The organism is Acidovorax sp. PRC11 (assembly GCF_031844105.1).
In the GTDB taxonomy this organism is placed as follows: Bacteria; Pseudomonadota; Gammaproteobacteria; order Burkholderiales; family Burkholderiaceae_C; genus Paracidovorax.
Genome location: NZ_JAUZUQ010000005.1, coordinates 224157 through 277230 on the forward strand (window position 1 = coordinate 224157; position 53074 = coordinate 277230).

50 protein-coding genes (1 of these 50 running past the window's edge) are annotated in these 53074 nt (G+C 68.9%); 38 read left to right on the top strand and 12 right to left on the bottom strand.

Annotated features, from left to right (window positions below):
* Both lysA and Q9R47_RS08000 read right to left on the bottom strand, forming a co-directional pair.
* Positions 1-308, bottom strand: the 5' portion of a protein-coding gene (lysA, locus tag Q9R47_RS07995; protein ID WP_311232670.1) for a diaminopimelate decarboxylase. It extends 976 nt beyond the left edge of the window; only the first 308 of its 1284 coding nucleotides appear in the window; the start codon lies at positions 306-308; its stop codon lies beyond the left edge, outside the window.
* Positions 305-601, bottom strand: coding sequence for an LPS translocon maturation chaperone LptM (locus tag Q9R47_RS08000; protein ID WP_311232671.1), 297 nt, complete (start codon positions 599-601; stop codon positions 305-307). The genes lysA and Q9R47_RS08000 overlap by 4 nt, the downstream gene beginning before the upstream one ends.
* Positions 602-619: 18 nt before the next feature.
* On the opposite strand from Q9R47_RS08000, the gene cyaY reads away from it, so the two are divergent.
* On the top strand, positions 620-952 hold the full coding sequence (gene cyaY, locus Q9R47_RS08005) for an iron donor protein CyaY (RefSeq protein ID WP_311232672.1): 333 nt from the start codon (positions 620-622) through the stop codon (positions 950-952).
* Positions 953-1058: 106 nt separating this feature from the next.
* On the opposite strand, the gene Q9R47_RS08010 is transcribed toward cyaY, so the two are convergent.
* Positions 1059-3458, bottom strand: coding sequence for a penicillin-binding protein 1A (locus Q9R47_RS08010; RefSeq protein WP_311232673.1), 2400 nt, complete (start codon positions 3456-3458; stop codon positions 1059-1061).
* A 274-nt stretch (positions 3459-3732) separates the two neighbouring features.
* Here Q9R47_RS08010 and Q9R47_RS08015 point away from each other — a divergent pair, with 274 nt between their 5' ends.
* The 14 genes from Q9R47_RS08015 (at position 3733) to Q9R47_RS08080 (ending at position 22920) form a co-directional block, all read left to right on the top strand.
* Positions 3733-4812, top strand: a complete 1080-nt coding sequence (locus Q9R47_RS08015) for a pilus assembly protein PilM (RefSeq protein WP_311232674.1) — start codon at positions 3733-3735, stop codon at positions 4810-4812.
* Positions 4809-5423 carry a PilN domain-containing protein gene (locus tag Q9R47_RS08020; protein ID WP_311232675.1) on the top strand — a complete coding sequence of 205 codons (615 nt, stop codon included), beginning with the start codon at positions 4809-4811 and terminating at the stop codon, positions 5421-5423. Before Q9R47_RS08015 ends, Q9R47_RS08020 begins: the two co-directional genes overlap by 4 nt.
* 5 nt (positions 5424-5428) lie before the next feature.
* Complete coding sequence (locus tag Q9R47_RS08025) at positions 5429-6112, top strand: type 4a pilus biogenesis protein PilO (protein WP_311232676.1); 684 nt, start codon at positions 5429-5431, stop codon at positions 6110-6112.
* Positions 6109-6654 carry a pilus assembly protein PilP gene (locus Q9R47_RS08030; RefSeq protein WP_311232677.1) on the top strand — a complete coding sequence of 182 codons (546 nt, stop codon included), beginning with the start codon at positions 6109-6111 and terminating at the stop codon, positions 6652-6654. Before Q9R47_RS08025 ends, Q9R47_RS08030 begins: the two co-directional genes overlap by 4 nt.
* The gene (gene pilQ, locus Q9R47_RS08035) at positions 6651-8798 is read left to right on the top strand and encodes a type IV pilus secretin PilQ (protein ID WP_311232678.1); all 2148 of its coding nucleotides are present in this window, start codon (positions 6651-6653) and stop codon (positions 8796-8798) included. The genes Q9R47_RS08030 and pilQ overlap by 4 nt, the downstream gene beginning before the upstream one ends.
* A gap of 38 nt (positions 8799-8836) precedes the next feature.
* Positions 8837-10783 (top strand): hypothetical protein, encoded by a 1947-nt coding sequence (locus Q9R47_RS08040; protein ID WP_311232679.1) that lies wholly within the window; start codon positions 8837-8839, stop codon positions 10781-10783.
* Entirely contained in the window at positions 10780-11313 is a 534-nt protein-coding gene (locus Q9R47_RS08045; RefSeq protein WP_311232680.1) for a shikimate kinase, read from the top strand. Before Q9R47_RS08040 ends, Q9R47_RS08045 begins: the two co-directional genes overlap by 4 nt.
* 68 nt (positions 11314-11381) lie before the next feature.
* Complete coding sequence (aroB, locus tag Q9R47_RS08050) at positions 11382-12641, top strand: 3-dehydroquinate synthase (protein WP_311232681.1); 1260 nt, start codon at positions 11382-11384, stop codon at positions 12639-12641.
* A gap of 12 nt (positions 12642-12653) precedes the next feature.
* On the top strand, positions 12654-14003 hold the full coding sequence (locus tag Q9R47_RS08055) for a deoxyguanosinetriphosphate triphosphohydrolase (RefSeq protein WP_311232682.1): 1350 nt from the start codon (positions 12654-12656) through the stop codon (positions 14001-14003).
* A 126-nt stretch (positions 14004-14129) separates the two neighbouring features.
* Positions 14130-14759 carry a DUF1415 domain-containing protein gene (locus tag Q9R47_RS08060; protein ID WP_311232683.1) on the top strand — a complete coding sequence of 210 codons (630 nt, stop codon included), beginning with the start codon at positions 14130-14132 and terminating at the stop codon, positions 14757-14759.
* The gene (locus Q9R47_RS08065) at positions 14756-15727 is read left to right on the top strand and encodes an SAM-dependent methyltransferase (RefSeq protein ID WP_311232684.1); all 972 of its coding nucleotides are present in this window, start codon (positions 14756-14758) and stop codon (positions 15725-15727) included. The genes Q9R47_RS08060 and Q9R47_RS08065 overlap by 4 nt, the downstream gene beginning before the upstream one ends.
* Before the next feature lie 37 nt (positions 15728-15764).
* Complete coding sequence (locus Q9R47_RS08070; RefSeq protein WP_311232685.1) at positions 15765-16472, top strand: transposase; 708 nt, start codon at positions 15765-15767, stop codon at positions 16470-16472.
* Positions 16473-16641: 169 nt separating this feature from the next.
* Positions 16642-21384, top strand: a complete 4743-nt coding sequence (locus Q9R47_RS08075; RefSeq protein ID WP_311232686.1) for a glutamate synthase-related protein — start codon at positions 16642-16644, stop codon at positions 21382-21384.
* Between the two features lie 57 nt (positions 21385-21441).
* Positions 21442-22920: a glutamate synthase subunit beta gene (locus tag Q9R47_RS08080; protein ID WP_311232687.1), complete on the top strand. Its 1479-nt coding sequence runs from the start codon at positions 21442-21444 to the stop codon at positions 22918-22920.
* 123 nt (positions 22921-23043) lie between these two features.
* On the opposite strand, the gene Q9R47_RS08085 is transcribed toward Q9R47_RS08080, so the two are convergent.
* Complete coding sequence (locus Q9R47_RS08085; RefSeq protein WP_127494898.1) at positions 23044-23328, bottom strand: hypothetical protein; 285 nt, start codon at positions 23326-23328, stop codon at positions 23044-23046.
* Between the two features lie 489 nt (positions 23329-23817).
* On the opposite strand from Q9R47_RS08085, the gene Q9R47_RS08090 reads away from it, so the two are divergent.
* The 16 genes from Q9R47_RS08090 (at position 23818) to hisD (ending at position 36563) form a co-directional block, all read left to right on the top strand.
* The gene (locus tag Q9R47_RS08090; RefSeq protein ID WP_311232688.1) at positions 23818-24624 is read left to right on the top strand and encodes an amino acid ABC transporter substrate-binding protein; all 807 of its coding nucleotides are present in this window, start codon (positions 23818-23820) and stop codon (positions 24622-24624) included.
* 194 nt (positions 24625-24818) lie between these two features.
* Positions 24819-25472 (top strand): amino acid ABC transporter permease, encoded by a 654-nt coding sequence (locus tag Q9R47_RS08095; RefSeq protein ID WP_311232689.1) that lies wholly within the window; start codon positions 24819-24821, stop codon positions 25470-25472.
* A complete protein-coding gene (locus tag Q9R47_RS08100; RefSeq protein ID WP_404977117.1) occupies positions 25462-26289 on the top strand; it encodes an amino acid ABC transporter ATP-binding protein in 828 nt (275 codons plus the stop codon). The genes Q9R47_RS08095 and Q9R47_RS08100 overlap by 11 nt, the downstream gene beginning before the upstream one ends.
* A 208-nt stretch (positions 26290-26497) precedes the next feature.
* On the top strand, positions 26498-27331 hold the full coding sequence (locus Q9R47_RS08105; protein WP_311232690.1) for an ABC transporter ATP-binding protein: 834 nt from the start codon (positions 26498-26500) through the stop codon (positions 27329-27331).
* Positions 27328-28110: a lipid asymmetry maintenance ABC transporter permease subunit MlaE gene (mlaE, locus tag Q9R47_RS08110; protein WP_311232691.1), complete on the top strand. Its 783-nt coding sequence runs from the start codon at positions 27328-27330 to the stop codon at positions 28108-28110. Before Q9R47_RS08105 ends, mlaE begins: the two co-directional genes overlap by 4 nt.
* Before the next feature lie 48 nt (positions 28111-28158).
* Positions 28159-28650: an outer membrane lipid asymmetry maintenance protein MlaD gene (mlaD, locus tag Q9R47_RS08115; protein WP_311232692.1), complete on the top strand. Its 492-nt coding sequence runs from the start codon at positions 28159-28161 to the stop codon at positions 28648-28650.
* Positions 28647-29426, top strand: coding sequence for a VacJ family lipoprotein (locus Q9R47_RS08120; protein ID WP_404977118.1), 780 nt, complete (start codon positions 28647-28649; stop codon positions 29424-29426). Before mlaD ends, Q9R47_RS08120 begins: the two co-directional genes overlap by 4 nt.
* Positions 29427-29598: 172 nt before the next feature.
* Complete coding sequence (locus tag Q9R47_RS08125; protein ID WP_311232694.1) at positions 29599-30255, top strand: ABC transporter substrate-binding protein; 657 nt, start codon at positions 29599-29601, stop codon at positions 30253-30255.
* Positions 30256-30277: 22 nt separating this feature from the next.
* Positions 30278-30574: an STAS domain-containing protein gene (locus Q9R47_RS08130; protein ID WP_311232695.1), complete on the top strand. Its 297-nt coding sequence runs from the start codon at positions 30278-30280 to the stop codon at positions 30572-30574.
* A gap of 130 nt (positions 30575-30704) precedes the next feature.
* Positions 30705-31682 carry an ABC transporter ATP-binding protein gene (locus tag Q9R47_RS08135; RefSeq protein WP_311232696.1) on the top strand — a complete coding sequence of 326 codons (978 nt, stop codon included), beginning with the start codon at positions 30705-30707 and terminating at the stop codon, positions 31680-31682.
* Positions 31679-32434 (top strand): ABC transporter permease, encoded by a 756-nt coding sequence (locus tag Q9R47_RS08140; RefSeq protein WP_311232697.1) that lies wholly within the window; start codon positions 31679-31681, stop codon positions 32432-32434. The genes Q9R47_RS08135 and Q9R47_RS08140 overlap by 4 nt, the downstream gene beginning before the upstream one ends.
* A gap of 97 nt (positions 32435-32531) precedes the next feature.
* Positions 32532-32780 carry a BolA family protein gene (locus Q9R47_RS08145; RefSeq protein WP_311232727.1) on the top strand — a complete coding sequence of 83 codons (249 nt, stop codon included), beginning with the start codon at positions 32532-32534 and terminating at the stop codon, positions 32778-32780.
* 2 nt (positions 32781-32782) lie between these two features.
* On the top strand, positions 32783-34096 hold the full coding sequence (murA, locus tag Q9R47_RS08150; protein WP_311232698.1) for a UDP-N-acetylglucosamine 1-carboxyvinyltransferase: 1314 nt from the start codon (positions 32783-32785) through the stop codon (positions 34094-34096).
* Complete coding sequence (gene hisG, locus Q9R47_RS08155; RefSeq protein WP_311232699.1) at positions 34093-34755, top strand: ATP phosphoribosyltransferase; 663 nt, start codon at positions 34093-34095, stop codon at positions 34753-34755. The genes murA and hisG overlap by 4 nt, the downstream gene beginning before the upstream one ends.
* A 104-nt stretch (positions 34756-34859) precedes the next feature.
* Entirely contained in the window at positions 34860-35213 is a 354-nt protein-coding gene (locus tag Q9R47_RS08160) for a hypothetical protein (protein ID WP_311232700.1), read from the top strand.
* A gap of 36 nt (positions 35214-35249) precedes the next feature.
* Positions 35250-36563 (top strand): histidinol dehydrogenase, encoded by a 1314-nt coding sequence (gene hisD / locus Q9R47_RS08165; protein WP_311232701.1) that lies wholly within the window; start codon positions 35250-35252, stop codon positions 36561-36563.
* Between the two features lie 212 nt (positions 36564-36775).
* Here hisD and Q9R47_RS08170 read toward each other — a convergent pair whose 3' ends face one another.
* Positions 36776-37120, bottom strand: a complete 345-nt coding sequence (locus Q9R47_RS08170) for a DUF2917 domain-containing protein (protein ID WP_311232702.1) — start codon at positions 37118-37120, stop codon at positions 36776-36778.
* Between the two features lie 154 nt (positions 37121-37274).
* Between Q9R47_RS08170 and Q9R47_RS08175 the strand changes: the two genes are divergently transcribed.
* From Q9R47_RS08175 to hisA, 7 genes are all read left to right on the top strand, one after another.
* The gene (locus Q9R47_RS08175) at positions 37275-38732 is read left to right on the top strand and encodes a PLP-dependent aminotransferase family protein (protein ID WP_311232703.1); all 1458 of its coding nucleotides are present in this window, start codon (positions 37275-37277) and stop codon (positions 38730-38732) included.
* A 58-nt stretch (positions 38733-38790) separates the two neighbouring features.
* A complete protein-coding gene (locus Q9R47_RS08180; RefSeq protein WP_311232704.1) occupies positions 38791-39033 on the top strand; it encodes a CopG family transcriptional regulator in 243 nt (80 codons plus the stop codon).
* The gene (locus Q9R47_RS08185; RefSeq protein WP_311232705.1) at positions 39030-39479 is read left to right on the top strand and encodes a PIN domain-containing protein; all 450 of its coding nucleotides are present in this window, start codon (positions 39030-39032) and stop codon (positions 39477-39479) included. Before Q9R47_RS08180 ends, Q9R47_RS08185 begins: the two co-directional genes overlap by 4 nt.
* Positions 39476-40588: a histidinol-phosphate transaminase gene (gene hisC / locus Q9R47_RS08190; protein WP_311232706.1), complete on the top strand. Its 1113-nt coding sequence runs from the start codon at positions 39476-39478 to the stop codon at positions 40586-40588. The genes Q9R47_RS08185 and hisC overlap by 4 nt, the downstream gene beginning before the upstream one ends.
* Positions 40585-41226 (top strand): imidazoleglycerol-phosphate dehydratase HisB, encoded by a 642-nt coding sequence (gene hisB / locus Q9R47_RS08195; protein WP_311232707.1) that lies wholly within the window; start codon positions 40585-40587, stop codon positions 41224-41226. Before hisC ends, hisB begins: the two co-directional genes overlap by 4 nt.
* A gap of 2 nt (positions 41227-41228) precedes the next feature.
* On the top strand, positions 41229-41897 hold the full coding sequence (hisH, locus tag Q9R47_RS08200; RefSeq protein ID WP_311232708.1) for an imidazole glycerol phosphate synthase subunit HisH: 669 nt from the start codon (positions 41229-41231) through the stop codon (positions 41895-41897).
* Positions 41898-41973: 76 nt separating this feature from the next.
* Entirely contained in the window at positions 41974-42720 is a 747-nt protein-coding gene (gene hisA, locus Q9R47_RS08205; protein ID WP_311232709.1) for a 1-(5-phosphoribosyl)-5-[(5-phosphoribosylamino)methylideneamino]imidazole-4-carboxamide isomerase, read from the top strand.
* A gap of 152 nt (positions 42721-42872) precedes the next feature.
* Here the strand turns inward: hisA and Q9R47_RS08210 are convergent, their stop codons facing one another.
* From Q9R47_RS08210 to Q9R47_RS08240, 7 genes are all read right to left on the bottom strand, one after another.
* Entirely contained in the window at positions 42873-44078 is a 1206-nt protein-coding gene (locus tag Q9R47_RS08210; RefSeq protein WP_311232710.1) for a spherulation-specific family 4 protein, read from the bottom strand.
* A 123-nt stretch (positions 44079-44201) separates the two neighbouring features.
* The gene (gene pelG / locus Q9R47_RS08215) at positions 44202-45575 is read right to left on the bottom strand and encodes an exopolysaccharide Pel transporter PelG (RefSeq protein WP_311232711.1); all 1374 of its coding nucleotides are present in this window, start codon (positions 45573-45575) and stop codon (positions 44202-44204) included.
* Positions 45575-47113, bottom strand: coding sequence for a GT4 family glycosyltransferase PelF (pelF, locus tag Q9R47_RS08220; RefSeq protein WP_311232712.1), 1539 nt, complete (start codon positions 47111-47113; stop codon positions 45575-45577). Before pelF ends, pelG begins: the two co-directional genes overlap by 1 nt.
* The gene (locus tag Q9R47_RS08225) at positions 47110-48123 is read right to left on the bottom strand and encodes a hypothetical protein (protein ID WP_311232713.1); all 1014 of its coding nucleotides are present in this window, start codon (positions 48121-48123) and stop codon (positions 47110-47112) included. Before Q9R47_RS08225 ends, pelF begins: the two co-directional genes overlap by 4 nt.
* Positions 48116-49534: a PelD GGDEF domain-containing protein gene (locus Q9R47_RS08230; RefSeq protein WP_311232714.1), complete on the bottom strand. Its 1419-nt coding sequence runs from the start codon at positions 49532-49534 to the stop codon at positions 48116-48118. Before Q9R47_RS08230 ends, Q9R47_RS08225 begins: the two co-directional genes overlap by 8 nt.
* Before the next feature lie 7 nt (positions 49535-49541).
* Positions 49542-50096, bottom strand: coding sequence for a penicillin-binding protein activator LpoB (locus tag Q9R47_RS08235; protein WP_311232715.1), 555 nt, complete (start codon positions 50094-50096; stop codon positions 49542-49544).
* A 56-nt stretch (positions 50097-50152) separates the two neighbouring features.
* Positions 50153-53074, bottom strand: a 2922-nt coding sequence (locus Q9R47_RS08240; protein WP_311232716.1) for a tetratricopeptide repeat protein, incomplete at its 5' end; no start/stop codon positions are given.

The following is a 53074-nucleotide window of genomic DNA, read 5'->3' on the forward strand; positions in this document are numbered from 1 at the left end:
TCGCCGCCCGCGGCCAGCACGCGCCGCAGTTCGCCGCCGGAGACGATGTCGAAGCCGCAGCCCGCGCGCGCGAAGAGCTGCAGCACCGCCAGCGACGAGTTGGCCTTCATCGCGTAGCAGATCTGCACCTTGCGGCCCGCGAAGCCCCGCTGGTAGGCGGCGAGTGCCGCGAGCATGGACGCCTTGGAATACACGTAGAGCGGCGTGCCGTGCTCCCGCGCCAGATCGGACGCGCGCACGGATTCGATGAACAGTTCGCCGCCCTGGTAGGCGATGTGGGGATGTCCGGGCAGTGCGGGCAGCGTCATGGGGTGGTGGTGGAGGCGGGGGACGACGCGGGGGTCGCGGAAGAGGGGGCGGCCGCAGGCGACGCCTGGGGGACGGAGGGCGCAGGAGACGGCGCCAGCACCGGTGCCGGGATGGGCGAGGGCGTCGGCGTGTCGCGCATGGGATCGAGCGTCTGCGGCAGCGTGGCGCGCTGCTGCGCGGCGGGGTCGCCCGGCAGGTAGAGCGCCCCGCGCTGGCCGCAGCCCGCGAGCAGGGCAACCGCACCGGCAGCAAGGGCGCAGGTGCTGACTAGAATTTGCGAAGCTCTCAACATCCGCAAATTGTAGAAGTAATGACCGATCTCGAATTCCAGGACCATGCCGAGAAACTGCTGCTGGCGGTGGAGCAGGGCTGCGACCGCATCAACGATGCGAGCGATGCCGACCTCGATGCCCAGCGCACCGGCGGCATGGTGACCATCACCTTCCCCAACCGCAGCCAGATCGTCGTCAACCTGCAAAAGCCCCTGCACGAGGTCTGGATGGCCGCGCAGTCCGGCGGCTACCACTACCGCTTCGACGGCCACGCCTGGCAGGACACGAAAGGCGCCGGGGAGTTCTTCGCGGCCCTGAGCCAGGACGCGTCGCGCCAGGCGGGCATGCCGCTGACGTTCAAGGCGTCCTGAGCGGGCCGATCCTCCGCCGGAAAATCCCCGTTAAAAAAGGCACCGCGGCCGAGGCCGGGGTGCCTTTTTCCATCGTCCTCCCGCGGGGTGCGCGGGAAGGTGGCCTTCAGTTGCGGAACAGGTCCAGGATCCGGTTGCGCTCCTCCGTCGGCGGAGGTGCCTGCGGCGGCGCGCCCGGGACCGCGGACGCCGGGGCGGAATGGTCTTCCATGCCCACGCTCGCCACGCCGGCGTTGCGTGCGAACTCCTCGTAGAACCATTCGCCGCCCACGTTCACCACGCCGGGCGGCACGGTGGGTTCGGCCACCGGCACGCCCTTCAGCGCACGCTCCATGAAGCTGATCCAGATCGGCAGGCTCAGGCCGCCCCCGGTCTCGCGGCTGCCGAGGTTGCGCGGCGTGTCGTAGCCGATCCAGGTCACGGCCGCGATGGTGGGCTGGAAGCCGGCGAACCAGGCGTCCACCGCGTCGTTGGTCGTCCCGGTCTTGCCGTAGATGTCCGGGCGCTTGAGCGTCGCCTGCGCCTTCGCGGCCGTGCCCGAGCGCGCGACTTCCTGCAGCAGGCTGTCCATCACGAAGGCGTTGCGCGGCTCGATGGCGCGCGGATTGGCCGTGGTCGCCGGCGGCTCGAAGTTCGACAGGATGCGGCCCTTGTGGTCGGTCACCCGCGCGATGAGGTAGGGGTTCACGCGGTAGCCGCCGTTCGCGAACACCGAGTAGGCGGCCACCATCTGCATCGGGGTCACCGAACCCGCGCCCAGCGCCATCGTGAGGTAGGCGGGGTGCTTGTCGGCATCGAAGCCGAAGCGGGTGATCCAGTCCTGCGCCGTCTTCGGACCGACGGCCTGCAGCACGCGGATGGAGACCACGTTCTTCGACTTCGCCAGTGCGGTGCGCAGCGTCATCGGGCCGTCGTACTTGCCGTCGTAGTTCTTGGGCTCCCACGGCTGGCCGCCGGTGGTGCCGGCGCTGAAGAACAGCGGCGCGTCGTTCACCACGGTGGCGGGCGTGAAGCCCTTCTCGAGCGCCGCCGAATAGATGAACGGCTTGAAGCTGGAGCCCGGCTGCCGCCAGGCCTGGGTCACGTGGTTGAACTTGTTCTTGTCGAAGTCGAACCCGCCCACCAGCGCCTTGATCCCGCCGCTGCGCGGATCGACGGCCACGAAGGCGCCCTCGACCTCGGGCAGCTGGGTGATGTCCCAGGTCTTCTTCGGCGTCTGGATGATGCGGATCACCGCGCCGCGGCGGATGCGGATGTTGGGCGGCGCCTTGTCGCTCAGGCCCGACTGCGCGGGCTTGAGGCCTTCGCCCGTGATCTCGATCGGCTCGCCGTTCGCGCGGGCCGCCACGATCTTCTTGGGCGACGCCTCCAGCACGACGGCGGAGAGCACGTCGCCGTTGTCCGGATGCCCGGCCAGGGTGTCGTCGATCACGTCCTCGGCTTCCTGCGGGTCGGTGGGCAGCGCGACGAACTTCTCGGGGCCGCGGTAGTGCTGGCGCCGCTCGTAGTCCATGATGCCCTTGCGCAGCGCCTGGTAGGCGGCTTCCTGGTCACCGGCATTCAGCGTGGTGTAGACGTTCAGGCCGCGCGTATAGGCTTCGTTGCCGTACTGCGCATAGATGAGCTGGCGCGCCATCTCGGCGACGTATTCGGCATGGATGCGGGTGTTGTCCGGTCCGCCGGGCCGGATCTTCAGGTCTTCCTGCTTGGCGGCCGCGCCTTCCTCGGCCGTGATGAAGCCGTTCTCGACCATGCGGTCGATGATGTAGAGCTGGCGGATCCGGGCGCGCTTGGGGTTGCTGATGGGGTTGTAGGCGGAAGGGGCCTTGGGCAGGCCCGCGAGCATGGCCGCCTCGGCGATGCTGATGGATTTCAGGGGCTTGCCGAAATACGCCTCCGATGCGGCGGCGAAGCCGTAGGCGCGGTTGCCCAGATAAATCTGGTTCATGTAGATCTCGAGAATCTGGTTTTTGGTCAGCAGGTGCTCGAGCTTGAAGGTCAGTAATATTTCGTAAATTTTTCGGGTAATTGTTTTTTCGGACGACAGATAAACGTTGCGCGCCACCTGCATCGTGATGGTGGAGGCGCCCTGGCTCTTGACGCGGCCGAGGTTGGCGAGACCGGCCCGCACCATGCCCTTGTAGTCCACGCCGCCGTGCTGGAAGAAGCGCGCGTCCTCGATGGCCAGCACCGCGTTCGTCATCACCTTCGGGATCTCGTCGATCGGGGTGAGGTTGCGGCGCTCCTCGCCGAATTCGCCCAGCAGCGCGCCTTCCACCGAGTACACCCGCAGCGGCAGCTTCGGCCGGTAGTCGGCCAGGTCCGAGACATCGGGCAGGTTGGGGTAGGCCACCGCCAGCGCCACGGCGATCAGCAGCGCCAGGCCCGCCGCCCCGGCGGCGGCGATCCCCACCAGCCAGACCATGCTCTTGAGCATCCATCGGAGCCACGTGGGACGGGCGGGGGCGCTCGGCTGCGCATGCTTGTCAGGGGAGGGAGGCGGCATATCTGTCCAGAGGAATCAACCGGGCATTATAAAAAATCGCCCGTTGCATCACGGTTTTTTTCGTGTGCGCGGCCAGAGCGGGGACGCCCCTCGGGAAGGTTCGGGAAGGCCCCCCATAACGCCGGGAAGTTCCCCGGAAAACCGTCTGCTTTTGACAACGCGACGCCGGTCGGCGCGCGGGGCATCGCTTTGCCGCGCCGCAACCTTACTGCTAGCATTCATGTGAAGTGTTAAGTTTTGTTGCGTCAAAAAGGCGAGTTACAGGGGGCCAATCTTGATCTCTTTGGGATCTTTGTTCAGTCGCCAGGCTGCGCCACTGCTGGGTATCGACATCAGTTCCTCCAGCGTGAAGCTGGTGGAACTGGGGCGCGACAAGGCGGGGGGGCTGGTGCTGGAGCGTTGCGCGATTGAGCCCCTGGAACGCGGGTGGATCAGCGACGGCAACATCGAGAAGTTCGACGAGGTGGCGGAAGCCCTGCGCCGGCTGGTCAAGAAAAGCGGCACGCGCACCAAGAACGTGGCGCTGGCGCTGCCGCCCTCGGCCGTCATCACCAAGCGCATCACGCTTCCGGGCGGCATGACCGAGCAGGAGCTCGAAGTGCAGGTCGAATCGGAAGCCAACCAGTACATCCCGTTCTCGCTGGACGAGGTCAGCCTCGACTTCTGCGTCATCGGGCCCAACAAGAACGCGCCCGGCGACGTGGACGTGCTCATCGCCGCATCCCGCCGCGAGAAGGTGCAGGACCGCCAGGGGCTCGCCGAGGCCGCGGGCCTCAAGCCCGTGATCGTCGACATCGAATCGCACGCCTCCCGCCTCGCCGCCGGCCGGCTCATCGAGGCGCTTCCCGGCCAGGGCAGCGACGCCCTGGTGGCGCTCTTCGAAGTGGGCGCACTCACGACCAGCATGCAGGTCATCCGCAACGACGAGGTCCTCTACGACCGGGACCAGGCCTTCGGCGGGGCGCAGCTGACGCAGCTCATCGTCCGTCAATACGGGTTTTCTGCCGAAGAGGCGGAAAGCAAGAAGCGCAGCGGCGACCTGCCCGAGGATTACGGCTCCGCCGTCCTGCGGCCGTTCGTGGAGAGCATGGCTCAGGAAATCGGTCGTGCATTGCAGTTCTTCTTCACCAGTACGCCCTACAACCGGGTGGATCACATCATGCTGGCCGGAGGCTCGGCGCCCCTGCCCGGGCTGACGGAAGCCGTCACCCAGCATTCGGGCTGCGCCTGCACGGCCGTCAATCCCTTTGAGGGCATGGAGATCGGAAGTTCCGTGCGGCTCAAGAAGATGGTGCGCGAAGCGCCGTCCTACCTCACCTCGTGCGGGCTCGCCATGCGGAGGTTCCTCCAGTGATTCTCATCAACCTGCTGCCCCACCGCGAGGCCGCCCGGAAGCGCCGCAAGGAAGCCTTCCAGGTGGCCATGTTCGCGTCCTTCCTCGTGGGGCTGGCGATCGCTGCCATCGTCTACTGGTGGTTCCAGATGATGATCGGCGAGCAGCAGGGGCGCAACGCCTTCCTGCAGTCCGAGATCAAGGTCCTGGAGGGCCAGATCAAGGAGATCGCCACCATCGAGGAGGAAATCGCCTCCCTGCGCGCCCGCCAGAAGGCGGTCGAGGACCTGCAGTCCGACCGCAACCTGCCGGTGCACCTGCTCACGGAACTCGTGCGCCAGCTGCCCGACGGGGTCTACATCACGAGCCTGAAGCAGGCCGACCAGGTCATCACCATGCAGGGCATGGCGCAATCCAACGAGCGCGTCTCGGAGATGCTGCGCAACCTGTCCGACAACACGCCCTGGTTCTCCAAGCCCGAACTGGTGGAGATCGTGGCCGCCAACGTCGCGCTCACGCCGCGCGACCAGCGCCGCGTCGCCTCCTTCAACGTGCGCTTCCGCCTCATGCGGACCAGCGAGGCGCAGAAGGCCATGGACGGAGCCAGCGCACCGCGCGCGGCAGGGGGATGACGAACATGGCGACGAAACGAAAGACATCGGTGGATTTCGGCGCGATGCAGGAGAACCTGCAGCGCCAGTTCCGCAACCTGGACCCCAAGGACCCCTCGCTCTGGCCGCCGGTGCCCCGCCTGCTGCTGTGCGTGTTCATCGCCCTCGGCATCGCCGCGTTCCTGTGGTTCTTCAAGATCAACGAATACCAGGACGAGCTCGAGGCCGAGCGCGCCAAGGAAGTCAGCCTGCGCGAGGACTACCAGCGCAAGCTCGTCAAGGCCGTGAGCCTCGATGCCCTGAAGAAGCAGCGCGAGCAGGTGCAGCAGTACGTGATCCAGCTGGAAAAGCAGCTGCCGAGCAAGGCCGAGATGGCGGCGCTGCTCTCCGACATCAACCAGGCGGGGCTGGGCCGCAGCCTGCAGTTCGAGCTGTTCCGGCCGGGGCAGGTGGTCGTGCGCGACTATTACGCCGAGTTGCCGATCTCGATCAAGGTCACCGGCAAGTACCATGACGTCGGCGCCTTCGCGGCGGACATCGCGAACCTGTCGCGCATCGTGACCCTGAACAACATCTCGCTCGCTCCGGCGAACGCGAAGGACGCCTCGGCCGGAGCACTGTCCATGGACGCCACGGCGCGCACGTTCCGCTACCTGGATACCGACGAGATCCAGGCGCAGCGCAAGGCGGCCGGGGGGGCGAAGAAATGACGCGGCGCTTCGTGTACTGCCTCGCCGCACTGGCGATGCTCGGACTGCAGGGCTGCGGCTCCTCGAACGAGGACGAGCTGCGGGAGTGGATGGCCCAGCTGCGCGCCACGACCCGGCCGCACGTGACCCCCCTGAGCGAGCCCAAGCGGTTCCAGCCCGAGAACTACGTCGCGGACGAATCCGCCGATCCGTTCAACCTGGCCCGGCTCACCCAGGCGCTGCGGCGCGACTCCACGCAGGTGGCCGCGAACGCGACGCTGATCGCTCCGGAGATGGCGCGCCGCAAGGAGCCGCTGGAAGCCTTCCCGCTGGACGCGATGAGCATGGTCGGAAGCCTGAACAAGAGCGGGATGCCCACGGCGCTGCTGAAGGTGGACAACCTGATCTACCAGGTGCGCGTGGGCAATTACCTGGGCCAGAACTACGGAAAGATCACCCGGATCACCGAGACGGCCATTCAACTGCGTGAAATCGTGCAGGACGCCACGGGCGACTGGATAGAGCGTCCCGCGACGCTGGATCTCCAAGAGGGGAAGAAATGATTCAAACGAAATGGTTCGGTTACCGCTGCCGAGCGGCTCTGCTGGCCGCGGCGGCCGCGCTCTGCGGCAGCTGGGCCCATGCGCAATCCTCGATCCAGGCGGTGCAAGGCGCCGTGCAGGGCGGCACGGAGATGGTGCGCATCGAGCTGTCGCAGCCGCTTGCGGCGGTGCCTTCGGGCTTCGCCATCCAGGCACCCGCGCGCATCGCGCTTGATTTCCCGAACACCACCAACGGCACGGGCAAGTCGATCGTCGAGGTGAACCAGGGCAATCTCAAATCCGTGAACATCGTCGAGGCGGGCGACCGCTCGCGCGTGGTGCTCAACCTGAAGCAGCCCACCTCGTACCGCGCCGAAATCCAGGGCTCGGCCCTGCTGGTCCTGCTGCAGCCTGCCGCGGCACCCGCCGCCACCCAGACGACCGCGCCTGCCGTCTTCGCCGAGAGCCGCAACACCGACGTGATGCCGCTGCGGGACGTGGACTTCCGCCGCGGCACGGACGGGGCCGGCCGGATCATCGTCGGCCTGGCGAACAACCAGGTCGGCGTCGATCTGCGCAAGCAGGGCAACAACCTGGTGGTCGAGTTCCTGAAGTCCTCGCTGCCCGAAGGCCTGCGCCGGCGCCTGGACGTGACCGATTTCGGTACGCCCGTGCGCATCGTGACGACCAACCCCCAGGGCGACCGCGTGCGCATGACGATCGAGCCGATCGGTGAGTGGGAGCACAGCGCCTACCAGAGCGACAACCAGTTCGTGGTCGAGGTCCGCCAGAAGAAGGTGGACCTGAACAAGCTCACCCAGGGCCCGGGTTTCAGCGGCGAGAAGCTGTCGCTCAACTTCCAGAACATCGAAGTGCGCTCCCTGCTGCAGGTGATCGCCGACTTCACCAACTTCAACATCGTCACCTCCGACACGGTGACGGGCGCGCTCACGCTGCGGCTGAAGGACGTGCCGTGGGACCAGGCCCTGCAGATCATCATGGACGCCAAGGGCCTGGGCATGAAGAAGTCCGGCTCCGTGCTGTGGATCGCGCCCAAGGACGAGATCGACGCCCGCACCAAGAAGGACTACGAGGCCGCGCTCGCGATCCAGAAGCTGGAGCCGCTGCGCACCCAGGCCTTCCAGCTGAACTACGCCAAGGCCACCGACATGGTGGCCCAACTGGCCAACAACAGCACCGGGAGCACGGGCGCTTCCACGCGCTTCCTGTCCGAGCGCGGCAGCGCGATCGCCGAGCCCCGCACGAACCAGCTCTTCGTCACCGACACGCCCGCCAAGCTCGAAGAAGTCCGCCAACTGCTGAGCACGCTGGACGTGGCCGTGCGCCAGGTGATGATCGAGGCGCGCATCGTCGAGGCCCGCGACACCTTCGGCAGGTCCCTGGGCGTGCGCCTGGGCGGCGCCGACCTGCGGGCCAACCGCGGCGGCGACGGCGGCTACAGCGTGGGCGGCGGCAACCGCCTGGCCCTCGGCACCAGCTACAACAATGCCGTGGCTTCCAGCGGAGGCGGCGGAACGGTCGCCACGGGCACGGATGCAGCCGGTTCCACCTTCGTGAACCTGCCCGCGGCCCTGTCCTCGGGCGCGAGCTTCGGCAACTTCGCCCTCACGCTCTTCAATTCCGCGGCGAACCGGTTCCTGACGCTGGAGCTCTCCGCCATGGAGGCGGACGGCCAGGGCAAGGTGGTCTCGAGCCCGCGGCTCATCACCGCCGACCAGACCAAGGCCCTGATCGAGCAGGGCACCGAGTACCCCTATTCCGTCACCGCGCCGAACGGCGCCACCACCATCGCCTTCAAGAAGGCGGTGCTGAAGCTGGAAGTGACGCCGCAGATCACGCCCGAGGGCAACATCATCCTCGATCTGGATGTGAACAAGGACAGCAAGGGAGAGACGACCACCCAGGGCGTCGCGATCGACACGAACCACGTCAAGACGCAGGTTCTGGTGGAGAACGGCGGCACGGTGGTGATCGGCGGGATCTTCCGGTTGGAGGAAACCAACCAGGAGAACAAGATCCCCGTGCTGGGAGACGTGCCGGTGGTCGGCAACCTCTTCAAAAACAGGACCCGGGAGTCCACCAAGCGTGAAATGCTGGTGTTCATCACGCCGAAAGTGATTTCGGACAAGGGCCCGGTGCGTTGAACGGATGGGAAGAAAAGATGAAATACATACATAGATTCATGGCATTGATTGCCTGCCTGGTACTGGCTGCCTGCGGAGGCGGCGGCGGGAGCGGGGGCTCGAATGGTTCGGGCGGTGGCGGGACGACCACGCCGACGCCCACGGTGAGCCTGGTGATCGTCGATGCGTCGAACCAGTCGGTGACCAGCATCACCTCCGGTGGCGCGTACCAGGCCAAGGCGACCGTCAAGGACGCCAACGGCGCGGCCGTGGCCAACCGGGTGGTGACGTTCAGCGTCAGCGGCTCCTCGGTCGCCACGCTGGCGCAACCCACCGCGCTGACGGACGCCTCCGGTGTGGCGCAGGTGCCGATCGGTCCTGCCTCGTTCACCTCGTCCGGTGCCGCGACGCTCACGGCCACCGTGGAAGTTCCCGTTCCCGGCGGAACCACGACGGTGACCGGCACGGGCAAGCTCGACTTCGCGGTGACCGCCGCGGGCCTCACGCTGTCGCCCATTTCCATCGGCTCTGCCAATCTGCCCTCGGGTGGCAACACGACCCTGTCGGTGACGGCCCAGGTGAACGGCAACGCCCTCTCCGGCACGCCCGTCAACGTGGCATTCTTCGCCTCCTGCGGGCGCATCAACGGGCAGGACGGCTCGGCCGGCGGCGTCAGCGTCACCACCAACGGCAGCGGCATCGCTTCGGCGAACTACACCGCGGTCAATGCCGACGGCACCCTGTGCAGCGGCCTCGTGAACGTTTCCGCGTCCAGCGCCGGCGCTTCCACCCGCACCGCGACCCTGACCGTCGCCTCTCCCGTCGCGAACGCCGTGACCTTCGTGTCCGCCTCGCCCGCCCAGATCTTCGTGGCGGGCTCGGGTGCGGCCGAGCAGTCGGTCGTCGCATTCAAGGTGTTCGCGGCATCGGGCACGCCGCTGCCCGGCGTCAGCGTGGTCTTCAGCATTCAGACCAACCCGGGTGGCGTGGGCCTGAATGCGACCGGCTCCACCGCGAACGTGACGGCCACGACCGATCAGGCCGGCCAGGCCACGGTTTCCGTGTTCTCCGGAACGATCCCCGGCCCCGTGAAGGTGCGTGCCGCTCTGGCCGCTGCCCCCACGGTGTTCGCCGAATCGCAGAACCTGACGATCGCTTCCGGCCCGCCGTCGCAGCGGTTCATGAGCCTGTCCGTGAGCACCTTCAACATCGAAGGCTGGGCCCGTGACGGCACTCCGGCACAGCTGACGGTGCGGATCGCCGACCGCCAGGGCAACGCCGTGGCGGATGGCACCGTGGTCAACTTCACGGCCGAAGGCGGCCAGGTCGCCAACAGCTGCGCCACCACCACCGTGAACAAGATCTCGTCGTGCTCCGTGGACTTCGTGAGCCAGAACCCCCGTCCCGAGGGCGGCCGGGTTTCCGTGCTCGCCTATCTGGCCGGCACCAAGGACTACGTGGACAACAACGGCAACAACATCTTCGATGCCGGAGACACGCTGGTCCAGATCGGCGATGCCTACCGCGACGACAACGAGAACAACGCGTTCGACACGGGCGAGTTCTTCATTCCTCGTGGCGGCTCGCTGGCATGCGCCGGTGCCGGGGGCAGCAACCCTTCTCGCGAAAACACCTGCAGCGAAGGGCTGGCAACGACGGTTCGGCAAGCCACCGTGATCCTGTACTCGTCCAGCACGCCCGTCTTTTCCGACGTGGTCGCATCTCCCGGCGGGATTTCTTTCAGGCTCGGAAGCTCTGACAACCAACTGCTTCCCATGCCTGCGGGAACGACCGTGACGGCCACGTCGGCGGCGGATGGTTGCTCCGTGGGCGAGGTGAGCGGTTCCCCTGTGGTGAACACCATCCCGAGGCCCGGCATTCCCGGAGAAGATCTCAAGACCGGGGTGGCCATCGGCCTGAAGGGGTGCACGGCAGGCCAGCAAATCAATGTGAAGGTCACTTCTCCTGCCGGCCTGGTGTCTTCGGCTTCCTTCCAGCTGCAGTGAATGTCGTACTGATCGGCCTTCCCGGTTCGGGCAAATCCACCGTCGGGCGCCAGCTCGCCCGGCGGCTGGGTCTGCCCTTCACCGACTCCGACCACGTGATTGAGCAGCGCATCGGCGGCTCGATCCGTGGTTTTTTCGATCGGGAAGGGGAGGCGGCCTTCCGTGACCTCGAAGAGGACGTGATCCGCCAGCTCACCGAGGATGCGGCCCCGCGCGTGCTCGCCACCGGCGGCGGCGCGGTGATCCGCCCTGCGAACCGCGCACGCCTGCGGGAGCGGGGCACGGTGGTGTACCTGAACGCCACGCCCGAGGAAATCTTCCGGCACATCAAGCACGACCAGGCGCGGCCGCTGCTGCAGGTAGCCTCGCCGCTGGACCGGCTGCGCGAGCTGCAGCAGGAGCGGGATCCGCTCTACCGCGAGACCGCGCATTTCGTGGTGGCGACCGGACGCGGCAAGAACGTGGTCGCGCTGGCCCAGCACATCGCCATGCAGCTCGAGCTGGCGGGCGTGCGGTCGCCCGCGCCCTGACCCCGGCACGCCGCGGCCGTCACCGCCGTGGGCGCAGCCCTGGTGGCGGAAGCCGATAGACTCAGGGCATGACAGCCGACGCCCCGACCCCCTGCGACACCACCGACCGGGCCTCCCGGTCTCTGAGCCCTTCCGCGCCCGAGGCGGCCCCCCTGCGTTCCGGAGGGCTCCGCGCTGCCGGCACGGCGGCGGCGGCAGCAGCGGCCGGCGCAGCCGCCGATGGCACCTCAGCACGCGCCGCACGCGTCGAGATCGACCTGGGCGACCGCAGCTACGGCATCGAGATCGGGGCCGGCCTGCTGGGCGATGCGCGCACCTACGCGGGCCTGCCGCGGGCCACGCGGGCGCTGATCGTGACCAACGAGACGGTGGCGCCGCTCTATGCGGAGCCGCTGCGCGGCGCGCTGTCGGCCCACTACCCTGAAGTGCTGGTCGCCGTGCTGCCGGACGGCGAGGAACACAAGGACTGGACGACGCTGAACCGCATCTTCGACGCCCTGCTGTCGCAGGGCTGCGACCGCAAGACGGTGCTGTTCGCCCTGGGCGGCGGCGTGGTGGGCGACATGACGGGCTTCGCGGCCGCGAGCTACATGCGCGGCGTGCCGTTCGTGCAGGTGCCGACGACGCTGCTCGCGCAGGTGGATTCGTCGGTGGGCGGCAAGACGGCCATCAACCATCCCCTGGGCAAGAACATGATCGGGGCGTTCTACCAGCCGCAGCGGGTGGTGTGCGACCTGTCCACGCTCGCCACGCTGCCGGCCCGCGAGCTGAGCGCCGGGCTGGCCGAGGTGATCAAGTACGGCCCGATCGCCGACATGGAATTCATGGCGTGGCTCGATGGGCAGGTGGACGCGCTGCGTGCGGGCGATCACGCTGCACTGGCGCATGCGGTGCGCCGCAGCTGCGAGATCAAGGCCTGGGTGGTGGGGCAGGACGAACGCGAGGCCGGGTTGCGCGCCATCCTGAATTTCGGGCACACCTTCGGGCATGCGATCGAGGCCGGCATGGGCTACGGCGTGTGGCTGCACGGCGAAGGGGTCGGGGCCGGCATGGTGATGGCGGCCGAGCTGTCGCGCCGCCTGGGGCTGGTGGACGCTGACTTCACGGAGCGCCTGCGCCGCCTCGTCGAGCGCGCCGGGCTGCCCGTGCGGGGGCCGGTGCTCGATGCTGCGGACAACGCGGGTCGTTACCTCGAACTCATGCGGGTGGACAAGAAGGCCGAGGGCGGCGAGATCCGCTTCGTCGTCATCGACGGGCCGGGGCGCGCGGCGGTGCGGCCCGCGCCGGACGCGCTGGTGCGCGAGGTCGTGGACACCTGCTGCGCCTGAGCGATGCGGGACATGCGCGCGAACGCCGATGCCCTGGTCGCTGGCGGTGCCGCCGGCCGCGAGGCTCCGTCTCCCCTGGCTGCGTACGCGGACATCCCGGTGGGCGCCGCGGGCGAAGCCGCAGCCGCAGCCGCAGCCGCAGCCGCGGCTGCGGCCGAGGGGGCGGGGGAGAGCCTGCTCGCCCCGTACGCCTGCCATTCCGCTTCGACGCGCGGCCGCCGGCATGCGCAGGCCGCGGCGCCCACGCGCACCGAGTACCAGCGCGACCGCGACCGCATCGTGCATTCGACGGCGTTCCGGCGGCTGGTCTACAAGACGCAGGTGTTCCTCAACCACGAGGGGGACCTGTTCCGCACGCGGCTCACGCATTCGCTGGAGGTGGCGCAGCTGGGACGCTCCATCGCGCGGTCGCTGCGCATCAACGAGGACCTGGTGGAGGCGGTGTCGCTGGCCCACGACCTGGGCCATACACCCTTCGGCCACGCCGGGCAGGACGCGCTGAACGCCTGCATGGCGCCCCATGGCGGCTTCGAGCACAACCTGCAGAGCCTGCGCGTGGTCGATGCGCTGGAAGAGCGCTACCCCGACTACGACGGGCTGAACCTCACCTTCGAGACGCGCGAGGGCATCCTCAAGCACTGTTCGCGCGCGAATGCCGAGCGCCTGGAGGCGTCGGAGCCGGGCGGGGTGGGCGCGCGCTTCCTGCGCCGCGAGCAGCCCGGACTGGAGGCGCAGCTGTGCAACCTCGCCGACGAAATCGCCTACAACGCGCACGACATCGACGACGGCGTGCGCTCCGGCCTGATCACGCTGGCGCAGTTGCGCGAGGTGCCGCTCTTTGACCGCTTCCGGGCGGATGCCGAGCGCGAGCACCCGCACCTCGCCGCCCCGCAGGCCGAGCGCCGCCTGCTGCACGAGGCGATCCGCCGCATGCTCAGCGCGCAGGTGTACGACGTGATCGACGCCACCAGTGCCGCACTGGCCGACGCCGCGCCGCGTTCGGCGGACGAGGTGCGCCGCTTGCCGCCGCTGGTGGGCTTCAGCGCCGCCATGCGCGAGCAGTCGCAGGCGCTCAAGCGGTTCCTCTTCCAGAACCTCTACCGGCATCCGCAGGTGATGGAGACCACGGGCCGCGCGCAGCAGGTGGTGCGCGAGCTGTTCGGCATCTATGCGGCGCGGCCGGAGGAGATGAAGCACCGGTTCGCGGAACGGGCGGCGGATGCGCGGAACGCTGCCGTGGCGGCGGGAGCGGTCGCCGGACTGCCGCATGCGCGCACCGTGGCGGATTTCATCGCCGGCATGACGGATCGCTTCGCCGTGCGCGAGCACGAGCGGCTGACGGGGCAGCGCCTGCTGTCCTGAAGGGACCATGGCGCGCGGCCATCCCGCGGCCATGCCCGGCCCGCAGGGGGCCCTGCCGGCCTCCGGCGGGCCCGGCCGTGGGCGGCCCGATAAAATCGCGGGTTATCCCCCCCTGTGAAAGTCTCCATGAGCGAAATTCCCGCCGGCGCGGTGCCGCCTTCCGCCACCGCGTCCCCACCGCACCAGACCGTGATCGACGACATGGTCCGCTGGCTGGAGCGCGCGGTCATCGGGCTGAACCTGTGCCCGTTCGCCAAGTCCGTGCACGCCAAGGGCCAGATCCACTACGTGGTGAGCGACGCCGAGGACGCGCGCGCGCTCGCCGAAGACCTGCAGCGCGAGCTGGAGGCCCTGGCCGAGGCATCGCCGGAGCAGCGCGACACCACGCTGCTGATGGCGCCGCGCTGCATGGAGGATTTCCTCGACTTCAACGATTTCCTCGGGCTGGCGGACGATCTCGTCGAGGCGATGGACCTGGGCGGCATCCTGCAGGTGGCGTCGTTCCATCCGCGCTTCCAGTTCGCCGATACGGACGTGGACGACGTGGGCAACGCCACCAACCGGGCACCGTATCCCACCCTGCACCTGCTGCGCGAGGAAAGCATCGACCGCGCCGTCGAGGCCTTCCCGGAGGCGGAGGCGATCTTCGAGCGCAACATCGACGTGCTCGAGAAGCTGGGCGCCGACGGCTGGGCGGCGCTCGACGTGGGGCCGCGCTGCCCGGTGGCGCATGGCGGCACCCGGAGCGGGACATGAAGAAGACCGCCCGGGCTGCCGCGCAGGCGCAGAAGGCCCCGAAGGCCCCGGCTGCACGCGGCAGCGCAGGCCCGGCCGCGGACGCGCAGGTGCTGCAGGAGCTGCGGCCCGGCCAGTCCGTCGAATTGCTCAAGGAGCTGCACATCCTCACGCGCGAGGGGCGGCTCAACCAGGATTCGCGGCGCAAGCTCAAGCAGGTCTACCACCTGTTCCAGTTCATCGAACCGCTGCTGCGCGAGTTGTCGCAGGACGGGCACGCGCCCACGCTGGCGGACCATGGCGCGGGCAAGTCGTACCTGGGCTTCATCCTCTACGACCTGTTTTTCCGGGAGCTGGGCCGCGGCCACATCTACGGCATCGAGACGCGCGCCGAGCTGGTGGAGCGCTCGCAGGCGCTGGCGCAGCGCCTGGGCTTCGGGCGCATGTCGTTCCTCGCCCTGAGCGTGGCCGACTCCATGCAGGCGGATGCGCTGCCTGCGCGCTTCGACGTGGTGACGGCGCTGCATGCCTGCGATACCGCCACCGACGACGCCATCGCCTTCGGGCTGACCAAGCAGGCGCGCGCGATGGTGCTGGTGCCCTGCTGCCAGGCCGAGGTGGCGGCCTGCCTGCGGCAGCACAAGGCGCTGGCCCTGGCGCGCACACCCCTGGCCGAGCTGTGGCGGCATCCGCTGCACACGCGCGAGCTGGGCAGCCAGCTGACGAACGTGCTGCGCTGCCTGTACCTGGAGGCCAGCGGCTACCAGGTCACGGTGACGGAGCTGGTGGGCTGGGAGCACAGCATGAAGAACGAACTGATCGTGGCACGGTACACCGGCCAGCGCAAGCGCAGCGCGGCCGAGCGGCTGCGGGCGATCCTCTCCGAATTCGGGCTGGAGCGCGAACTCGGTCCGCGGTTCGGTCTGGCGGCGGCGGACGGCGGCCCTGCCGCGGCGTCCGCGCAAGGCACGCCCGACACTCCGGCCTGACGGTCCCTGCGGCCCGCGTACCGTTGCCGAACCTGCCATGGCCCGCCTCCCCCGACTGACCCTGCCCGGCTATCCACACCACGTGATCCACCGGGGCAACAACCGGCAGGCGGTGTTCGTGGACCGGCAGGACCGCGAAATGCTGCTCGAATCGCTCGTGGAACAGGCGCGTGCCTGCGACGTGGCCGTGCACGCCTACGTGCTGATGGACAACCATTTCCACCTGCTGGCCACGCCGCGCACGGCCGCGGGCCTGCCGCTGCTCATGCAGGCCGTGGGCCGCCGCTACGTGCGCGCCTTCAATCAGCGCCACGGGCGCACCGGGACGCTGTGGGAAGGGCGATACCGCTCCACCGTGCTCGATCCCGCGCGCTACCTGCTGGCGTGCATGGCCTATATCGACCTGAACCCGGTGCGCGCCGGCCTGGTGGCCGATCCTGCGGAGTACCCCTGGTCCAGCCATGCGCATGCGCTGGGCCTGCGGCCCGACCGGCTGGTGACCCCGCACGCGCTCTACTGGGCGCTGGGCAACACGCCGTTCGCACGCGAGGCTTCCTATGGGGCACTGGTACAGGCGGGGCTCGCGGAGCAGGAATGCCGGCGCATCACCGACGCGACGCTGTCGGGCTGGGCGCTCGGTGATGCGGATTTCGTGGCGGCCCTGCAGGCCCAGACAGCACGGCGTGTGACGAAAGCCCAGGCTGGGCGGCCACGCAAACCGATCTCCGGACTTTCGGACGTCTGAAAAAACAGCCAGATCGCCGTCCCATGCATCTTTTTGATGTGTCCCTTATTAATTGTTGATGAATTGGTTCGGGGAATAATTTGGTATCTGACCCTCATTAAAAATGCTTGCCCAGCATAACGTCATGCAATACGCTCGGGCTCCCCGCGATTTTTTTGAGGAGTGCGCCATGACGACGGCCGCCGAAATCCAGCACCTGCAACAGCACGGTTTGTATGCATCCGCCAACGAGCACGATGCGTGCGGCCTCGGCTTCGTAGCCCACATCAAGGGCGAGAAGCGCCATGACATCGTCACCCAGGCGCTGAAGATCCTCGAGAACATCGACCACCGCGGCGCCGTGGGTGCCGACAAGCTGATGGGCGACGGCGCCGGCATCCTGATCCAGATCCCGGACGCGCTCTACCGCGAAGAGATGGCCCGCCAGGGCGTCACGCTGCCGCCCGCCGGCGAATACGGCGTCGGCATGATCTTCCTGCCCAAGGAGCACGCATCCCGCCTCGCCTGCGAGCAGGAGATGGAGCGCGCCATCAAGGCCGAAGGCCAGGTGCTGCTCGGCTGGCGCGACGTGCCGGTGAACGTCGACATGCCGATGTCGCCCACCGTGCGCACCAAGGAGCCGATCCTGCGCCAGGTCTTCATCGGCCGCGGCAACGACGTGATCGTGCAGGACGCGCTCGAGCGCAAGCTGTACGTGATCCGCAAGACGGCCAGCGCCGCCATCCAGAGCCTGAAGCTCAAGCACAGCAAGGAATACTACGTTCCCAGCATGTCGAGCCGCACCGTGGTCTACAAGGGCCTGCTGCTGGCCGACCAGGTGGGCACCTACTACCTCGACCTGCAGGACCCGCGCTGCGTCTCGGCCATCGGCCTCGTGCACCAGCGCTTCTCCACCAACACCTTCCCCGAGTGGCCGCTCGCCCACCCGTACCGCTACGTGGCGCACAACGGCGAGATCAACACCGTCAAGGGCAACTACAACTGGATGCGCGCGCGCGAAGGCGTGATGGCCTCGCCCGTGCTGGGCCCGGACCTGAAGAAGCTCTACCCGATCAGCTTCGCGGACCAGTCCGACACCGCCACGTTCGACAACTGCCTCGAACTGCTGACCATGGCCGGCTACCCGATCAGCCAGGCCGTGATGATGATGATCCCCGAGCCGTGGGAGCAGCACGCCACGATGGACGGCCGCCGCCGCGCCTTCTACGAATACCACGCCGCGATGATGGAGCCCTGGGACGGCCCGGCCTCCATCGTGTTCACCGACGGCCGCCAGATCGGCGCCACGCTGGACCGCAACGGCCTGCGCCCCTCGCGCTACTGCGTGACCGACGACGACATCGTGATCCTGGCCTCCGAATCGGGCGTGCTGCCCGTGCCCGAGAACAAGATCGTGCGCAAGTGGCGCCTGCAGCCCGGCAAGATGCTCCTGATCGACCTCGAGCAGGGCCGCATGATCGACGACGACGAGTTGAAGGCCAACATCGTCAACACCAAGCCCTACAAGCAGTGGATCGAGAACCTGCGCATCAAGCTCGACAGCGTCGGCGGCGACGCGCCGGTCGCGCCGCTGCCGGCCGAGCTGCCGCTGCTGGACCGCCAGCAGGCCTTCGGCTACACGCAGGAAGACATCAAGTTCCTGATGGCGCCGATGGCGAAGAACGGCGAGGAAGGCATCGGCTCCATGGGCAACGACAGCCCGCTGGCCGTGCTCTCGGGCAAGAACAAGCCGCTCTACAACTACTTCAAGCAGCTCTTCGCGCAGGTGACCAACCCGCCGATCGACCCGATCCGCGAGGCGATCGTGATGTCGCTCGTGAGCTTCATCGGGCCGAAGCCGAACCTGCTGGACATCAACCAGGTGAACCCGCCGATGCGGCTCGAAGTGGGCCAGCCGGTGCTCGACTTCGCGGGCATGGCCAAGCTGCGCGACATCGAGCAGCACACGCAGGGCAAGTTCAAGAGCGCGGTGATCGACATCACCTACCCGCTGGACTGGGGCCGCGAGGGCGTTGAGGCCAAGCTGGCCTCGCTGTGCGCGCAGGCCGTGGACGCGATCAAGGGCGGCGCCAACATCCTGATCATCAGCGACCGCGCCGTGAGCGCGACGCAGGTGGCGATTCCCGCGCTGCTGGCGCTGTCGGCGATCCACCAGCACCTGGTGCGCGAAGGGCTGCGTACCACGGCCGGCCTGGTGGTGGAGACCGGCACGGCGCGCGAAGTGCACCACTTCGCCGTGCTCGCAGGCTACGGCGCCGAGGCCGTGCACCCCTACCTGGCCATGGAGACGCTGGCCGACATGCACAAGGACATGTCGGGCGACCTGTCGCCCGAGAAGGCCATCTACAACTACGTGAAGGCGATCGGCAAGGGCCTGTCGAAGATCATGTCCAAGATGGGCGTGTCCACGTACATGAGCTACTGCGGCGCGCAGCTGTTCGAGGCCATCGGCCTGAACACCGACACCATCGCCAAGTACTTCACCGGCACGGCCAGCCGCGTGGAGGGCATCGGCGTGTTCGAGATCGCCGAGGAAGCCATCCGCATGCACAAGGCCGCGTTCGGCGACGACCCGGTGCTGGAGACCATGCTGGACGCGGGCGGCGAGTACGCCTGGCGCGCGCGCGGCGAGGAGCACATGTGGAGCCCCGACGCGATCGCCAAGCTGCAGCATTCCACGCGCGCCAACAACTGGAACACGTACAAGGAATACGCGCAGATCATCAACGACCAGAGCCGCCGCCACATGACGCTGCGCGGCCTGTTCGAGTTCAAGTTCGACCCGGCCAAGGCGATCCCCGTGGAGCAGGTCGAATCGGCGAAGGACATCGTCAAGCGCTTCGCCACCGGCGCGATGTCGCTGGGCTCGATCTCCACCGAGGCGCACGCCACGCTGGCCGTGGCGATGAACCGCATCGGCGGCAAGAGCAACACCGGTGAGGGCGGCGAGGATGCCGCGCGCTACCGCCAGGAGCTGAAGGGCATCCCGATCAGGCAGGGCGACACGCTCAAGTCCGTGATCGGCGCCGCCAACGTCGAGGTCGATCTTCCGCTGCAGGACGGCGACTCGCTGCGCTCGCGCATCAAGCAGGTGGCTTCGGGCCGCTTCGGCGTCACGGCCGAGTACCTGTCGTCGGCCGACCAGATCCAGATCAAGATGGCCCAGGGCGCCAAGCCCGGCGAAGGCGGCCAGCTGCCCGGCGGCAAGGTGTCCGACTACATCGGCAAGCTGCGCCACAGCGTGCCGGGCGTGGGCCTGATCTCGCCGCCGCCGCACCACGACATCTACTCGATCGAGGACCTGGCGCAGCTGATCCACGACCTGAAGAACGTGGCGCCGCACGCCGACATCTCGGTCAAGCTGGTGTCCGAAGTGGGCGTGGGCACGATCGCGGCCGGCGTGGCCAAGTGCAAGAGCGACCACGTGGTGATCGCCGGCCACGATGGCGGCACGGGCGCGTCGCCCTGGTCGTCCATCAAGCACGCGGGATCGCCCTGGGAGATCGGCCTGGCCGAGACCCAGCAGACCCTGGTGCTGAACCGCCTGCGCGGCCGCATTCGCGTGCAGGCCGACGGCCAGATGAAGACCGGCCGCGACGTCGCCATCGGCGCGCTGCTGGGCGCCGACGAGTTCGGCTTCGCCACCGCGCCGCTGGTGGTGGAGGGCTGCATCATGATGCGCAAGTGCCACCTGAACACCTGCCCGGTGGGCGTGGCCACGCAGGACCCGGTGCTGCGCCAGAAGTTCTCGGGCAAGCCCGAGCACGTGGTGAACTACTTCTTCTTCGTCGCCGAGGAAGTGCGCCAGATCATGGCGCAGCTGGGCATCGCCAGGTTCGACGACCTGATCGGCCGCACCGACCTGCTCGACATGCGCGCCGGCATCGCGCACTGGAAGGCGCGCGGCCTCGATTTCGGCCGCCTGTTCGCCCAGCCGCAGGTGCCCGCCGACGTGCCCCGCTTCCACGTGGACACGCAGGACCACAACATCGAGCACACGCTGGACCGCAAGCTCATCGAGCGCAGCCGGCCGGCCATCGAGAAGGGCGAGCGCGTGCAGTTCATCGAAGTGGCGCGCAACGTGAACCGTTCCGTGGGCGCGATGCTCTCGGGTGCGGTGACGCGCGAGCACCCCGAGGGCCTGCCCGACGACACCATCCGCATCCAGCTCGAAGGCACGGGCGGGCAGTCGTTCGGCGCGTTCCTGACGCGCGGCATCACGCTCTACCTGATCGGCGACGCCAACGACTACACCGGCAAGGGCCTCTCGGGCGGCCGCGTGATCGTGCGCCCGAGCATCGACTTCCGCGGCGACACCACGCGCAACACCATCGTGGGCAACACGGTGATGTACGGCGCCACCACCGGCGAGGCCTTCTTCGGCGGCGTGGCGGGCGAGCGCTTCGCGGTGCGCCTCTCCGGCGCCTCCGCGGTGGTGGAAGGCACGGGCGACCATGGCTGCGAGTACATGACGGGCGGCACGGTGGTGGTGCTCGGCAAGACGGGGCGCAACTTCGCGGCCGGCATGAGCGGCGGCGTGGCCTACGTCTACGACGAGGACGGCCTGTTCCACACGCGCTGCAACCTGTCGATGGTCACGCTGGACCGCATCGTGCCCTCCGACGAGCAGATGGCGACCACCCACGCCGGCATCTGGCACCGCGGCCAGACCGACGAGGCGCAGCTCAAGAAGATGCTGGAGGACCACAACCGCTGGACCGGCAGCAAGCGTGCGCGCGAACTGCTGGACAACTGGGCGGCCTCGCGGGCGAAGTTCGTGAAGGTGTTCCCCACCGAGTACAAGCGCGCGCTGTCCGAGATCCACGAACGCAAGGCGCTGCAGGAGCCGCCCACCCCGCCGGTGGCCGCTCCCGAGCAGGAGAAGGCGCGTGCCGCGGTGCCTGCCAAGTAAGGCCGCACGCACCGACGACGCACCGCTTCGCACCCCACAACGACAGGACACGCAATCATGGGAAAGACCACCGGCTTCATGGAATACGAGCGCATCGAGGAGGGCTACAAGCCCGTCACCGAGCGCCTGAAGCACTACAAGGAATTCGTCATCGGCCTGGACGAGACGCAGGCCAAGCTGCAGGGCGCGCGCTGCATGGACTGCGGCACGCCGTTCTGCAACAGCGGCTGCCCGGTCAACAACATCATTCCGGACTTCAACGACCTGGTTTACCAGCAGGACTGGAAAAGCGCCTGGGCGGTGCTGGACTCGACCAACAACTTCCCCGAGTTCACGGGCCGCATCTGCCCCGCGCCCTGCGAGGCCGCCTGCGTGCTGAACGTGAACGACGACCCGGTGGGCATCAAGTCCATCGAGCACGCGATCATCGACCGCGCCTGGGCCGAGGGCTGGGTGAAGCCGCGCCCGGCCAAGCACAAGACCGGCAAGAAGGTGGCCGTGGTGGGTTCCGGCCCCGCGGGCATGGCGGCCGCCCAGCAGCTCGCGCGCGCCGGCCACGACGTGACGCTCTTCGAGAAAAACGACCGCATCGGCGGCCTCCTGCGCTACGGCATTCCCGACTTCAAGATGGAGAAGTCGCACATCGACCGCCGCGCCGAGCAGATGCGGGCCGAGGGCGTCACCATCCGCACCGGCGTGTTCGTGGGCGCGGCCAAGGACGGCCTGGGCAAGGGCTCCAAGGTCACCAACTGGGCCAAGGACACCGTCACGCCCGAGCAACTGCAGCAGGAGTTCGACGCCGTGCTGCTGGCCGGCGGCGCCGAGCAGAGCCGTGACCTGCCCGTGCCGGGCCGCGAGCTGGACGGCGTGCATTTCGCGATGGAGTTCCTGCCCCAGCAGAACAAGGTGAACGCGGGCGACAAGCTCAAGGGCCAGCTGCGCGCGGATGGCAAGCACGTCATCGTGATCGGCGGCGGCGACACCGGCAGCGACTGCGTGGGCACGAGCAACCGCCACGGCGCCGCGAGCGTGACGCAGTTCGAGCTGATGCCCCAGCCGCCCGAGGTGGAGAACCGCCCGCTGACCTGGCCCTACTGGCCCTACAAGCTGCGCACCAGCTCCAGCCACGAAGAGGGCTGCGAGCGCGAGTTCGCCATCGCCACGAAGGAATTCATCGGCGAGAAGGGCAAGGTCACGGGCCTGAAGACGGTGCGCGTGGAGTGGAAGGACGGCAAGATGGTCGAAGTGGCCGGCTCCGAGCAGACGCTCAAGGCCGACCTCGTGCTGCTGGCCATGGGCTTCGTCGCTCCGGTGTCGCCCGTGCTGGAAGCCTTCGGCGTCGAGAAGGATGCCCGCGGCAACGCCCGCGCCAGCACCGACTTCACCGGCGGCTACACGACCAACGTGCCCAAGGTGTTCGCGGCCGGCGACATGCGCCGCGGCCAGTCGCTGGTGGTCTGGGCCATCCGCGAAGGCCGGCAGGCCGCGCGCGCGGTGGACGAATTCCTGATGGGGTATTCGGACCTGCCGCGCTGAGCGGCCGGCTGCCGTGGCCGCCGGTTCCGGCGGGGCACGGGCAGTAAAAGCGAACGGCGCCCCGAGGGGCGCCGTTTCTTTTGAAGGCCTCGACGGCAGGGCGGATGTGCCGCCCAGGCCGTGTCAGGGCGTGACCGTGATGATCTGGTCGAGGTGCGGATCACCGCTCGGGGGCTGGTGCGCATGGATCTTCACCACGCGCTGAGCCGCCTGGGGCGCCACGGGCTGGCCCTTGGCGAGGAAGGAGTAGTTGGTGCCGTTGACCACCTGCGTGGCGAAGGCGAGGGCCGTGTACTTCACGCCGATCAGCTTGCCTGCGGTGGCCTCGAAGACCTTCTTGGCCTCGGGCGTGAGGTCGAAGTGGAAGGGCGTCCAGCCGCCGGGCACGGTGTTGTTGGTGGTGGTCATGTCGATTCCTCTCTGGGTCGGGCGCTGAAATGGTGGCCGCCGGTGACGTGCGCACCTTGCGTTCTCCGGCGGCGCGGGGTGCGGCCCGATCCGTACCGGGTCCTTTCTTTTCCGCAACGCAGATTCTGAAGAGGATTGTTTCTTCCTCGCGAAGCCGTGGCCTTAAGCGTTCTGAATCGTCCTGAAGGCCCCGGAATACGCGGGCGGCATCACGCCCCTGGCGCCGCGCATGCACCGTTTTGGCGCGGGACTGCGCGATCGGGGACAATACGGGCCGGATCGGGCGCTGCGGCCCGCATCCGACGGCCCGCCAGCGGGCCGTGCGAATGCCGCGGCGCCACGCCGCCGTGCCGGTTTCGCCCGGGGTCACCAGGCCGTGGAGCCCGTTCCCGGTGCGCGCGCGCCGCAAGGCCCGTCCCGCTGTTCGTCGTTCATTTTTCCTCGTTTCCCCTCGCCAGAGCCGGCCCTGCGCCGGTCGTGTCCATCGCCATGAAGAAAATCGCCGCCATTGCCCTGATGTCCCTGGGTGCCCTGCTCGCCGCCTGCGGCAAGAACGAGAGCGCGCAGCCCACCGCTGCCGCCACGCCCGCGACGCCTCCCGCCGCCGTCGCGAAGATCGTGGTCGGCCTGGACGACAACTTCCCGCCGATGGGCTTCCGCGACGAGAAGAACCAGCTCGTGGGCTTCGATATCGACATGGCCCGCGAGGCCGCCAAGCGCATGGGCGTGGAGGTGGAGTTCAAGCCGATCGACTGGAGCGCCAAGGAGGCCGAACTCTCCGGCAAGCGCGTGGATGCGCTCTGGAACGGCCTCACCATCACCGAAGAGCGCAAGCAGAACATCGCCTTCACCGCGCCCTACATGGAGAACCACCAGATCGTCGTCGTGGCCGCCAGCTCCCCGATCAAGACCAAGGCCGATCTCGCCGGCAAGGTCGTGGGCGCGCAGGACGGCAGCAGCGCCGTCGATGCCGTGAAGAAGGAAGACGCCGTCTTCAAATCGTTCAAGGAATTCAAGACCTTCGGCGACAACGTGACCGCGCTCATGGACCTCTCCACCGGCCGCCTGGAGGCCGTGGTGGTGGACGAGGTGGTGGGCCGCTACTACGTCGCCAAGAAGCCGCAGGACTACGCGGTGCTGGACGAGCATTTCGGCACCGAGGAATACGGCGTGGGCGTGCGCAAGGGCGACACCGCCCTGCAGGGCCGCCTCGACAAGGCGCTCGCCGACATGAAGCAGGACGGCGCCGCGGCCACGATCGCGACGCAGTGGTTCGGCAAGAACATCATCAAATAACTGGCGCGCATCCCCCTGAGCGGCTTCGCCGCTTCCCCCTTCTCTCGCATCGCTGCGCGATGCGGGAAGGGGGACGCAGCCGGCGCTGCGGGGCGGCCCTTGCGCGGCTGCCGCTGGCCCTTGGCCGCGCCAGTGCCTGGGCCTTTGACCTTGCTGGCTGCCGCCGTTTAGCCATGGATTCTCGTAGCTCGTAGATGGATTACGTTCTTTCACTTCTGGGGCCGCTGGCGCAGGGCGCGACGGTCACGCTGAAGCTCTTCGCGATCACGCTGGTGCTGGCGGTGCCGCTCGGGCTGGCGCTGGCGCTGGCGCGGTTGTCGCGCTGGGGGCTGCTGTCGGGGCTGGTCAACGGCTACATCTGGCTGATGCGCGGCACGCCGCTGATGCTGCAGATGCTGTTCATCTATTTCGCGCTGCCGTTCGTGCCGGTGATCGGCGTGCGGCTGCCGGATTTCCCCGCGGCGGTGGTGGCGTTCGCGCTGAACTACGCGGCCTACTTCGCCGAGATCTTCCGCGCGGGCATCCAGTCGATCGACCGCGGCCAGTACGAGGCCGCCAAGGTGCTGGGCATGACGTACGGGCAGACGATGCGGCGCATCGTGCTGCCGCAGATGGTGCGCCGCATCCTGCCGCCCATGAGCAATGAGACCATCACGCTGGTCAAGGACACGTCGCTCATCTACGTGCTGGCCCTGAACGACCTGCTGCGCGCCGCGCGCGGCATCGTGCAGCGCGATTTCACGACCACGCCCTTCCTCGTGGCCGCCGCCTTCTATCTCGTGATGACCCTGGTGCTGACCTGGGGCTTCCAGCGCCTGGAGCGCCGCTATGCCCGCCATGACGCCTGACCTTTCCGCCCCCGCTGCCGGTGCCGGTGCCGGTGCCGGTGCCGGTGCATCCGCCGGCGTGCCCATGATCGAGGCGCGCGGCCTGCACAAGGCCTTCGGCGGCGTGCCCGTGCTGCGGGACGTGTCGCTCACTCTGGGCCGCGGCGAGACCGTGGCCGTGATCGGCCCCTCGGGCTCGGGCAAGAGCACCTTCCTGCGCTGCCTGAACCATCTGGAGACCATCGACCGCGGCCACATCGCCATCGAAGGCGACACGCTCGCGACGACCGATGCCGGGGGGCGCTGCCGCTACGTGCCCGATGCCGAGGTGCGCCGCATCGGCCGCCGCATGGGGATGGTGTTCCAATCGTTCAACCTGTTCCCGCACCTCACCGTGCTGGAGAACGTCATCGAGGCGCCCATGGTGGTCAAGGGCGTGTCCCGCCAGGCCGCCGTGCCGCCCGCGCAGGCGCTGCTCGCGAAGGTGGGGCTGCTGGAGAAGCAGGACAGCTACCCCGGCCGGCTGTCGGGCGGTCAGAAGCAGCGCGTGGCCATCGCCCGTGCGCTGGCCATGGAGCCGGACATCCTGCTCTTCGACGAGCCCACTTCGGCGCTCGACCCGGAACTGACCGGCGAGGTGCTGCGCACCATGCGCGCGCTGGCCCGGGAACGCATGACCATGCTGGTCGTCACGCACGAGATGGGCTTCGCGCGCGAGGTGGCGAACCGGGTGGTATTCATGGACCAGGGCGAGATCATCGAGGCCGCGCCGGCGGCGGAGTTCTTCGCTACCCCGCGGCATGCGCGAACGCAGGCCTTTCTTCGCAGCATGCTGTGACGCGGACGCCACAGCCCGGGATACTGGGTGGCCGGATCTGCTTCAGCGCGCACCCGGTATCGTTTGGTTGCTCTTGAAAGCATAGCAGGCAGCCGAGGGTGTTTCCAGCAAACATGCATGCATGTATGTTTGCGTTACCATCGCTCGCACGTCCCGCGGCCGCAGCCGCGACAATCACGCATCCACCCGCATTCATCCCCTCTCCCGCATGTCCGAAACCCCCCTGGTCGAGCTGCGCAACGTCACGTTCTCGTATGGCGATCGACCGATCCTGCGCGACGTGTCGCTGCGCATCCCGCGCGGCAAGGTGACGGCGCTCATGGGCGCGTCCGGTGGCGGCAAGACGACGGTGCTGCGCCTCATCGGCGGGCAGCACCTGGCGCAGCAGGGCGAGGTGCTGGTGAACGGCCAGGACGTGGCGCGCATGGACCGCGACCAGCTCTACGCCGCGCGCCGGCGCATGGGCATGCTGTTCCAGTTCGGCGCGCTCTTCACCGACATGACCGTGTTCGAGAACGTGGCCTTCCCGCTGCGCGAGCACACCGATCTTTCGGAAGCGCTGGTACGCGACATCGTGCTCATGAAGCTGCAGGCCGTGGGCCTGCGCGGCGCGCGCGACCTGATGCCGAGCCAGATCTCGGGCGGCATGGCGCGCCGCGTGGCCCTGGCGCGGGCCATCGCGCTCGATCCCGAACTGATCCTCTACGACGAGCCCTTCGCGGGGCTTGACCCGATCTCGCTCGGCACGGCGGCGCAGCTGATCCGGCAGATGAACGACTCCATGGGTCTCACCACGCTCGTCGTCTCGCACGACGTGGAGGAGACCTTCCGTGTGGCGGACCACGTGGTCATCCTCGGGCCCGGCGTGGTGGCGGCCCAGGGCTCGCCCGAGGAAGTGCGCGCCAGCACCGATCCGCTGGTGCACCAGTTCGTGCACGCGCTGCCCACCGGCCCCGTCCCGTTCCATTACCCCGGCCCCTCGGTGGCCGACGATTTCGGCCCGCTCGGCACGGGCGACGCCACGGGCGGAGGTGCGCGATGAGCTGGTGGAAACCTTCCGACGCCGGCTTCGCCACGCGCCGCCTGCTCGCGGACATCGGCCGGGCGACCCGCCTGTTCGCACGCCTCGTGGGCCTGGTCGGCCCGACGCTGCAGCGCTTCGGCCTGGTGCGCGACCAGCTGCACTTCCTGGGCAACTATTCCCTGTCGATCATCGCCATCTCGGGCCTCTTCGTGGGCTTCGTGCTGGGACTGCAGGGCTACTACACGCTGCAGCGCTACGGCTCCTCGCAGGCGCTCGGGCTGCTCGTGGCGCTCGCGCTGGTGCGCGAGCTCGGGCCCGTGGTGTCGGCGCTGCTCTTCGCGGGCCGCGCGGGCACCTCGCTCACCGCCGAGATCGGCCTGATGCGCGCGGGCGAGCAGCTGTCGGCCATGGAGATGATGGCCGTCGACCCGGTGCGCCGCATCCTCGCGCCGCGCTTCTGGGCCGGGGTGATCGCCATGCCCCTGCTGGCGGCCGTGTTCAGCGCGGTCGGCGTGCTCGGGGGCTGGGTCGTCGGCGTGGTCATGCTCGGCGTGGACGGCGGCGCCTTCTGGGGCCAGATGCAGGGCGGGGTGGACGTCTGGGCGGACGTGGGCAACGGCGTCCTCAAGAGCTTCGTCTTCGGCGTCACCGTCACCTTCGTCGCGCTGCTGCAGGGCTTCGTCGCCAAGCCCACGCCCGAGGGCGTGTCGCGTGCCACCACGCGCACCGTGGTGATGGCCTCGCTCACGGTGCTGGGGCTGGACTTCCTGCTCACCGCGTGGATGTTCAGCTTCTGACGCGTGCCGCCCCCCCGCCAACCCCTTCCAAGAGAAACGAAACACACCATGCAGCACTCCAAGAACGATGTCTGGGTCGGCCTGTTCGTCCTGCTGGGCGGCGCGGCCCTGCTTTTCCTCGCCCTGCAGTCCGCCAACCTGCTGCGCCTGCAGTGGCGCACGGGCTACCACGTCACGGCGCTGTTCGACAACATCGGCGGCCTGAAGCCCCAGTCCGCGGTGCGCAGCGCCGGGGTGGTGGTGGGGCGCGTGCAGTCCATCACCTTCGACGACAAGACCTTCCAGGCCCAGGTCGCGCTGGAGCTGGACAAGCGCTATGCCTTCCCCAAGGACAGCTCGCTCAAGATCCTGACCAGCGGCCTGCTGGGCGACCAATACATCGGCATCCAGGCGGGTGCCGACGAGAAAAACCTCGCCGAGGGCGACCGCATCACCTCCACGCAATCCGCGGTGGTGCTGGAAAACCTCATCGGCCAGTTCCTCTACGGCAAGGCCGAGGAGAGCGGCGGCGGGGCCTCTGCTTCGGGTAGCAAGAAATGACGACAACAATGAACCCCCTGTTTTCCCTCTCCCGCGCAACGTCCCTGCGCGGCAGCGCCGGCGTCCTGGCCGCGGCCTGCCTGCTCGCCGGGTGCGCCACCGGCCCGGATGCGAATCCGCGCGATCCGTTCGAGCCCTACAACCGCGGCATGACGCGGTTCAACGACAAGGTCGACGACGTCCTGCTGCGCCCCGTGGCCACGGCCTATACCGAGGTGACGCCGCGCCTGGTGCGCACCGGCGTGAGCAACTTCTTCGCCAACCTCGGCGACCTCTGGTCGTTCGTGAACAACGCGCTGCAGCTGCAGGGCGAGGGCGCGCTCAACAGCATCGCGCGCTTCAGCGCGAACACCGTGTTCGGCCTCGGCGGCGTGCTCGACATCGCGACCGAGATGGGCATCGACCGCTCCAAGCAGGACTTCGGCCTCACGCTGGGCCGCTGGGGCGTGCCCACCGGGCCGTACCTGGTGCTGCCGCTGCTCGGGCCCTCCACCGTGCGCGACACCATCGCGCTGCCGGTGGACGCCAAGGGCAACCTGATCACCTACGTCGATCCGGTCTCCGACCGCAATGCGCTCTATGCGCTGCGCGTCGTGGACACCCGCGCCAATCTGCTGCGCGCGAGCTCCGTGCTGAGCGCGGCCGCGCTCGACCGGTACAGCTTCACGCGCGACGCCTACCTGCAGGTGCGCAGCCAGGCCGTGCAGACCGACAGGCGCGGCGAGGAACGCTACGACGAGGACGCGGGCAAGCTGCCCCCCGAGCCCGCACGCTGACGCCGCGCGCGCCACGGCGCGGACGGCATGCCCCGTGGCGCACGCCCGCGGGCGCGGTTGCAGTTGCTTGCATCCGTGCACGCGCCAGACGCACGCCCGCCCGGTGTCCGGGCAAGAATGCAGCATGACCGATGCTTTCCCCGACGGAAAGCATCCCTGAAAGGAACAGAACATGACGATGAGCCGACGAACCCTGGGCCAGGCCGCCCTGTGCACCGCCGCCGTGCTGTGGCTGGGCGTGCCGGTGGCCGCCCTGGCCGCCGACGAAGCGCCGGACGAGCTGATCAAGCGCCTGTCCACCGACGTGCTGAACACGGTGCGCAGCGACAAGAACATCAAGGCCGGCGACGTGAACAAGATCACCGCGCTGGTCGACAAGACCATCCTGCCGCACGTGAACTTCCGCCGCATGACCGCCGCCGCCGTGGGCCCGGCCTGGCGCCAGGCCACGCCGCAGCAGCAGGCCCGCCTGCAGGACGAGTTCAAGTCCCTGCTGGTGCGCACCTACTCGGGCGCCCTGAGCCAGGTCAACGATCTTTCCATCCAGGTCAAGCCGCTGCGCGCCGGCGCCGGCGAAACCGATGTGCTCGTGCGCTCCGAGATCCTGGGCCGCGGCGACCCCGTCCAACTGGACTACCGCCTGGAGAAGACCCCCGGCGATGCCGCGGGCTGGAAGATCTACAACCTGAACGTGATGGGCGTCTGGCTGGTGGAGACCTACCGCACCCAGTTCGCGCAGGAGATCAATGCCAAGGGCATCGATGGCCTGATCGAGTCGCTGGCGGCCCGCAACAAGGCCAACGCCGCGGGCACCGGCAAGGCCGGCTGACCGCCTTCCGGCACGCACTGCCATGCTGGTCCTTCCCACCGAACTGACCCACCGGCAGGCCGAGGCCTGCCTGCGGATGCTGCTGCAGGGGCTCAAGGCGCACCGCGACGAGATCCTCGTCGTGGATGCCGCGCCGCTCGCGACGTTCGACTCCTCGGCCCTGGCGGTGCTGCTCGAGTGCCGCCGCGCCACGCTGCTGGAGAACCGGCGCTTCGAGGTGAAGGGCCTGCCCGAGGGGCTGGCGAAGCTGGCGGGGTTGTATGGGGTCGGTGAGCTGCTGACGGCATCGCCCTCCGAGGCCGTGGCCCAGCCGTCCTGAGCGCGGCTGCCGTGGGACGGCTGCCCCGCGGGACCCTCACGGCCTGTTTTTCCGGTGCTCCAGAGCGCCAGCGCGGGCAAGACCGCCAGCCGGCACGCAAGCGGGCGAAACCTTAGAATCTCCCGCTTCCATGCCTGCAGTCTCCTTCCAGTCCGTTTCCAAGACCTACGACACGCCCAAAGGGCCGTTCCAGGCGCTCGATGGCGTGAGCCTCGACATCGAGGAGGGCGAGTTCTTCGGCCTGCTCGGGCCCAACGGTGCCGGCAAGACCACGCTCATCAGCATCCTGGCGGGCCTCGCGCGCGCCTCGGGCGGGCGGGTGCTGGTGCAGGGCAGCGACGTGCTCGCCGACTATGCCGAGGCGCGCCGCAAGCTCGGCATCGTGCCGCAGGAGATCGTCTTCGACCCGTTCTTCAACGTGCGCGAGGCGCTGCGCATCCAGTCCGGCTATTTCGGCGTGAAGAACAACGACGCCTGGATCGACGAACTGCTCGAGAGCCTGGGCCTCGCCGACAAGGCCACGTCCAACATGCGCCAGCTGTCCGGGGGCATGAAGCGCCGCGTGCTGGTGGCGCAGGCGCTGGTGCACAAGCCGCCCATCATCGTGCTGGACGAACCGACGGCGGGCGTCGACGTCGAACTGCGCCAGACGCTGTGGCAGTTCGTCGCACGGCTCAACAAGGCCGGCCACACCGTGCTGCTCACCACCCATTACCTGGAAGAGGCCGAAGCGCTCTGCCAGCGCATCGCGATGCTCAAGCGCGGCCGGATGGTGGCGCTCTCGACCACGTCCGAGCTGCTGCAGGCGGCCTCCACGAACGTGCTGCGCTTCAAGACCGACGATGCGCTGCCGCCGGCGCTGGCCGGCGCCGCGCGCGTCACCGGCCGCGTGGTGCAACTGCCCGCGCAGGACGCGGCAGACATCGAGCGCATCCTCTCCGGGCTGCGGGCCGCCGGCGTCGGCGTGCACGACGTGGAGATCCGCAAGGCGGACCTGGAGGACGTGTTCCTGAATCTCATGGCCGAGGGGCGCTACCCCGATCCGGCGCGCGAACCGGTCCCGCCGGACGAGCCCGCGGAAACGCCCGAAGGCGGGGTGCGGCTATGACCGGCTGGCAGACCCTGTTCTACAAGGAGGTGCTGCGGTTCTGGAAGGTGAGCTTCCAGACCATCGCGGCGCCGGTGCTCACGGCCGTGCTCTACCTGCTGATCTTCGGCCACGTGCTCGAAGACCACGTGAAGGTCTATGACCGCCTGAGCTATACCGCCTTCCTGGTGCCCGGGCTCGTGATGATGAGCGTGCTGCAGAACGCGTTCGCCAACAGCTCGTCGAGCCTCATCCAGAGCAAGATCATGGGCAACCTGGTGTTCGTGCTGCTCACGCCGCTGTCGCACTGGTCCTGGTTCTTCGCGTACGTGGGCTCGTCGGTGGTGCGCGGGTTGGCGGTGGGGCTGGGCGTGTTCATCGCCACGCTGGGCTTCGCGCGGCCGGAATTCGCCGCGCCGCTCTGGATCGTGGCGTTCGCGCTCCTGGGCGCGGCGCTGCTCGCCACGCTGGGGCTGATCGCCGGGCTCTGGGCCGACAAGTTCGACCAGATGGCGGCCTTCCAGAATTTCATCATCGTGCCGATGACCTTCCTCTCGGGCGTGTTCTATTCCATCCAGTCGCTGCCGCCCTTCTGGCAGACGGTGAGCCACCTGAACCCGTTCTTCTACATGATCGACGGCTTCCGCTACGGCTTCTTCGGGCAGAGCGACGCCTCGCCGTGGCTCAGCCTGGCCATCGTGGGCAGCGCATGGCTCGCGGTGAGCGCGCTGGCCGTGCACCTGCTGCGCACCGGCTACAAAATCCGTCATTGATCCCGACCGGCTGCCTGCCGGGCCGGCCCTGCGCAGGCGCGCCGGACCGGCCGGCAGGGCCCATCCACGAACCGCTTTCTACGACGCTCCTCCCATGATCACCGCCGACCAACTCAAAGACCTGATCCGCGCCGGCCTGCCCTGCGAACACATCGCGCTGGAAGGCGACGGCCGCCACTGGTATGCGACCATCGTCTCGGCCGAGTTCGAGGGCAAGCGCGCCATCCAGCGCCACCAGCGGGTGTACGCCACGCTGGGCGGCCGCATGCAGACGGACGAGGTGCATGCGCTGTCGATGAAGACCTTCACGCCCGCCGAGTGGGCCGCGCAGCCGCGGGGCGAGTGATCATGGACCAACTCCAGATCCGCGGCGGCCGCGCCCTGACCGGCGAAGTGCCGATCTCCGGCGCCAAGAATGCCGCACTGCCCGAGCTGTGCGCGGCGCTGCTCACGGCCGAGCCCGTGACCCTGCTCAACGTCCCGCGCCTGCAGGACGTGGCCACCATGCTGCAGCTCATCCGCAACATGGGCGTGTCGGCCGAGCATTCCCAGGGCGGCGAGCGCGCCGACAGCGGCACCGTGCGCATCGACGCCGGTGCGCTGTCGACGCCGGAGGCGCCCTACGAACTCGTGAAGACGATGCGCGCCTCGGTGCTGGCGCTGGGCCCGCTGCTGGCGCGCTTCGGCGAGGCCACGGTGTCGCTGCCCGGCGGCTGCGCGATCGGCTCGCGCCCGGTGGACCAGCACATCAAGGGGCTGACGGCCATGGGCGCCGAGATCCTGGTGGAGCACGGCTACATGATCGCGCGCCTGCCCGTCGGCCGCTCGCGCCTGCGGGGCGCGCGCATCACCACCGACATGGTCACGGTGACGGGGACCGAGAACCTGCTCATGGCCGCCACGCTGGCCGAGGGCGAGACGGTGCTCGAGAACGCGGCGCAGGAGCCCGAGGTGGTGGACCTGGCCGAGATGCTGATCGCCATGGGCGCGCGCATCGAGGGCCATGGCACCAGCCGCATCCGCGTGCAGGGCGTGGAGCGCCTGGGCGGCTGCACGCACCGCGTGGTGGCCGACCGCATCGAGGCCGGGACGTTCCTGTGCGCGGTGGCGGCCACGGGCGGCGAGGCGCTGCTGCGCCATGCGCGCGCCGACCACCTCGACGCCGTCATCGACAAGCTGCGCGAAGCCGGCGCCTCGGTGGAAGCGGTGGAGGGGCCGGCGGGCGGCATCCGCGTGCGCAGCCCCGGCGCGGGCCAGTTGCGGGCCCAGAGCTTCCGCACCACCGAATACCCCGGGTTCCCGACCGACATGCAGGCGCAGTTCATGGCGCTCAATGCGGTGGCGCAGGGCGCCTCGCGCGTCACGGAAACGATTTTCGAGAACCGCTTCATGCACGTGGACGAGCTGCTGCGCCTGGGCGCGCGCATCCAGGCCGACGGCAAGGTGGCGGTGATCGAGGGGCTGGGCGACACGGGCACGCTGCTGTCGGGCGCCACGGTCATGGCGACGGATCTGCGCGCCTCCGCGAGCCTGGTGATCGCCGGGCTGGTGGCCACGGGGCAGACCACGGTGGACCGCATCTACCACCTCGACCGGGGGTACGACTGCATGGAAGGCAAGCTGCGCGCCCTCGGCGCCGATATCGAAAGGGTGAAGGCATGACGGCCCAGGACGACGTGATCACGCTGGCTCTCTCCAAGGGCCGGATCTTCGAAGAAACCCTGCCGCTGCTCGCGGCGGCCGGCATCGAGGTGCTGGAGGACCCGGAAAAGTCGCGCAAGCTGATCCTGCCGACCAACCGGCCCGAGGTGCGCGTGGTGCTGGTGCGCGCCACCGACGTGCCCACCTATGTGCAGTACGGCGGCGCCGACCTCGGCGTGACCGGCAAGGACACGCTCATCGAGCACGGCGGCCAGGGCCTCTACCAGCCGCTCGACCTGCAGATCGCCAAGTGCCGCGTGAGCGTGGCGGTGCGGCAGGACTTCGACTACGCCAGTGCCGTCCGGCAGGGCGCGCGCCTGAACGTGGCCACCAAATACACCACCATCGCGCGCGACTTCTTCGCGGCCAAGGGCGTGCACGTGGACATGATCAAGCTCTACGGCAGCATGGAGCTGGCGCCGCTCACCGGCCTGGCCGACGCCATCGTGGATCTGGTCTCGACCGGCAGCACGCTGCGCGCCAACCATCTGGTGGAAGTGGAGCGCATCATGGATATCAGTTCGCACCTGGTGGTGAACCAGGCCGCGCTCAAGCTCAAGCGCGAGCCGCTGCGCCGCATCATCGATGCCTTCGCCGCGGCGACCGAGCGAAAAAGCTGAAATCCGCTGCATGGATGGGTTCCTGCCGAAATAAACGCCAAAATGCGAATGCCGGGAAAATCGTTTCCTGGCGCATCATTTGTTTCAAATCGGAGGGAGTCCCCATGTTCAAGAAATTCCTGCTGCTCGGCAGCCTCGCCCTCGGCGGTGCCGCCTTCGCGGCCGACGCGGATTTCACGCTGGTCAACCGCACGGGCTATGCACTCAATGAAGTGTTCATCTCGCCCACGAAAATGGACAATTGGGGGGCCGACCGCCTGGGCAAGAGCCAGCTCGCCAACGGCGCGTCCCGCAAGTTCAAGTTCGGCGACACCAAGCACTGCGTCCAGGACATCAAGGTGGTGTTCGCCGACGACGGTTCCGAAGTCGAGTGGGAGGGCCTGGACCTCTGCGAGCTCGACAAGATCACCCTGAAGTACAACCGCAAGACACGCGAAGTGTCGGCCGAGACGGAATAAGTCGAGTCTCTGCCGCCGAACCGCCCCGGAAGATCCATGAAAGCCACGCCCGCCCGCCTGCATACCGAGAGTGCCGATTTCGAGGCCGCCTTCCGGGAACGCCTGCATTGGTCCGCCGACACCGACGCCGCCATAGAGCAGCGCGTGGCCGACATCCTGGCCGACGTGCAGGCGCGCGGCGATGCGGCCGTGCTGGAGTACACGGAGCGTTTCGACGGCCTGGCGGCGCCCTCGGTGGCGGCGCTGGAGCTGTCGCAGGCGGAGCTGAAAGCCGCTTTCGATGCCTTGCCCGCGGTGCAGCGTGACGCGCTCGAAGCCGCTGCGCGCAGGGTGCGCAAATACCACGAGGCCCAGAAGAAGGCGAGCGGCGAGAGCTGGAGCTACCGCGACGACGACGGCACGCTGCTCGGCCAGAAGGTGACCCCGCTCGACCGCGTCGGCATCTACGTGCCGGGCGGCAAGGCGGCATACCCCTCCAGCGTGCTGATGAACGCCATTCCGGCCCACGTGGCCGGCGTGCAGGACATCGTCATGGTCGTGCCCACGCCGCGCGGCGAGAAGAACCCTTTGGTGCTCGCTGCGGCCTACGTGGCGGGCGTGAGCCGTGCCTTCACCCTCGGCGGCGCGCAGGCCGTGGCCGCACTGGCCTACGGCACGGCCACCGTGCCGAAGGTGGACAAGATCACCGGCCCCGGCAATGCGTACGTGGCCAGCGCCAAGAAGCGCGTGTTCGGCACCGTGGGCATCGACATGATCGCCGGCCCGAGCGAGATCCTGGTGCTGGCCGACGGCACCACGCCGCCCGACTGGGTGGCGATGGACCTGTTCAGCCAGGCCGAGCACGACGAACTCGCGCAGTCCATCCTGCTGTGCCCGGATGCCGCCTACATCGACGCGGTGCAGGCGGCCATCGACCGCCTGCTGCCAGACATGCCGCGCGCCGAGATCATCGCCAAGAGCCTCACGGGCCGCGGCGCTCTGATCCTCACGAAGGACATGGAAGAGGCCTGCGCGATCAGCAACCGCATCGCGCCCGAGCATCTGGAGGTGTCGAGCCGCGACCCGCACCGCTGGGAGCCGCTGCTGCGCCACGCGGGCGCGATCTTCCTCGGGGCTTATACCAGCGAGAGCCTGGGCGACTACTGCGCAGGCCCCAACCACGTGCTGCCCACGAGCGGCACCGCGCGGTTCTCGTCGCCGCTGGGCGTGTACGACTTCCAGAAGCGCAGCAGCCTCATCGAGGTGAGCGAGCAGGGCGCGCAGACGCTGGGCACCATCGCCAGCGTGCTGGCGCACGGCGAGGGGCTGCAGGCGCATGCGCGCGCAGCGGAGATGAGGCTGAAGCAGTAACACCCCCCTGAGCGGCTTCGCCGCTTCACCCCCGCTCTCGCCATGCTGCGCACGGCGGGAAGGGGGACGCAGCCGTCGCTGCGGGGAGGCCTTTGGCTTGCTGCCGCTGGCCTTGCGCCGCGCCGGTATCGGAGGCTGCGGACTGTGGCGCACACAGAACTCCAGCCATCTCTGGAAAAGCGTTTCTCCGTTTCGCTGGAGGAAGCGCGCCGTCAGGCCGCTGCGCGCACGGCCCCTGACGTGCCGCCTTGGGACAAGGCCGGCTCCACGACCCATCGCAGTTGCAGCGGTTCGGGGCCGTCAGCGCCGGCGTACAGCCGGCCGGGGCCGGGCAGGGCCAGGCCCTGGCCCGGTTCCAGGAACCAGTCGTCGCCTTCGCCGTGCTGCGTGATCCAGGCACGGCCGGACAGCACCCGCAGCGTGGCGTGGCCGCCGGGCGCGCAGTCCAGCGCGCGGACCGGTTCGCCGGGAGCCAGCGTGGCCACGAGGGTCTGGGGGGCTGCCGCGGGGCGTGGGACCAGGCGGCGCAGGAAGGTGAGGGCGGGTGCGGAGTTCATGGCTTGCACTGTGTCTGCGCGTTCGTTGCCGCGACAGCCGCAGCCCTGCAGCACCCGGACCGGTACAGAACGCTGCGCCGCGCACTCTGTACTGCACGACCTGCCGGGCATCTGTACTGCTTCTGGCCTGGTGAGGCGATACAGAATCGCTCCAATGCCCGAGACCGATTCCACCCCGCTGTACCTGCAGATCGCGTCGCAGATGGCCGGGCTGATCCGCAACGGCACCCTGGTGCGCGGAGCGCGCATGCCCTCGGTGCGCGAACTCGCGCGCCAGCGCGGCGTGGCCCAGAGCACCGTGGTGCAGGCCTACCACTGGCTGGAGGACGCGCAGCTCATCGCGGCGCGGCCGCGCTCGGGCTATTTCGTCGCGCCGCGGCCGGCCGTGCTGCCCGAGCCGACGGTATCGCGCGGACTGCGGCGTCCGCGGGACGTGTCGGTGGATTGGCTGGGCCAGCGCATCCTGGGCGCCGCGCAGCCGGCGGACGTGGTGTCGTTCAGCAGCGGCACGCCGGGCCCGGACCTGCTCGACGTGGACCGGGTGCGCCGTGCCGTGGCGCGCTCGGTGCAGCGCCACCGCCAGCTGCTCTGCGTGTATCCGTCGTCCGACGGACACGAGGAGGCCCGCCGCGCGATCGCGCGCTATGCCGTGGGCATGGGCTGCAGCCTCGATCCGGAACGCATCCTCGTCACCGGCGGCTGCATGGACAGCATCAGCCTGTGCCTGCGCGCCGTGACGGAGCCGGGCGACGTGGTGGCGCTGGAGTCGCCCACGCATTTTTCCTTCCTCGAAGTGCTGCAGGGCCTGCACCTGAAGGCGCTCGAGATCCCGACCCATCCGCGCCACGGCATCTCGCTGGATGCGCTGCAGCTCGCGCTGGAGACCCAGCCCGTGAAGGCACTGATCGTGGTGCCCACCCTGAGCAATCCGCTCGGCGCCTGCATGCCCCAGGCCGAGCGCCGCCGCCTCGCGCAGCTGGCTTCGCGGCATGGGCTGGCGGTGATCGAGGACGCCGTCTACAACGACCTCGCGGAAGCGGACGAGCACCGGCGCACCGTCAAGTCGCACGACACCACGGGCCACGTGATGCTGTGCAGTTCCTTCTCCAAGACGCTCGCGCCCGGGCTGCGCCTGGGATGGGTGGAGGCCGGCCGGTGGACCGAGACGCTGCGCCGCATGAAGGACCTGCAGGCGGGCGGGCAGTCGCCGGTGCTGGAGCTGGCCCTCGCCGAATTGATGCTGCAGACGGGGCATGCGGCGGCGATGCGCCAGCTGCGCACCGCGGTCGCCGCGCGCATGGACGCCGTGCGGCACGTGATCGCGCAATCCTTCCCTGCGGGCACGCGCGTAAGCGATCCGCCCGGCGGTCTGCTGCTGTGGCTGGAGCTGCCGCGCGGGCTGGACACGCTGCAGCTCCACCAGGCTTGCCTGGACGAGCGCATCCTGGTGCCGCCCGGCACCGTGTTCGGCACGGGGGGGCGCTTCCGCAACTGCCTGCGCATCGGCGTGGGCGGTGACTGGACGCCCGAGCACACGGCCGCTTTACAGCGGGTGGGTGCCATTGCCTGCGCGATGCCTTCGCGGACCACCTCATCGGCTGTAGCGGCGTAAATCGTCACGAACTTCGTGGCACACGAAGTTCGTGGAAATTTCCTGTACCATCCGTGCCGTGAAGAACGTCACCGTCACCATGGACGACGCGGTCGCCGAATGGGTCCGCGTCGAGGCCGCCCGGCGCGGCACCAGCGTGTCCCGCATGCTGGGCGAATGGCTGGCGGAGAAGATGCGCCAGGAGGACGCCTATGCCCAGGCGATGCGCGAGGCCCTGGCCTTCGAAACCTGGGGCGCATCGGTACGCCCCTACTTGGCGCGGCCCGAACTGATGGAACGCGAGGAGCCGCCTGCGCCATGAACACGCCCCTGTTCGTCGATACCGGCGTGCTGCTCAGCAGCGTGGACGACCGCGATCCCGCCCGCCAGGCCCGCGCCCGCGAATGGCTCGCGCTGTGCTGGAGCACACGCCGCGGCCGCATCAGCTCGCAGGTGCTCAATGAGCTCTACCACAACGCCGTGGCCTGCTTTCCGGGCCCCGAGACGCTGCACCTGGTGCGCGCGCAGGTGCGCCGCCTGCGCGTCTGGCAGCCGCCGCACCTGGATGCCTACGTGGTCGACGGCGCCTGGGATCTGCAGGACCGCTACGGCCTGAGCTACTGGAACGCGCTCATCGTCGCTTCCGCGCACCAGCAGGGCTGCCGCCACGTGCTGGGCGACGTGCTGCCCCACGGCCAGCGCTACGACGCGGTGCGCGCCGTGAACCCCTTTCTCGTCACTCCCGACGCTCTGGAATCGCTCGAATGACCGACACCCTCGCCGCCGCGCTCGGCCGCATCCGCCCCGACGTCCGCGCCATGCATGCCTACGCCGTCCAGCCCGCCACCGGCGTGCTCAAGATGGACGCGATGGAAAACCCGTTCCCGCTGCCGCCGGAGCTGCAGGAGGCGCTGGGCCGGCGCCTGGGCGCGCTGGCGCTGAACCGCTATCCCGGCGTGCGGCTGGCGGACCTGAAAGTTGCGCTCGCCGCGCACATCGGCATGCCGGCGGGCTTCTCGATGGTGCTGGGCAACGGATCGGACGAGATCATCACGCTGCTGGCGCTGGCCTGCGCGCGGCCCGGCACGGGCGGGCGCGCGACCATGCTCGCACCCATGCCCGGCTTTGTGATGTACCCGATGAGTGCGCAGCTGCAGGGCCTGGACTTCGTGGGCGTGCCGCTCACGGCCGATTTCGAGCTCGACGAGCCCGCCATGCTGGCCGCCATCGCGCAGCACCGTCCGGCCATCACCTACCTGGCCTATCCCAACAACCCCACGGCCACGCTGTGGGACGAGGGGGCGGTGCAGCGCATCATCGACGCGGTGGGCGCCCAGGGCGGCATCGTGGTGATGGACGAGGCCTACCAGCCCTTCGCCAGCCGCACCTGGCTGGACCGCATGCGCGCCGAGCCCGCGCGCAACGCCCACGTGCTGCTGATGCGCACGCTCAGCAAGTTCGGCCTGGCCGGCGTGCGCCTGGGCTACCTCGCGGGCCCGGCGGCGCTCGTGGACGAGATCGAGAAGGTGCGCCCGCCCTACAACGTGAGCGTGCTCAACTGCGAGGCCGCGCTGTTCGCGCTGGAGCATGCGCAGGTGTTCGCCGCGCAGGCGGCCGAACTGCGGGCCGCGCGCACGCGGCTCATCGCCGCGCTGCGCGCCATGCCGGGCATCGAGCGCGTGTGGGACAGCGAGGCCAACATGGTGCTCGTGCGCGTGCCCGACGCGGCGCGGGCCTTCGAGGGCATGAAGGCCCGCAAGGTTCTCGTCAAGAACGTTTCTACAATGCATCCCTTGCTGGCCCGCTGCCTGCGCCTCACGGTGGGCAGCGAAGCCGACAACGCCCAGATGCTCGACGCACTCCAGGCTTCCCTATGACTTCCTCCTCCGCACTCGTTCCCTCCACCGCCCCCGAGGGCCCCGGCGCCGACCGCACGGCCGAGGTCGCCCGCAACACCGCCGAAACCCGCATCCGCGTGCGCGTGAACCTCGACGGCACGGGCGCGGCGCGCCTGTCCTCGGGCATCGGCTTCTTCGACCACATGCTCGACCAGATCGCGCGGCACGGCCTGATCGACCTGGACATCGAGTGCGAGGGCGACCTGCACATCGACGGCCACCACACGGTGGAAGACGTGGGCATCACGCTGGGCCAGGCGTTCGCGCGGGCCGTGGGCGACAAGAAGGGCATCCGCCGCTACGGCCACGCCTATGTGCCGCTCGACGAGGCGCTCTCGCGCGTGGTGGTCGATTTCTCGGGCCGGCCGGGCCTGCACATGGACGTGAAGTTCACGGCCGGCAGCATCGGCCAGCTCGACACCCAGCTGGTGTACGAGTTCTTCCAGGGTTTCGTGAACCATGCGGGCGTGACGCTGCACATCGACAACCTGAAGGGCTTCAACGCACACCACCAGTGCGAGACGATCTTCAAGGCCTTCGCGCGCGCGCTGCGTTTCGCGCTCGAGCGCGACCCGCGCTCGGCCGGCGTCATTCCCTCCACCAAAGGCTCGCTGTAGCCATGAACCTCGAATCGAAGACCGTCGCCGTCGTGGACTACGGCATGGGCAACCTGCGATCCGTGTCGCAGGCCGTGCAGGCCGCCGCCGAAGGCAGCGGCTGGAACGTGGTGGTGACCTCGCGCCCCGAGGACGTGCGCGCCGCGCAGCGCGTCGTGCTGCCGGGGCAGGGCGCGATGCCGGACTGCATGCGCGAGCTGCGCGAATCCGGGCTGCAGGAGTCCGTGCTGGAGGCCGCTGCCTCCAGGCCGCTCTTCGGCGTCTGCGTGGGCATGCAGATGCTGCTGGACCACAGCGCCGAGGGCGACACCCCGGGCCTGGGGCTGATCCCCGGCGACGTGGTGCGCTTCGACCTGGCCGGGCGCCTGCAGCCGGACGGCAGCCGCTACAAGGTGCCGCAGATGGGATGGAACCGCGTGCGGCAGATGCCGCACGGCGGGGCCGTGCACCCGGTCTGGGCCGGCATTCCGGACGACAGCTACTTCTATTTCGTGCACAGTTTCCATGCGCTGCCGCGCGATGCGGCGCACACTGCAGGGGAAACCGATTACGGCGGCCGCTTTGCATCCGCCGTGGCCCGCGATAACATTTTCGCCACCCAGTTCCATCCCGAGAAAAGTTCCGAGCACGGCCTCGCGCTCTACCGCAACTTCCTCCACTGGAAGCCCTGATCCTTCCGCCTCCGCCTTCCTCCCACCCCGGCCGGACCCCGTCCGCCACGGCATTCCTTCATCTTTTTCCTCCATCATGCTGCTCATCCCCGCCATCGACCTCAAGGACGGACACTGCGTGCGCCTCAAGCAAGGTGACATGGATCAATCCACCACCTTCGGCGAAGACCCGGCGGCCATGGCGCGCAAATGGGTGGATGCCGGCGCGCGGCGCCTGCACCTCGTGGACCTGAACGGCGCCTTCGCCGGCACGCCCAAGAATTACGCCGCGATCAAGGCCATCCTCAACGAGGTGGGCGACGACCTGCCCGTGCAGCTGGGCGGCGGCATCCGCGACCTGGACACGATCGAGAAATACATCGACGGCGGACTGCGCTACGTGATCATCGGCACCGCGGCCGTCAAGAATCCGGGCTTCCTGAAGGACGCCTGCAGTGCCTTCGGCGGCCACATCATCGTGGGCCTGGACGCCAAGGACGGCAAGGTCGCCACCGACGGCTGGAGCAAGCTCACCGGCCACGAGGTGGTCGATCTCGCGAAGAAGTTCGAGGACTGGGGCGTCGAATCCATCGTCTACACCGACATCGGCCGCGACGGCATGCTCTCGGGCATCAACATCGAGGCCACGGTGAAGCTCGCCCAGGCCCTCACCATCCCCGTCATCGCCTCCGGCGGTCTGGCCGGCATGGCCGACATCGAGCAGCTCTGCGCGGTGGAAAAGGAAGGCGTGGAAGGCGTCATCTGCGGCCGCGCCATCTACTCGGGCGACCTCGACTTCGCCGCCGCGCAGGCCCGCGCGGATGTGCTGAACGGCGTGGCCTGAGGCTTTCTGCGTCGCGCCCTGCAGCGCAGCGGCATGGAACCCGGTTGCATACGGGTTCGCCTTCCTCGGATAACTGGGCGGGAAGCCGAAGACAGTGCTATGGCACGGCGAGGCGAACCAACGGGCGTGATCCGGTTGAAGGCGAATCCGTATCAGCAGGCGGGCGGCGTGCGACCCTGGTTCACGGCCGACACGGTCTGCAGCAGGGCCGTCCAGTACGAAGGCAGCGACTCCCACGGGTTGCCGATGTCCTTGACCGGGTCGTACTGCAGGTCGGTCATGTAGACGAGTCCGGCGTTGTACAGCGGCGATGCGGCGGACTGCACGGCCTTCTGCATGTCGGCGCAGGAGGCGGTGTCGTGCACCAGCGAGCTCTGCCGGTTGTTGGACAGCGTGTAGAGCCACGGCGTGGTGCGCGGATCGTAGGTGGCGTAGGTGGTGTTGCGTGCCTCGAAGGTGACGAGCACGTCGGCCACCGCGGCGTAGTCGGCGGTGTTCGGCACCATGCCCGGATTGCCGATCACGCGCAGGTCGGCGCCCTTGGCCTTGATGTACGCGTAGATCTCGCGGTAGCCGCTCAGCTTCGAGGCATCGGAGGACATTTCATCCAGGAAGATGCCGCTGATCAGGTTGCGCCCGTAGAGCGCGAAGTACGCATCGATGTTGGCCTTCACGGCCGCGAGCGATCGGGCGCCGTAGCCCGTGTAGACATAGCCCACCACCTTGCCGCCAGCGGAGACGAACGCACCCAGTGCGCTCGTGTAGGCGGCCTCCGCGGCAGTGAACTCGCCGTTGTTGGGGTTCACGATGGCCGTGACCTGGACCGCGGGATTGGCCGCCGCGCCGGAGGCCAGGCGTGCCCATTCGGTGCCGGAGGACGGATGGAAATAGGCGGGCACCAGCACCTCCAGCGCTGCGGGTGCGGGGCGCAGGTACACGATGCGTGTGGCCGTCGCGGTGGCGGCAGCCGACGAGCCCGAAGATACCGAGACCGAGGCGCTGAGCTGCTGGCGGCCCGGCGTGGTGCCGTTGAACGCGACCGTGGCCACGCCCGACCGGGTGGTGCCGCTGGCCGAGAACGTGCCGGGCGACGCCGAGAAGCTCACGGGCGTTCCATCCGCCGCGGCCGCGCCATTCACCGTGACCTGGGCGCTGAGCGACAGGGCCGAACCCACGCTGTAGACGTTTTCCGCCTCCGGTGCCGCGAAGCTCACGGCGACACTCGTCGGGGTGGTGGGCGTGTTCGGGTTCGGCGGGTTGCTGCCGTCGGACGAACCTCCGCCTCCGCCCCCGCAGGCGGCGATCAGGGCGGCCAGCGAGAGGCTGCACCAGCGGATGAGGGGACTGATTCGGGCCATGGCAATTCCTCTCTGGGAGGCGATACGACGAGACACCCGATTGTCTTCCGGGGCTGCGCTCGCGGCATCGCCGTTTTTTGTGGGTTTTGTAAAGTTTGGACACATTTGGAGCGCTGGGGCCCCTTACTGCAGCATGAACGTCTCGTACTCGAGCCGGTTCAACTGGCGGGACAGCAGGTACATGCCGGTGCACAGCGTGAGCAGCGTGGCGACCGCGAAGCCGTAGCCGTAGAGCGCCGCGCCGGCATGCAGCGTGAAGCCCGTCAGCAGCACGTTGAGCGCCACGAACTGCACGCACAGCAGCAGCACGATGCGCCGCTGGTCGAGGTAGAAGAACACGTTCAGGATGGCCATGAGGCCCACCTGCAGGCCCGCGCCGATCACCTGCACGTGCAGCAGCGGCAAATACAGGCGCGAGATGCCCAGGCCGCTCAGGATGGCGGGACCGGCGACGAAGGTGATCAGCACGGCCAGCGTCTGGATCTTGGCGATCTCGCCCAGGCCCTGCTGGATCGAATACACCATCTCGTCGCGCATCGCCTCGATGTATTCGAGCGAGCCGCCGCTGCGCACGGCGTCGTAGAACTTGTCGTAGTACTCCACGAAATCGGTCTCGATGCGCACGAGGAACACCGCCATGCCCGGAATGATCGACAGGTAGGCCAGGAACACGGGCAGGTCGTAGATCAGCGAGGCGCGCAATCCGCCGATGATGGGCTCGGAGGTCGGCGGGAAGTACCAGAACATGAACTTGTCCACCCAGATGCCGAAGTTGTAGAGGAACCCGATGGCGATCAGGGAGGGGTAGAGCAGTTTGCGTTCGGCGAACTCGAAGGCGATGATGCGGCCGCGCGGGTTGAACTCCCGCACTACCAGCAGCCACATGCCCGCGAGCAGCAGGTAGTTGCCGATCACGAAGCCGGCCAGCAGGCCTTCCAGGCCCCAGGGGCGCATGAGCAGCGAGCTGAGCACGACGACGGCGTACGACACGCCGAACAGCCCGACGATCGCCTTGTAGCGCTTCATGCCCGAGAGCAGCACCGTGAGCACCCAGACGTCGCACATGAGCGTGAAGCCCGCGAGCATGAGCATGCGGTAGACGAGGCCCAGGTTCGGCAGCAGCGTGAACAGCGCGAGCGTGCCGAGCGCCGCGGCGGCAAGCGTGGTCACCAGCATCAGCCCGTGCAGGTTGGGCAGGATCGCGTCCTTGCGCTTCTCGAACAGCCGGTCGGAGACGAAGCGCGTGAACGCGAGCTGCACCAGCCCGGTCAGGATCAGGCTGCCGGCCACCATGTAGGTGACGGAGGTCTGGAACTGCGTGACCAGCACGCCCGGCACGACCACGCTCGCGCTGAAGATACCGATGAGCAGGATGCCCACGATGGAGAACACCCACGGCCCGGAGCCGATGACGCCCGCGTACGCGTAGGCCTGCACGAGGCCCACCAGGGTGTTCTTGCGCAGCATGCGCCGCAGCTCGAATCCGATGCCGGCCATCAGCGGGGGCCCTCCGTCTGTGCGAGCGCCTGTTCATAGACGCGCCGGTAGCGGTCGAACATGAGCGTGTCGGTGTAGTAGCGTTCGACGCGCGCCACGGCGGCGCGGCTCGCGGCATGCCAGGCGGGCGCGTCGTTGATGAGTGCGAGCGAGGCGTCCGCCAGCTGCTGCGGGTCGGCGATGGGCACCACCTTGCCCGAGGCGCCGAGCGCGCGGTCCTCGTCGTCCAGCCCCTCGATGAGCTGGCGGCACGAGCCCACGTCGGTGGAGACGGCCGGCACGCCGGCGGCGTAGCCCTCCAGCAGCACCAGCGGCAGCGCCTCGCTGATCGACGAGAGGACGACGAGGCCGATGCGCGGCATCAGGTCCTCCACCTTCTGGAAGCCGAGGAAGCGCACGTTGTTCTCCAGCCCCAGGCTGCGCACGAGGTTCTCGCACTCCTGCGCGTAGGCCCCGTCTTCCTCGGTGGGCCCGGCGATCCAGCCTTCGGCGTCGGGCCGCTGGTTCACCACCCGGCGCATCGCGCGGATGAACGTCTTGATGTCCTTGATGGGCACCACGCGGCCGATCAGGCAGAGGACCGGCGGCACCTCGGCTGGACGCTGGCTGCGCAGCGCGGCGAACCGCCCGAGCTTGATGCCGTTGGGAATGTTGAACGTGCGCTCGGGCGCCGCGCCGTCGGCCACCTGCCGCATCCGGTTGGCCTCGTAGAGCGCGATGATCGGATCGGCCGACGCATAGCAGTAATAGCCCAGCCACTCGAAGAACTGGATCCACATCTGGCGGAAGTACGACAGCTCGGTCGGATCGCGCTGGAAGATGTTGCGGTTGTCGCGGATCCACTCGCTCTTGAAGAGGTCGATCTTGCGTTCCTTGGTGTAGATGCCGTGCTCGGAGAGGATGAGCGGCACGCCGCGCATCTGCCGCGCCAGGCCGCCCAGGTAGCCCGCGTAGCCGGTGGAGGCGCTGTGCACGACGCGCACGCGCGGCATGCCGCGGGCCACGCGCGCCAGCATCCAGAGCGGCTGGTACATGATGCGCACGGTCCAGAAGTAGTCCACGAACGACGGATCGGTGCAGTGCTCGCGGTAGCTCTGGCAGATGATCTCCCAGGCGCGCTCGCTGTAGAGGAAGTCCTCCATCGGCAGGCGTCCGCCGGGCTGCATCTCCAGGCTGATGCGCTGGAAGGCCGCGATCGCCTCGGGGCTGCGGTGGCCGAGCCGGAAGGAGTCGACCAGCGTGCGCACCATCTCGAGCGCGGCGCGGTCGCCCTTGCGGCGCGCGGGCATGGAGCGCACGCCGAGGTGTTCGTAGAGGTAGTGCTCTTCGAAATGCACCACGTTGGGCGGCAGTTCGTATTTGAAGCCGGAGTAGTCCTCGCGCCGGCTGCCGAGGAAGACGATGGCGAAGCGGTATTCGGGGTAGGCCCGGATGATCTGGTTGATCCAGCTCGACACGCCGCCGCTCACGTAGGGGAAGGTACCCTCGAGCAGCAGCGCGATGTCGGCCTCCTGGGCCTGGGGATGGACGTCGCTCATCGGGCTTTCCAGTAGTCGAGCACGGGCCGCAGGCGCGGCAGGGCGCGCCACTGGCCGAGCTCCTGCAGCAGCGCGCGGGCCTGCGCGTAGTCGCGCCGCTCGAAGCACAGCTCGGCCTGGTAGGGCAGCACCCGCGTGGCGGGCAGGCCGAGTTCGCGGGCGCGCGCGTAGGCCTCGCCCGCTTCGGCGGCCAGGCCCTGGGCATGCAGCAGGCGGCCCCGCCGCAGGTTGAGCTGCGCGTTGCCGGGCGACTGCGCCAGTACCCTGTCGCAGTAGCGCAGCGATTCGTGGATGGCGTGGGTGCGCAGGTCGCCCTGCACCAGTTCCTGGTAGACCAGTTCCCAGTAGAGGTCGGAGAGCCGGTGCGCGGCCTCGAGCGTCTGCGGCCCGGGCGTGGCGCCTTCCTCGGCTTCCGCGCGGCGCAGGGCGTCCAGCTCGCTGTCGATGGTGCGGTTGATGCGCTTTTCGAGGGTGTCGAGCATGCCGTAGGCGAGCAGCCGCAGGTCTTCGCTCGGATCGCTCAGGATGCTGCGCAGCAGCGGCGACGCGATGCGGCCCGAGACGTGCTGCAGCGCGACCATGGCGCGCAGGCGGGTCTGCATGGGCGCCTGGGCGTTGCCCAGGAAGGACCGCAGCCCGGCCTGCCGGAAGCTCGCCTGCATGCGCTGGTGCAGGTCGAATTCCGGCAGCTGCAGCGATTCGAAATCGTCCTGGCCCTGCGGCGTGCGGTAGAGGCGCAGCACGACCACCGCCACCACCACGCCGACGAAGCCGGCGATCGGCACGGCGTAGCTGAAGACCGCCATGAGCGCCATCACCGGCAGGCGCGGGCGGGCCTGTTCGCCCGACAGCAGCGGCAGCAGGCACAGCGCCAGCATCGCGCAGGCGAGCGCATGCACGATGAGGTAGCTCGCGAGCGCGGCGTCGGAGCGCCCCTGCAGCATCAGTGGGCCGCTCCAGGCGCCGATCTCGAGCAGGAAGGCGGTGATGCCGAGCTTCAGGTTAAGCATGGGCCATCCCGTGCAGTCGCTCCAGCACCGCGAGGGGTTCGCCGTCCAGCGGCACCACGTGGGGAAAGATGCCGGCCTCGGCGAGCGGCTGGCCGTTCTTCTGCTGCGCCCAGTTCTCGAGCCGGTTGATGTAGCCCTCCGCCGTGGCCTGGTCGCCCAGCGGCATCAGCATGGCCAGCACCTGGCGCTCCGGGCCGGTGATCAGCCAGCTTTCGTCGAGTTCGCGCTTGAGCCGCTCGATCTGCGACGGCAGGCCCCGCTCGATGGCGCGGGGCAGGAATTCGAGCGCCACGATGATGCTCGGCACCCGGGTGGTGTCGCGCATGTGCGCCAGCCGCTGCGCCTCGAAAGCGAAGTCGGCGGGGCAGTCCGGAATGCGCTCGATGAGCGGCCGCGCCAGCGTCTGCATCGCGAGTCCGTCGGTGTAGTAGCCCAACAGCAGGTTGATGGTCTGGAGGTTCTCGTCCTGCAGCGAGAAGAACGGCATGTCCTCGATCACGAGCAGGCCGTAGATCTCGCCGCCCAGGTCCAGCAGCGGCGCCACGGCGAGGTAGCGGGTCTGCTGCTGGTGCGTGAGCAACTGGCTGATGTGGCAGAGCTTGCGGGTCTCCAGGGCCTGCAGCACCAGCGGATCGCGCGTGTCGAGCGGCTCGCTGCCGCTGCCGATGCGCGCCACGGGTTCGGCCTCGGCCTGGTCGTCGGTGGCGGCGTGCAGCGCGGCCGATTCGAGCTGACAGTACTGCGCCAGCAGCCGCAGCAGGGTCTGCGCGCCCTGCGCCGGGTCCTGCTCCTGCGCGTCCACGCTCTGCAGCGTGGCGAGCGCATCGCGCATCGACATGGGGCGGCCGATGAGTTCCTGTTCCAGCCGGTCGTGCGACAGGCGCAGCAGGTAGTACTGCCGCACCAGGTGCTCCAGGCGCTGGTCGAGGTAGAGCTGCACGTTCTCGGCGCGCCGGGTGCGTGCCTGCCACAGGCTGGAGAATTCGCCCACGATCAGCACGAGGATCAGCCCGCCCAGGAAGAAGAGCTGCGGGAAGCGGTCGTAGTGGCCGATGTTGACCAGCAGCCAGCCTCCGAGCAGCACCACGGCGCCGCCCAGCCCCGCCAGCGGCCCGTAGCGCAGCGCCACGATCACCGGCGCGAACCAGGCCCAGGGAAAGTCGCCTTCGCTCCAGATCGGGTCTTCCGGATGCAGCAGCAGGCCGAGCGCGATCGCCAGCCCGGGCAGCAGCAGCGTCTCCAGCAGCATGATCGCGGGCCGCGTGTCGGTGGCGGCGAGCTTGCCGAGCAATTGCTCCGGCAACGGCCGCATGGCCGCGCGGCCCTTGGCGGGCGCAGGGGTCGGCGCGGCGCCGACCGCTCGGCGGCGGCCGGCGGCTGCGGCGGGCGGGGAGGACTTCTCCGGCGGCATGGCGGCGTCAGCGGGCACCGGACAGGCCGGAGTCCATCAGGCTGCGGATCAGCTTCTGCGCCACGCCCGAGAGGGATTCGCGGCTCCAGCCGCTCTTGCCGCCGGTGCCGCTCCAGAGGGTGTCGCCCGTCGCCACGTCGATGATCTGCAGCGTGACGCCGGCCGCGGGTTCGCCGTCCACGCCGACCTTGTAGCGCCATTCGTCCACCGCGCCCGCGAGCGCGTACTTGGCCTGCTTCTCGCGGGCCCAGCCGAGGACTTCCTCCTGGCGCTTGGCATCGCCCGCGTCGAAGAGGGCTTCCTGCTGCGCGCCGCCGGGATAGCGCTGCACGCGGCCGATCCCGCGGGCCTGGAGCAGGGCGAGCGAGATCGCTTCCGCTCGGTTGCCCGCCAGCGGGGTCTCGGTGTGGTTCGCGAAGGGCAGCACCACCCAGGTGGCGTTGCGTTCGAGCGGCGGAGGCGTGCCGCGGTCGATGGTGGAGCACGCCGCGAGCAGCACCAGGATCAGGCCTCCGGCGGCGCCGGTACGCAGGCGTTGCAGCAGGGAGCGTGGATGTTGCATGGGGGAGTCCTTTCTTCCTTGGAGAAACGGTTCGGGGTTCTTCGAATGCATGGATATCAGAAATGCAGGCGGTAGCTGAAGGCCAGGTTGCGGTTGAGGCCCTGCTGCAATTGCAGCCCGGACTTGCTCATTCCCCAGGTCAGGCCCAGGTGGTCGCCGCCGATCACGCTGCCGGCCACACCCACGCGCAGCTCGTAGCCGGGCCCCAGGCGGCTGTGCCAGGTGCGGCTCGCGCTGGCGTAGGGCCGCAGCGTGCGCGAATACTCTTCTTCGTAGCGCATGTTGGTCGACACCTGCAGGCCGTAGTAGCTGAAGCTCTCGGGCAGGAAGTAGTCCTGTCCGGGCTCGATGCCGGGCAGCAGGTAGCGGCGGAATTCCTGGTCGCGCGGCGAGAGCGAGAAGATGTCGTTGCGCGAGAAGTCGTGGCGCGACCAGAATGCCCCGAACTCCAGCAGGGGCGCCTCCTGCCGGTAGGTGTGGGTGTAGCTCAGCGTGGTGTGGCGGCCGCTGCCCAGGCCCGTGCCGGTCTGCAGGCGGTAGCGCTCGTTCGCGTACTCGATGGAGAAGCGGTCCAGGCGCGTGGCCTGGTAGCGCACGCTCGCGCCCGCGCGGTCCTTCATGCCCGCGATGCGCAGCGCCAGGCTTTCCTGGCTGGGCAGCTGGAAGCCGAGTTCCATGCGCAGCGTGAGGCGGTTGTCGATGCGCTGCTCGTGCTCGATCTGCACGGGGGTGTAGGCCTGGAAGCTCACGCGGCGGCCGGCGCGCAGCGTGGTCTCGCCGTCCGGATGGCGCCAGTGCAGGCGGGCGTCGAACACGCTTTCGTCGGGCGGGTTCACGACCACCAGCGGGTCGCTGGAGCGGCGGCGGATGCTGGCGAATTCCAGGTCGAGCGCCAGCCGCGGATCGAAGGCGATGTGGAAGCGGCTGCCGCCCTCGACCTCGTCCAGGCCGCCCAGCTGCTGGATCTTGCCGTAGCCGCCGGCGTGGTCGCTGAAAGCCAGCAGGGTTTCGGTGAGCTGCAACTGCAGGGGTTCGTCCTCGCGCTGCTCGCCCTGCGCCTCGAAGGCCGCGCTCTGCGCGAGCCGCACGTCGTCCACCGCGCGCGCGGCATTCACGCGGTCGTAGCGCGGCAGGCGCTCGTCGAACTGCTCCAGCAGCTGCCCGGTGGCGGCCTTGTCGTCTTCGGCCAGCGCCACCGTGATCTCCGCCCAGAGCGGCCGGTTGGTGCGCGTACCCCGGGCGCGGGCGTACTGTTGCCAGAGGTAGCCGCGCTCGGCGGTGTATTCGCCGGCGTCCTGCAGCCAGCCGATGGCGGTTTCGGCCGCCGCGTTGGACATGCGGCCGCGGTCGTCCGTGTCCATGCGCAGCAGCTCGCGCAGCACGTCCAGTGCCGGATCGCCGGGCCGTTGCGTCAGCATGAGGCGGGCGCGCGCGACGCGGCGGGTCGTGTCCAGCCCCTCCTCGGTGAGCCAGCGGGCGCGGGCCTGCTGCGGCGTGAGCCGCCGGCCCTTGTCGCCCTGGCGCGCGGCCTGCCATTCGCGCGAGAGCAGTTCGCGGCGCAGGCGCCAGGAGCGGTCGGTCTGCTGGTTCTGGTCCAGCGCGTCCGCGTAGTTCATGAGCCAGAGGAAATCGTCCTGGTGCTGCGCCACGCGCGGCGTGAGGTAGCGCTCCAGCGCCGCCTGCGGCAGCGAGAGCGCCTGGTAGGCGGCCGCGAGCGCGTCCTTCACGTCCTCGTCGCGCGCCCAGTTCCGCTCCTGCGTCGTCAGCAGGGTACGCAGGGACACCGCATCGTTGCTGTCGATGAACAGCCAGATCAGCGCCTGCCGCATCTCGGACGAATCCGGGCTGCTGCGCAGGCCGTCCTCGTAATAGCGGCGCGCACGCGCGAGGTCGCCCTGGCTCTGGTAGTAGCCTCCCGCCAGGCGCAGGAATTCGGGGATCTCCCGCAGGGCGGCCACGGACTGCTTCGTCTCCTGCGAGCCGTCTTCCAGCTTGCGCATCAGGGCGCCCATCGCCTCCCACTGGTTGCGGCTGGAATAGACCGAGAGCGCGTCCACGAGATAGCGCGGATCGCCGAATTTCTCCCAGGCGAGCGCCGACACCTTGGCGCCTTCGAGCGGCTGGTCCGGCATCAGCAGGCGGATCAGCGCGTCGTAGTCGGAGCGATCGTGGTCCTTCGCGCCCACCAGCGCCCGGTAGGCCTGCACGGCCAGGGCCTGCCGCTGCCGGCTTTCGGCGAGCTGGCCGGTCAGGCGCCAGAAATCCATGGCGGCGGCTTCCGACGGGGCCTGGCGCTGCTGGGCGGCCTCCAGCCAGCCCAGGCCTTCGTCGGGCCGGTCGTGGGTGAGCGCCAGCACCGCCGCGCGCATGGCGCGCTCGGGGGTGAGCTGCTTCGGATCGGCCAGCAGCCGGCGCCAGGTCTCCAGCGCCAGCGTGGGCTGGCCGGCGCGCTCGGCCAGCTGGGCCAGCAGCTCCACCGTCTCGGGCGTCCTGGCGTGCTGGCGCAGGTAATCGATCGCCGGCTGGGGCTCGCCGATGCGTTCGTAGGCCGCCACCAGCTGGCGGATCAGCGCGGCATCGTCGGGCCGCTGGCGCAGCTGGAAGCGGATGCCCTGCACCAGCGCGGTGTCGTCGAACTGCCCCGGCGCGATCCGCAGCACGGCCTGCCAGGCGGCTTCCTTCTGCGTACGCTGCGCCACCACCAGCCAGTTCTGCAGCGCCACGCCGGGCCGCTGCGACCATTCCGACACCTGGGCGAGCCGCTCGCGCCAGGCCATGTCGTCCGGGCGGGCCTGCACCGCGGCGTGCGCGATCAGCCAGGCGTCGTCGAGCTTGCGGTTTTCCAGGAAGACTTCGTACGCGATGCCGTAGATCTTCTCGTCGTAGGGCAGCAGGTGCGCGGGCATGGGCACCGGGGGGGCGGCCACGGCCGGTGCCGGGGCGGGCGCCGCTGCCGGGCGCGCCGCGCCGGATGCAGC

Excerpts from the sequence above, each read along its gene's own strand:
- Q9R47_RS08100 (WP_404977117.1), top strand. The coding sequence starts at position 25,462 with ATGACGCCTGACCTTTCCGCCCCCGCTGCCGGTGCCGGTGCCGGTGCC.
- pelF (WP_311232712.1), bottom strand. The coding sequence starts at position 47,113 with ATGAGCGACGTCCATCCCCAGGCCCAGGAGGCCGACATCGCGCTGCTG.
- Q9R47_RS08185 (WP_311232705.1), top strand. The coding sequence starts at position 39,030 with ATGAACACGCCCCTGTTCGTCGATACCGGCGTGCTGCTCAGCAGCGTG.
- hisD (WP_311232701.1), top strand. The coding sequence starts at position 35,250 with ATGAAAGCCACGCCCGCCCGCCTGCATACCGAGAGTGCCGATTTCGAG.
- Q9R47_RS08010 (WP_311232673.1), bottom strand. The coding sequence starts at position 3,458 with ATGCCGCCTCCCTCCCCTGACAAGCATGCGCAGCCGAGCGCCCCCGCC.
- Q9R47_RS08030 (WP_311232677.1), top strand. The coding sequence starts at position 6,109 with ATGACGCGGCGCTTCGTGTACTGCCTCGCCGCACTGGCGATGCTCGGA.
- Q9R47_RS08055 (WP_311232682.1), top strand. The coding sequence starts at position 12,654 with ATGCGCGCGAACGCCGATGCCCTGGTCGCTGGCGGTGCCGCCGGCCGC.
- Q9R47_RS08060 (WP_311232683.1), top strand. The coding sequence starts at position 14,130 with ATGAGCGAAATTCCCGCCGGCGCGGTGCCGCCTTCCGCCACCGCGTCC.
- hisG (WP_311232699.1), top strand. The coding sequence starts at position 34,093 with ATGACGGCCCAGGACGACGTGATCACGCTGGCTCTCTCCAAGGGCCGG.
- Q9R47_RS08140 (WP_311232697.1), top strand. The coding sequence starts at position 31,679 with ATGACCGGCTGGCAGACCCTGTTCTACAAGGAGGTGCTGCGGTTCTGG.
- mlaE (WP_311232691.1), top strand. The coding sequence starts at position 27,328 with ATGAGCTGGTGGAAACCTTCCGACGCCGGCTTCGCCACGCGCCGCCTG.
- Q9R47_RS08090 (WP_311232688.1), top strand. The coding sequence starts at position 23,818 with ATGAAGAAAATCGCCGCCATTGCCCTGATGTCCCTGGGTGCCCTGCTC.
- Q9R47_RS08230 (WP_311232714.1), bottom strand. The coding sequence starts at position 49,534 with ATGCCGCCGGAGAAGTCCTCCCCGCCCGCCGCAGCCGCCGGCCGCCGC.
- Q9R47_RS08130 (WP_311232695.1), top strand. The coding sequence starts at position 30,278 with ATGCTGGTCCTTCCCACCGAACTGACCCACCGGCAGGCCGAGGCCTGC.
- pelG (WP_311232711.1), bottom strand. The coding sequence starts at position 45,575 with ATGGCCGGCATCGGATTCGAGCTGCGGCGCATGCTGCGCAAGAACACC.
- pilQ (WP_311232678.1), top strand. The coding sequence starts at position 6,651 with ATGATTCAAACGAAATGGTTCGGTTACCGCTGCCGAGCGGCTCTGCTG.
- Q9R47_RS08135 (WP_311232696.1), top strand. The coding sequence starts at position 30,705 with ATGCCTGCAGTCTCCTTCCAGTCCGTTTCCAAGACCTACGACACGCCC.
- Q9R47_RS08175 (WP_311232703.1), top strand. The coding sequence starts at position 37,275 with ATGCCCGAGACCGATTCCACCCCGCTGTACCTGCAGATCGCGTCGCAG.
- Q9R47_RS08235 (WP_311232715.1), bottom strand. The coding sequence starts at position 50,096 with ATGCAACATCCACGCTCCCTGCTGCAACGCCTGCGTACCGGCGCCGCC.
- Q9R47_RS08025 (WP_311232676.1), top strand. The coding sequence starts at position 5,429 with ATGGCGACGAAACGAAAGACATCGGTGGATTTCGGCGCGATGCAGGAG.
- Q9R47_RS08065 (WP_311232684.1), top strand. The coding sequence starts at position 14,756 with ATGAAGAAGACCGCCCGGGCTGCCGCGCAGGCGCAGAAGGCCCCGAAG.
- Q9R47_RS08210 (WP_311232710.1), bottom strand. The coding sequence starts at position 44,078 with ATGGCCCGAATCAGTCCCCTCATCCGCTGGTGCAGCCTCTCGCTGGCC.
- hisC (WP_311232706.1), top strand. The coding sequence starts at position 39,476 with ATGACCGACACCCTCGCCGCCGCGCTCGGCCGCATCCGCCCCGACGTC.
- Q9R47_RS08040 (WP_311232679.1), top strand. The coding sequence starts at position 8,837 with ATGGCATTGATTGCCTGCCTGGTACTGGCTGCCTGCGGAGGCGGCGGC.
- hisA (WP_311232709.1), top strand. The coding sequence starts at position 41,974 with ATGCTGCTCATCCCCGCCATCGACCTCAAGGACGGACACTGCGTGCGC.
- Q9R47_RS08225 (WP_311232713.1), bottom strand. The coding sequence starts at position 48,123 with ATGCTTAACCTGAAGCTCGGCATCACCGCCTTCCTGCTCGAGATCGGC.
- hisH (WP_311232708.1), top strand. The coding sequence starts at position 41,229 with ATGAACCTCGAATCGAAGACCGTCGCCGTCGTGGACTACGGCATGGGC.
- aroB (WP_311232681.1), top strand. The coding sequence starts at position 11,382 with ATGACAGCCGACGCCCCGACCCCCTGCGACACCACCGACCGGGCCTCC.
- hisB (WP_311232707.1), top strand. The coding sequence starts at position 40,585 with ATGACTTCCTCCTCCGCACTCGTTCCCTCCACCGCCCCCGAGGGCCCC.
- Q9R47_RS08170 (WP_311232702.1), bottom strand. The coding sequence starts at position 37,120 with ATGAACTCCGCACCCGCCCTCACCTTCCTGCGCCGCCTGGTCCCACGC.
- Q9R47_RS08105 (WP_311232690.1), top strand. The coding sequence starts at position 26,498 with ATGTCCGAAACCCCCCTGGTCGAGCTGCGCAACGTCACGTTCTCGTAT.
- Q9R47_RS08070 (WP_311232685.1), top strand. The coding sequence starts at position 15,765 with ATGGCCCGCCTCCCCCGACTGACCCTGCCCGGCTATCCACACCACGTG.
- Q9R47_RS08120 (WP_404977118.1), top strand. The coding sequence starts at position 28,647 with ATGACGACAACAATGAACCCCCTGTTTTCCCTCTCCCGCGCAACGTCC.
- cyaY (WP_311232672.1), top strand. The coding sequence starts at position 620 with ATGACCGATCTCGAATTCCAGGACCATGCCGAGAAACTGCTGCTGGCG.
- Q9R47_RS08000 (WP_311232671.1), bottom strand. The coding sequence starts at position 601 with ATGTTGAGAGCTTCGCAAATTCTAGTCAGCACCTGCGCCCTTGCTGCC.
- Q9R47_RS08095 (WP_311232689.1), top strand. The coding sequence starts at position 24,819 with ATGGATTACGTTCTTTCACTTCTGGGGCCGCTGGCGCAGGGCGCGACG.
- mlaD (WP_311232692.1), top strand. The coding sequence starts at position 28,159 with ATGCAGCACTCCAAGAACGATGTCTGGGTCGGCCTGTTCGTCCTGCTG.
- Q9R47_RS08075 (WP_311232686.1), top strand. The coding sequence starts at position 16,642 with ATGACGACGGCCGCCGAAATCCAGCACCTGCAACAGCACGGTTTGTAT.
- Q9R47_RS08085 (WP_127494898.1), bottom strand. The coding sequence starts at position 23,328 with ATGACCACCACCAACAACACCGTGCCCGGCGGCTGGACGCCCTTCCAC.
- Q9R47_RS08160 (WP_311232700.1), top strand. The coding sequence starts at position 34,860 with ATGTTCAAGAAATTCCTGCTGCTCGGCAGCCTCGCCCTCGGCGGTGCC.
- murA (WP_311232698.1), top strand. The coding sequence starts at position 32,783 with ATGGACCAACTCCAGATCCGCGGCGGCCGCGCCCTGACCGGCGAAGTG.
- Q9R47_RS08125 (WP_311232694.1), top strand. The coding sequence starts at position 29,599 with ATGACGATGAGCCGACGAACCCTGGGCCAGGCCGCCCTGTGCACCGCC.
- Q9R47_RS08080 (WP_311232687.1), top strand. The coding sequence starts at position 21,442 with ATGGGAAAGACCACCGGCTTCATGGAATACGAGCGCATCGAGGAGGGC.